A 57,311-nucleotide genomic window follows, 5' to 3' on the forward strand; every position below is an offset into this window, starting at 1 on the left:
GGCCCGGCAGGTCGGCGATCACCCCGTCCGCGGACTGCACGGCGCTGACGGCGACCAGGTCGTGGCCGGGGGCGTGGTCGACCAGGTCGGTGGGATCCACCTCGGTGACGGTGACGCCGCGGTGGCCTTGGGCGGCGAACGGGAAGGTCACACTGGTGAACTCGCCCCGGGCGGTGAGCACCCGGGTGCCGTCCGGCACAGCGGCGGCGACCATGGCGACGAGCTGCGAGACGCTCGCGCCGATGGCGACTTCGGCCGGGTCTGCCCCGACCAGGCCCGCCCACGCCGCGCGCGCGGTCGCGACGTGCGGGTCGAACACGGGCGGAGGGTCCTCGCCGCGTCCCCACCGCTCGACAGCGGCCCCGACGGCGGCGACCACGCGGGCGGGCGGCACGCCGATGCTCGCGGAGTTGAGGTACCCGGTCGGGACGTCGAACAGCTCTCCAAAGGCGGTGCGCACGTCCAAAACAGTACGGTGGGTGGGGTGCACAGCGAGGAGTTCGAGATCACGACCGGCGACACCGAGGTCGTCCACGACCTGACCGGCCGGTGCGCGGAGTTCTTGGCCGAGGCGGGCGCGGTGGACGGCTTGCTGCACGTCTGGGTCCCGCACGCCACCGCCGGGGTCGCGGTGCTGGAGACGGGCGCGGGCAGCGACGACGACCTGCTCGCCGCGTTGCGGGCGCTGCTGCCGAAGGACTTCGCCTGGCGGCACCGGCACGGCTCGCCCGGTCACGGCCGCGACCACGTGCTGCCCGCGCTGGTACCGCCGTACGCCAGCATCCCCGTCCTCAGTGGACGGATGATGCTGGGCACGTGGCAGTCGATCTGCCTGGTGGACACCAATGTGGACAACCCGGTGCGCAAGGTCAGGCTGAGCTACTTGGCGGGCTGAGCGGCCTTGCGCGCGTTCGGCAGGACGACCGCGACGAGTCCGGCCACGGCGATGCCGCCGAGCACGAGCAGGCCCAGCGTCACGTCCGGCGCGTCAGGCGTGCCCTGCAGGAGGCTGCGGAGCCCCTCGGCGGCGAACCGGAACGGCGTCCAGGACCACAAGAGCGCGCGGTAGGCCGGGTCGAGCATCTCCGGGACCTGCCCCGCCACCGCCGGGGCGATCAGGTAGAGCGGCCCGAGCAGGGCCATCGCGCGGATGCCGAGGTGGTGCAGCAGCGCGCCTTGCAGTGCGACGAAGGCGACCGCGGTGAGCAAGAGGTAGCCCAGGACGGCGAAGTCCAGCGGTAGCCCGGAATCCCACAGGGCCAGGAACCCCGCGACAACGGCGACCCCGGTGACGCTGACCCCCGCGATCAGCCCGATGCGGTGCGCGGGCTCGGCCTTCACGCCCAGCCTGCCGCCGAGCACCACGAGCCCGGCGCCCGCGACGAGCCCGCCGATCCACAGCAGCGCGGAAGCGGCCAGCGGCGCGGTCCGGCCCGCCGTGCTCGCCGGGGAGATCATCTCGGTGCGGACCTGGCCACCGAGTGCGGCGGCGGCCCCGGTGAGCACCTGCTGGGCGACCTGGGTGCCCTGCGGGTTGACCGCGCCGGACAGCACGATCGTCGCCCCGCCCGCGCCGAGTTCGAGCACGCCGTAGACCTCTTTGTCGGCCAGGGCCCGGCGAGCGCCGTCGGGGGTCTCGACCCGCCAGGCGACGGCCTCGCCACCGTGGGCGGCGATCTTCTCGGCCGCCGGGCGCAGCGGGTCGGCGGCCGCGACGGCGAGCGGGACGCCGTCGGGGCGGGCGCTGGCCTGGCTGCCGAAGGTGAGCAGGCCGAGGACGGCGGCGACCGCGGCACCCACGACCGCGAGCAGGGCGACCAGGCGGGAGCTGGACATCGGGTTCTCCGGATTCATCAGTCGTTGAATTACGCCGCCAGGGTAGGGCCCGCGCGGCACGGAAGTCAACGCGTGTTGAAATCGACTGCCGGACCGACCCCGGTCCGGCTGGGCTACGGTCATCCGGTGCGCACCCAGCGGGCGGCCGTCGCGGCCCTCTCGCTCGCGGCGGCCGTGGCGGTCCTGGCCACCGTCGCCGTCCTCAGATCGCACGAGGACGACCCGGACGCCCCGCACGTGACCGCAGTCCCGCCCACCAGGACCCGACCGGCCGCCCCCGCCTCCCCCAACCTGCCCGGCTGGCAGGTCGTCGACGACGACGCGGCGGGCCTGCGCTACGAGGTGCCGTCGAACTGGGCGCTCGCCCCGGAGACCGAGACGCTGGAGTCGTCCTCCGGCGCGGTGCTCACCCACCTCGCGGACTTCGGGACCTACCTGTGCCAGGGCGCCGAGTACGGGCGGGCGTTCGCGGGCAGCGGGCGCGTCGACGGCGACCCCGCCGAGGTGGCCGCGGAGTTGGCGGCGGCCATCGCCGCCGACCAGTACAGCGACGGCAGCCAGACGGCGAAGGTGACGCTGTCGCGGCCGACGCCGATCGTGCGGGACGGGGCCCGCGGCACGCTCATCAGGGCCGACGCGGAGGTGACCGCCGGTGAGGTCGCCGACCGGTGCGCCAGCACCAGGGGCGTGGTCACGGTCGTCGCGCTGGCCACCGCGGCGGGGACGGCGGTGGTGGTGCTCAGCGCCGACACCGACGACCGCGGCGACACCGCGCCCACCGCCTCCGGGGACGACCTGCGCGGCATGGCCGACAGCGTCCGGCCCCGACGGTGACCGGGTCAACGGCGGCGGGACTGTCCGACCGGTACTGTCGGCGCCCATGACCTACCCCGGCGGCGACTACCAGGGCCTGGGCTTCTACCCGGGCCCACCCAAACCCGACCGGCGCAGGCTCGTGATCGTCCTGTCGGTGGTGGCAATCGTGCTGGTCGTGGGTGCGGTGACCGCGGTCGTGCTGCTGCAGCAGCAGTCCAGCACCCCGGCCCTGCCCCCGAGCAGCACGACGGCGACCACCACCACGGGCCCGACCTCGACGACCACCAGCCGCAAGACGACGACCACGACCACCACCAAGCGGGCGGGCCGAGTGATCGAGAACGACACGGCCAAGATCTCCTACGCCGTGCCGGACACGTGGACACCGGTCGAGTCGGCGCAACCGATCACGCTGAAGTCGTTGCCGGGCGTGGCCATCGACCATCTGGTCGGGCTCACCCCCTACGACTGCGGCGGCAAGAACTACAGCCGCGGCGTCGTGGGCGGCGGCAAGGTCGCCAAGGGCGAGTTGGACCAGCGGGCCACCGAGATCGCGAAGGCGTTCGGCACCGAGTTCTACAACGGCGGCACGGCCGTGGACGTGGTCACGGGCACACCGAAGGCGATCACCGTGACCGGCGCGGACGACAAGCAGTACAAGGGTGTGCGCGTCGAGGCCGAGGTGACCAGCGCGGGCGACCAGTGCCTGGCAGGCAAGGGGAAGCTGGTGGTCGTGCTGCTCGACGACGGCACCGACCTGCGGCTGCTGGTGGTCAACGGCGACACCGAGGGCGGTCCGGCGACACCGCCGACGGCCAAGGACGCCGACCTGGCCTCGATCGCCGACAGCGTCCGGCCGCTCTGACCGGCGTGCCACCATGGCCAGGTGACCGAAAAGACCACCCTGGTCCTGTGGGACGTTGACCAGACCCTCGTCGACTACAGCGGCACCGGGCACGCCTGGTACGGCCAGGCCCTGACCAGCGTGCTGGGGGTGGAGCTGGCGCACGTGCCCGCCTTCCCCGGCCGCACGGAGCGCTCGATCACCGTGGAGCTGCTGGAGGCGCACGGCGTCGACTGGACCGAGGAGCACGTCGAGCGGATGTTCGCCGAGCTCATCACCATCGCCACCGCCGCCCGCCCGGACCTGCCGTCGCTGGGGCGCGCGCTGCCGGGGGCGCCCCAGGTGCTCGCCGCGCTGGCCGAGCGGGCGGAGGTCGTGCAGTCGCTGGTCACGGGGAACCTGGTGGAGCTGGCCGACTGCAAGCTGGCCGCGTTCGACCTGCTGCCCCACGTCGACCTGGAGGTCGGCGGGTACGGCTCGGTGTCGGCCGACCGGCACGAGCTGGTCGCGGCGGCCACGCGGGCGGCGCAGGCCAAGTACGGCGCGGTGTTCGCGCCGCGCTCGGTCGTGGTGATCGGCGACACACCGCACGACGTGGCGGCGGCGCACCACCACGGGGCGGTCGGGGTGGCGGTCGCCACCGGGCGGTACTCGGTGGAGGAACTCGTGGCCTGCGGGGCGGACGTGGTGCTGACCGACCTGACCGACACCGACGCCGTCGTGGCGACGCTGCTGCGCACCACATGAGCGAGCCCTACCAGGTGGACCCCCTGAGCGGGCGACCACTGGGGCACCAGAGCTTCGGGGCGTACCCGCCACCGCTCCCGCCACCGCCACCACCGCGCGGGAACACGCGGTGGGTCGTGCTGCTCGCGGTGGTCCTGGCGTTGTTGGTCGGCGCCGTCGTCGCCGTTGTCGCGCTCGTCGACGACTCCCCTGAGCCGGTAGCGGTCGCCGCACCCACCACGTCGCCGCCGCCCACGGTCAGCCTCCCGCAGCCGACGGGTGTCCGGGTGCCGTCCACCAGGCCCGGTTGGCAGGGCGTGCTGTCGGTGAAGGAACAGCTCGTCTACGACGTCCCGGAGGACTGGAAGGTCGAAAACCTCGGCACCGTGGTCGGCTTCAACGACAACAACGGCAACGCGGTCGCCATCATGCACGGCGCGACGACCTACAAACCCGAGGTCTGCCCCGAGTCCCGAGGCTCCTACCGCGGCCACACCGGCTTCGTCTCGGTCGGCTCGACCGACCCAGAACGCGCCGCCCTCAACGGCGCCCGCCTCTTCGCCGACGCCGCCGCCCTCAACCCCGACGACACCAGAGCCCCCGTGGCCACCACACCCCCCACCCCCACCACCATCGCCAACGGCGTCGAGGCCATCTCCGCCACCGCCCGAGTAACCATCACCCACCCCAGCGACTGCCCCTCCCCCACAGTCCTGTTCACCTCAGTCGCCTTCCGCCACGGCACCTCCACAGCCCTCTTCATGATCTACATAGACGAAGGCGTCCCCGACGCCCTCAACCCGGCGATCATCGACCAGATCATCAAGACCATCCGCCCCCGCAGCTAGTCAGCGGCGGCGGGCGGTGTCGAGGCGGTCGTAGGCGGGGGCGTCGCCGGTGCGGGTTCGGGTCCAGGCTCGGGTGAACAGGTCGGGGACGGGCTCCAGGGGGGTGATGACGAGCCACGGGTGCTCGGGGAGGTTGTACAGCGGGGCTTTCCAGGCTTCGAGCGGTAGGTGCGGGCTGGCGAGGGCGAGCCAGCCGCCGGGGAGGAACAGGCTGCGGCCCGCGCGGGCGCGTTTGGCGGTGAGCACCAGGTCGGTTTCGGCGAGGGCGGTGCGGGCCGCGCGGAGGCGGGCGGGTTTCCAGCCGGTCCAGCGGGCGACGTTGGCGTCTGTCGGGTCCGGTAAGGCCAGCAGCTGCAGGTAGAGCACGGCGGCGTCCGGGTGCAGGTCGTGGTGGGCGGCGACCTCGGCCACCAGGTCCGGCACGGAGATCGACGCGTCCTGGTAGTAGCCGTTGACCGGCGGCGCCGTGCACGCGGCGGTGGTGCCCGCCGCGGCCAGCAGGTCCAGGACCTCGAAGTCGCGGGAGTGCACCAACTCGGCGACGGCGGCGACGAGGTCCCGGTCGTGCGGCCCGATGCGGCCCGGCCAGGCGGTGAACGAGTAGTCCTCGCCGTCGAAGTGGACGTCGAGCCAGTCCCTGGCGGGGATGTGACCGACCTCTGTGGACGGTTCGGCGCCGGTCAGCGTCCGCACCTCGTCCGCGTCGAACCAGCCGCCGAGGGACAGGCCGAACCCCGGGTGGGCGACCCGCTCCCTGGCCAACTCCAGCGACCGCGCGAGCGCTTCCCGGTGCGGGGAATCCCCCGGAAGCCGTTGGGCCAGCCACAGCAGCAGGTGGGCGATGCCGAACAGGGTCGAGTCGGTGAAGCCGTCCTTGACCCGTTCCTCGAGGTGCCCGTCGACGAGCCGGTAGTCGGCGTCGGTGTTGAGCCACTTGGTGCTGGCGGGGTTCAACAACGCCGTGACCACACCCGCGACGCCGCGCATCGACGGGAACCGCTTGGTGGCGTCGGCCAACACGTCGTCGTCCACGGGCGTCACCGCGCCGAACTCCGCGGTCCACACCTCGGCCACTGCCGCCGCATTGGGCCCGGTGGTCCACAGGTCACCCGGTTCCGCGGGCGCGGCAGCAGCGAGCAACTGCTGGCGCAAACGTTCGCGCAAGTCGCGCATGCGCTCCCGCGCCGCCTTCGCGCCGGGCTGCGACAACCCGAGCACAGCGCGCTCCTCGGCGCTGATGAACCCGTTGCTGGCGCGGAACGCCATGGGCATACCCGCGAGCATGTAGGCCGACTCGGCGGAGCCCAGCCCGGTGCGTTCAACGAGCGCCGCCACGGATTCCGGGCGCCACAGGTATGGGCCGCGCTCGGCCAAGACGTCGAGGAACCGGTTGATCCACGCGCTGTCGAGGGCCGAGACCGGGTCTGCGGTCTTGAGCTCCCACCCGTCGGGGAGCGCGAACTCGTCCGGGGTCCTGGTGAACTGGACGCCGGTGGCGTCACCGCCGGGGCCGTACCAGCTCGTGTACGCGACGGCGATGAAGCCGCCTGGTGTCGGGTGGACCCGGTGGCGTTGTGCGGTCTGGTCCTCGGGCACCGTCGCGACGACCCGCCGCCACTGCCCGGGCTGGTCGAGCATCCCGCTGTCGGCGATCCACCGCAGCACCAGCGCGAGCGTGTCGCGGTGCTCGGCCGGGGTGATCGGGGAGGCCGCGCGCATCGCGATCGCGCCCACGTACGGCATCAGGTCGCCCCAGAAGTAGGTGCGGCACTCGGGGAGGTCTTCGGCGGCCTGCTCCGGCCGGGACGCGATCTCCCGCAGGGCGGCGGTCAGCGCGGGCAGCCCGGTCCGCGCGGGACCGGCGCTCTCGTTGCGGTGCCTCCCAAGCCAGTCGAGCGCGACCGAGACCTGGTTCTCGGTCACGTCCGGTCCGGTCTGGTCCTGTTCCCGCTCCCCCGCCGGGAGGGTGATCGTGGTGAAGGGCCGGTGGGCGACCACCAGCCGGGCGGCTTGGCGCACCACGGACAGCACGCCCGCGAGGAGCCCCGGGTGGCTGATCTCGGGCAACGCGCCGAGCACCGCGGTGGCCAGTGCGTCGCGCTTGCCGTTGACCAGGTCGGTGTACCGGGCGTGGCTGTCGTCGATGTCGTACTCGTCGAGGTCGCCGTCCCAGTCCGATCTGTCGACCTCGGCGACCGCGACAGCCAGCATCGCTTCGGCGGCTTCCCTGCTCACCTCACGCAAAGCAGCCGAACCGGCCTCATCGCGTGGGCGCAGTAGATGCCACCACCGCAGAGGCATGACAACGGGCGTGCCAGCGGCATAAGTCGGGTGGTTGTCGGCGTAGTCGAGCGTGGCGACGGTAGTGCCGTCGGCATCGAGCAGGGCAAACCCGTCGTCTTGCTCGCTCACCGCCAGTCGAGCGCCGGGCAGGTCCAGCAGCCCGGACACCGGCACATCCGCCTGGACCCGACGACCGTCAATACCTTCACCGACCCATGTGCCGTTTGCGTCCTTGTGGACTCGCCACCCGTGTAGGCCGTTCTTGGCGCCCAGTGGGCTTGCCTCGGTGCCAGGCGCTATAGGCCGCAGATCGCAGTACTGACGCTCAAGCCCCTCGACCCCATCGAGGAAAGCGGGCAGGCTCTCGCGGCCTGCCTTACCTGTGAGCGGGTCTACCTCAAGCCACTGCGCCGTGGCCCACACGGTGGTGCCGTCGCTATAGGCGGGGCGCGGGAGAGGAATCACCGTGTCGCCAACGTGGACCGTTCGCCCACCGGTGAACCGCCCGCCGCCGGGTAGCGCCACCGACGCGTGGACGTCGTAAGAGTCGAACGGATCGGTGGCGCCGGGCGCGATGTGGTGGCCTGGGTTGTCACTCCAGTACGCGAGGCGACGGTTGGGGCCGGACCAACTCACCAGCAACACGCCGTCGAACCAAGCGGCCGTGGTGTCGTGGTACCACTGGTGGCGCGCGGCGGCGGGGATCTTGGCGATGTGCTCGGCCAGCAGGCCGTCGGGCCCGGCTACGACGAAGGAGTCCCCGCGCCCCAGAACCAGCGCGGGCCACCCTTCGCCGCTGAGCGCGACCGAGTCGGTGAACTTCGCGGCGGCTTCCTCCACCGCGGGCCAGCCCAGTTCGTCGAGCAGTCCGGCGCGCAGGGTCCGCCGCAGCGCCTCGGGGATGTCGACCCCGGCGAGCGCCCCGACCGCGTCCGGCACGTCGGTGAAGACCTCGGGGACCCGGAGCGCGGCGAACTCGGTCAGGGTCTGCGTGAGGCTGGGGACGGTGAGCCCGATCGCCTCGGTGTTCTTGGTGATCCAGTCGCGCAGCGCGATCCGCAGCCCCGGCACGCCCAGGATCTCGCGGACCAGTTGACTCGTGGCGACGTCGTCCTCGTCGGAGTTGTTGCGCAGGCAGTCAACGACACCCGCGCCGAGCACCGCGCCGTGCTCACTGGCCGCGTAGGCGCTGAGATCGCGGCGGCCGGGGGTCTCGTCGACGAGCCACTCCCACACGTCGGCCTCAGTGGCGTCGGACTCGACGGGGATGCCGTGGGCGAGCAGCAGGTCGATCAGGTCGAGTTCCGACTCGTACCACCTGCCGGACAGGCGTACCCGCTCTCCCCCGGCGGCGAGCCTGGCCGCCATCTTCTCGACCAGGGTGAGCAGGGCAGCGGAACGGGGCGCGTCCCGCCAACCGACGGATCGCGTGGCGACAACGGAGGTCAACCACGCCGCGGGCGTGATGGACACGGCGGGGTCCGCAGGGCCGGTCAGGGCTTGGGTGGCGCCGCCCGCGGTGAGGATGTCCAACCAGAGGTCCAGTGTGGACGTCTGCTGCGGAACGAACGCCAACAGCCGCGCTCGGATCTCGGGGTCGTTCTGTGCCAAGGAGACCAGCGGATCGCGATAGGACTTCCAGAAGCCAGCTGCCGCGCGGGCGATAGACGATGTTCCCAGCACCTCACGCAGTACGCGCTCGTCTTCGGCACGGACGTCGAGCTTTGCGGCCTTGGCCAGCCTGCGCAGGTCTTCAGGCATCCCGGCGTGTGGTGGCAGCCCGGCCCGGACGCGCTCAAGGCAGAGGGTGCGGAACCTGTCGAAGGCGTCCGCGGCGTCGTGGCGACTGGCGAGGCCCTTGGCGTACGCGGAGAGGGCCTTTGCGGGCAACGCGCCCGCGAACGCGAACTCGAGGAAGACCGCGCGAACCCGCTCTGGGTCCACCGCTAGGTCGTGGACCTGTTCCGCTTCGCGCGCCTTACCGAACATGGTGGAGGCGTAGGTGGTGTTGCCGTGCTTGAGGAAGATCCTCGCTGCCTCTTCGTAGAAGGTCGGCAGGAAGTGCGGAGCGGACCGGCCCAGCATCGTGGCGAGCTCGGTGAACCCGTCCTTCGCCGCGCCCGCCTTCGACTTGGCGACCCGGTCGAGGCGTTCGATTTCCTTGACCAGAGCCAAGGCGTGGTGCGCGTTGCCGGGATCGTTGACCAGCGCCCACGCGGGGAACCCCAGCGCGACCCGGCGCACGGTGCCAACCTCAGTGGACTCTATAGGCGCGGCGAACCCGAGGTACTCCGCCGTCAGGTCCTCGGCCTCGGCGAGCACGGCGGGCACAAGACGCACCACAACCCGGTCTGCGATGGCGGGATGCCTATAGGCGCGGGCAAGCAGAATGTCGTGGTCTTCTCCGGGGGCACCGGTACCCGGCGTCACCTTCATTCCGCTGCCGCCTCAACCACTCGCCCGGCGTAGATGGTCGACGCCATGCGCAGCCCCTCCGACCACGCGACGGGCCCAACGTCCGCGAGGGGAACCGTTGTGCCGTCTGGTCGCGCCCAGGAGAGGTCACCGGTCCAGGCTTCCTCCTCGGGGTAGTACTCGGCCCCGATCCAGTACCGGGCCTGCAGGGTCTGGCCGCCTTCGAACACCGAGCACACGGCCTCTCCCCCGCGCACCGGGTAGCCCAGGGTGCGGCAGCGGGCGAGGACGTGGTTCACCTGCTCGAACCGCCCGCCGGAGTAGTCGCTGACACTGTCGCCGGTGAGCCCGTCCGGCCGCGCGAACGTCTGCCGGAACAGCTGCTGCACCCCCTGCTCAACGCCCAACTCCGCCGCGAACTCCCGCAGGTCGTCGAGGTCGTCGAGCAACACAGGGTGCGGCAGCGCCACCGTCTCCGGCCCCACCCACACGGTGTCGCCGTCGAGGGTGACCACCCCGAGCCCCCGCTCAGGATCGGCGTCCCGCAAGAACCCCACCTCGTCACCGGCGACAACCACGACATCACGCAACGCGGCCGCCCAGGCACTGTCCGCCCACACCCGCGCGATCAGCGCCACCGGCACCGGCAACGACCTGGCCAGCCAGGTGTCCACAGTGGAGAGGCAGTCGCCCTGGTGCCGGTCGAGCCACTCCACCAACTGCCGCAGCCGAACGACCTCGGGGTCCTCCTTCAGCGCCGCGGGCACCGCCCCCAACACCTTCCCCTTGGCGTTGCGGCACTGGACCTTCCCGCCCTCAACCCGAACCTGATACCCACCCGCCGCATCAACCCACCCCACGACGCCCACCCCTACGTGTCGAATCGCACCCTGATCGCCGACACCCTAGCGACCCCCACCGACACTCCCCGACTCCGTCCGCTGTGGATCGTGGGTCACGCTCGGCCGCCTACCACCACCATCGATTCAGCGCACACCCCGAGCCACCGCGCGCAGCTCGGAGGACCACTCCCCCGCGTGGTCAGCCCGGCGGCCTCACGCACGATGGCGACCCGGACCGCCCGCTCCGGATCCCCGTCAATGAGCATCTCAGCCGCCACCAGGTGCTTACCAACCAACTCAGCCAACGACTTGGGCAGACCACGCAGCCCCGCCCTGGCCTCTACATCAAGCGCGGAATAGTCAGCACCCTCAGGCAGCTTCGGCCCCGGGTGCCCCAGACCAGAGATCCCGGACCCTCACCACACCCCTTTTTGCAAGCCCCCCGAGCGGGTCCACAGCCCCCACCCTCTCCGGGGGGCGTCCCTGGTCCAGTCTACCGACCCCTGCCGACAGTTGATCTTGTCGAGGCCCGCTGGAGATCCACATGTGGACAACTTCGGTCGCTGGATCGGGTGAAAGAAAGAGCCGCCCCCGGGGCGAGTGTCCCGGGGGCGGCTGGAGAACCGCGAGGTCAGCCGATCAGGGCGGCGATGTGGTCGACGACCGCGTCCACCGCGATCTCCTCCCGGGACCCGCTCGCCCGGTCCTTCACCTCGAGCACGCCGTTGGCCAGGCCGCGGCCCACGACCACGATCGTCGGGATGCCGAGCAGTTCGGCGTCCTTGAACTTCACGCCGGGTGAGGCTGTGCGGTCGTCCAGCAGGACGTCCACGCCTCGGGCGTTCAGGTCGGCGGCCAACTTCTCCCCGGCCTCGCGCAGGGCGTCGTCCTTGCCCGCGATCACCACGTGCACGTCCGCGGGGGCGACCTGGCGCGGCCAGACGAGGCCGATGTCGTCGAAGGTTTGTTCGGCGATCACGGCCACGAGGCGGGAGACGCCGATGCCGTAGGAGCCCATGGTGATGGTGATGGGCTTGGAGTCGGGGCCGAGGGCGTCGAGGCCGAGGGCCTCGGAGTACTTGCGGCCCAGTTGGAACACGTGGCCGATCTCGATGCCGCGGGCGGCCACCAGGGTTCCGGTGCCGTCGGGGGCGGGGTCGCCCTCGCGGACCTCGGCGGCTTCGATGGTGCCGTCGGGGGTGAAGTCGCGGCCCGCTACCAGGTCGATGACGTGGTGGTCCGACTTGTCGGCGCCGGTCACCCAGGCCGTGCCGGTGACCACGCGGGGGTCGACGAGGTAGCGGACGCCGTTGTCGAGGAGCGCGCGGGGGCCGATGTAGCCCTTCACCAAGAACGGGTTCTTAGCGAAGTCGGCTTCTTCGAGTACCGCGAACTCGGCAGGCGCTAGGGACGCTTCCAGGCGCTTGAGGTCGATCTCGCGGTCACCGGGGACGCCGACGGCGAGCAGGGTCCAGTCGGTGGCGCCGGGGAGGCGAACCTTGAAGAGGACGTTCTTCAGGGTGTCCGCGGCCGTGAACTCGCGCCCCAGGTCCGCCTTGTTGAGGAAGTCGACCAGGGAATCGATGGTCGGCGTGCCGGGCGTGTTGTGGACCTGCGAGTCGGGCAGGCCGGCGAGGTCGCGGGCAGGAGGCGCGGGCGTGACCACAGCCTCGACGTTGGCGGCGTAGTCGGAGTCGGTGCTGCGGACGAAGGTGTCCTCGCCGATGGGAACCTCGGCGAGGAACTCTTCGGACGCTGAGCCGCCCATGGCGCCGGACGTCGCCTTGACGATGACGTAGCGCAGACCAAGGCGGTCGAAGATGCGCACATAGGCGGCCCGGTGCGCGGCGTAGCTCTCGGCCAGGCCCTCGTCTGTGAGGTCGAAGGAGTAAGAGTCCTTCATCAGGAACTCGCGCCCGCGCAGGATGCCCGCGCGGGGGCGCGCTTCGTCGCGGTACTTGTTCTGGATCTGGTAGAGCCAGAGGGGGTAGTCCTTGTAAGAGGAGTACTCGCCCTTCACCGTAAGAGCGAACAGTTCCTCGTGCGTCGGACCGAGTAGGTAGTCGCCGCCCTTGCGGTCCTTGAGGCGGAACAGGTTGGGGCCGTACTCGGTCCACCGGTTGGTCGCCTCGTAGGGCTCGCGGGGTAGCAGCGCGGGGAACTGGATCTCCTGCGCCCCCATCGCGTCCATCTCTTCGCGGACGACCGCCTCGACCTTGCGCAGCACCCGCAGACCGAGCGGCAGCCAGGAGTAGACGCCCGGGGCAACCCGGCGGACGTAGCCTGCGCGGACCAGCAGCTTGTGGCTGGGCACCTCCGCGTCGGCCGGGTCCTCGCGCAGGGTACGCAGGAACAGCGTCGACATCCTGGTGATCACGGTAATGCTCCTCGTGTCGGGCGGGTGCCCATAGAGCGTAGTGACCTGCCGCTGGTCAACGCATCTGGGTTCGGCCAGGCTCGATGACCCGTTCCTCGGTGACGATCGCCGTGACCAGGTCGGCAGGGGTGACGTCGAAGGCGTAGTTGAGTGCGCGTGTGCCTACTGGCGCCGTGCGGACCCCACCGAACCCGGTGACCTCCTCCTCCGACCGCACCTCGATGGTGATGGCACCACCGTCCGGGGTGGCCATGTCCACGGTGGACTCGGGGGCGGCGACTACGAACGGGATGCCCGCGCGAGCCGCTGCCAACGCCAGTGGATAGGTACCGATCTTGTTGACGACGTCGCCATTGGCGGCGATCCGGTCGGCACCCACGACCACGGCGTGCACCAATCCGTTCGCGATGACCGAGGGGCCAGCCGAGTCGACAACGAGCGTGTGCGGCACCCCCATCTGGGCGAGCTCCCAAGCGGTGATCCGCGCGCCTTGTAGCAGCGGCCGAGTCTCATCCGCATAGACGTGCCCGAGCTTGCCCCGCTCGTGCAACGCGCGCAGGACCCCTAGCGCGGTACCCCACTCGACGCACGCGAACGCTCCGGCGTTGCAGTGCGTGTGGGCGTTGACCGGGCCGGTGATCCGCGCTGTCAGCCAATCGGCGCCGCGGTGCGCCAGTGCCCAGTTGAGCTTGACGTCGTCCTCTAGGACGGTGATCGCCTCCACGACCGCCTCCGGGATGCCCTCGGACAGTTTGGCCAGGACCCGGTCCACCCCCCACGCGAGGTTGACCGCGGTCGGGCGGGCGGCTCTGATCTCGGCAGCGGCGGCAACGGGATCCGCTGTGGACAACGCGGCCAACGCCACGCCGAGAGCGCCCGCGACCCCGAGCGCGGGCGCACCGCGCACGGCCAGGGTGCGGATCGCGGTCACGAGTTCGGGAACAGTGCGTAGCTCGCGGATGACGATTTCGTCGGGGAGTCGGGTCTGGTCGACGATGACGATGTGGTCGGACTGCCAATCGATGGTGCGCACGGTTCCATGATTGTCGGTCCCCGCCGCTACCGTGCCGGGTATGAGCATTGGTATCGCAGGTGTGACCATCGATTGCGCCGACCCGCGTGGTCTGGCCGGGTTCTGGACGCAGGCGCTGGGCTACGAGGTGGCGCAGGACTTCGGCGGCGAGTTCGTGTTCCTGGGCCCGCCGGGCGGGCGGCAGGGCGAGGGGGTGTGGGTCGGGCTGCAGAAGGTGCCGGAGGGGCGCTCCGGCAAGAACCGGGTGCACCTCGACTTCACCGCCGCCGACCGGCCCGCCGAGGTGGCGCGGCTGGTGGGCCTGGGCGCGGTCGAGGCGGGTGAGCACTCCGTCCCCGGGTTGACCTGGACGGTGCTGCACGACCCGGAGGGCAACGAGTTCTGCGTGGGGTCGGCCAACGGCTAGTCCTGGGCGCGGGCGGTGAGGTGCCTGCGTTCTTGGGCGCTGGTGGCGTGCTTGGCCGCCTCGCGGTAGTTCGACCGGGCCCCGGCCCGGTCACCGGCGAGGTCGAGCAGGTGGGCCCTGGTCGCGTAGAGCCGGTGGTTGCGGGCGAGCCGCTTGTCCGAGGCCACCGCCTCCAGCAGCTCCAGGCCCGCCGCCGGACCTGCGGTCATCCCGACGGCGACCGCGCGGTTGAGGGTGACCACGGGGTTCGGCGCGATCCGTTCCAGCAGTTGGTAGAGGCCCGCGATCTGCGGCCAGTCGGTGTCGGCGGCGGTCTCGGCCTCGCTGTGCACGGCGGCGATCGCGGCCTGCAGCTGGTACGGGCCGACCCGGCCGCGCGCGAGTGCCGAGGTGATGAGCGCGATGCCCTCGGTGATCGCGGCGCGGTCCCAGCGGGTGCGGTCCTGCTCGGCGAGTGGCACCAGCTCACCCGAGGCGTCCAGCCGGGCCGGCCGGTGCGAGTCGGTGAGCAGCATCAGCGCGAGCAGCCCGGCGACCTCGGTGTCCTCGGGCAGCAGGCAGTGCAGCCAGCGGGTCAGCCGGATCGCTTCGTCCGACAGCGCGGGTGCGGTCAGGTCGGTGCCGTCGGTGCTGGTGTGGCCCTCAGTGAACACCAGGTAGAGCACGTGCAGCACGCCGTCGAGCCGGTCGGCGCCCGCCGTGCCGAAGCCGACCTGCCTGATCGTCTGCTTGGCGCGGCTGATCCGCTGCGCCATGGTCGCTTCCGGGACCAGGAACGCCGCCGCGATCTGCGCGGTGCTCAACCCGCCGACGGCGCGCAGGGTCAGCGCGATCCGCGAGGACGCGCTGAGTTCCGGGTGGCAGCACAGGAACAGCAGTTGGAGCGAGTCGTCGAGGTCGGGGACCGCGGGCGGCTCGGACCGCGCGGCCAAGTCGTCGTCTTCGCGGCGCTTGCGCGACACCTCCGACCGCACGTGGTCGACCAGCCTGCGCGAAGCGACGGTCACCAACCACGCGCGCGGGTTGTCCGGGGTGCCCTCGGTCGGCCACTGCGTGGCCGCCGCCAGCAACGCCTCCTGCACGGCGTCCTCGGCCCCGTCCATCCAGCCGTGGCGGCGCACCAGGGCGGCGAGGACCCGCGGCGCGAGTTCGCGCAGCAGGTCCCCCTCAACCCCGGTCACGCGGACTCGTGCAGGACCGGCCACACCTCGACCGGCGTCTCGTCGGCCCACGGCATGTCCGCGGCGATCTGCTCGGCCCGCTCCTGGCTGTCCACGTCCAGCAGGTACAGGCTGGCGATGTACTCCTTGGTCTCCAGGTAGGGCCCGTCGGTGACCGCCGAAGCGCCCCCGTCGCGGCGGACGAGGCGGGCCATGACGGCGTCGGCCAGGCCGTAGGCGCCGATCAGTTCGCCGGTCTCGCGGTAGCGGGTGTTGAACGCCTCCTGCTTGGCGATCGCCTCCGGCCACTGGTCGGCGGGGATGGCGTCCCACTTCTCCTGGTTGCCGTAGACGAGCATCAGGTACTTCATCCGGGTCTCCCTCTGTCCTGCGGCGGCCTCGGCGGCTCGCCTTCGCCCTGGAGTCGGAGCGGTGACGACACCCTCGACATCGATCGGCGGACTTTTTTTCTCGTGCCCCGATGTCGAGCGACGCGGCCTGGCTCCGACCCCAGGGTGTCCGAGCCGACAACCGAGGAGCCCCGATGACCGCCACCGCACTCTCCCCCGCGACCACCCGCCCCCTCTGGCTGGTCAGCGCCACCGCAGGCCTCGCAGCCGCCGCGGCGACCGAAGTGTACGGACTGCTCGCCCGCGCCACGGGCATCCCGATGGCCGCAGGCAACATCGGCGCCGACACCGCCGAACCGATCACCGTCGGCATGTTCGCGATGGGCACGGCGATCAGCGTGTTCTGGGGAACCGTGCTGGCACTGCTGTTCGCCCGCTTCGCCCGGAACGCGGCCCGAACCTACCTGCGGACCACGATCGTCCTGACCGCCCTGTCCCTGGCAGGCCCGCTAGCCGCCGCCGACACAGCGACATCGACCAAGGCCATGCTCATCCTCGCCCACCTCCTCGCCGCCGCCATCGTCATCCCCCCAATCACCCGCCACCTAGCCCGTTGACCCACAACCCAGCCATCCTTCCCCCTCTTTCCACAACCCAGCCACCTCTTCCCCGCACAATCCACAACCCGCCCAATCCTCAACACCGCCACACAACGCCCAAAGGCAGAAAGGCAGAAAGGCCCACCCCCAGTTGGGGTGGGCCTTTCTGCAGTCGAGTGTGGTGTTACCGGTTGCGGTCGGTGTTCACGCGGCGGTCGCCGTCGCGCCAGTTGCGGGTGGATCCGGAGCCAGCGCGGTTGCCACCCTCGCGGGGGGTGAACTCGCGGCGCGGGGCGGCGTCGCGGTCGCCGTACTCGCGGGGGCGGCGCTCGCCGCCGTCACGCGGACCGCGGGCGCGGAAGCCGGAACCACCGTCACGGGCACCGTCGCCGCGGACGCCACCAGTGCGGGGAGCACCGTCACGGGAGTTGCCCCGGTAGCCGCCGCCCTCGCCGCGGTACCCACCGTTGTCACGGTAACCACCGCCGTCGCGGAGGCCGCCGTTGTCCCGGTTGCCGTACTCGCGGTTCTCGCGGGGCGCCCGGTCGCGGCTGGGGCCCGAGTCGCGGAAGTCGCGGGTGCGGTGGTCGCGGCTGGCGTCGCGGGGGTGGCCCTCGTTGCGCTCGGCGCCGCGGCTGGTGCCCCGGCTCTCGCGCGGGCCACGGCCCTCCGACCCGCCGGTGCGGCGGCGGAACTCGCCACCGGTGCGGCGAGCGGTGTGACCGGTGCGCGGCGCGCGGACCGGCGGGGCCTTCTCCACGACCGGCTCACCGCTGGGCACGCGGGCGCCGGTGATGCGGATCAGCTCCGCGTCGCCGGGGCGGACCTTGGTGTGCTCGGGCTTGACGCCCGCCTTGTCGGTGAGCCGGACGACGCCGCGGCGCTGGTCGTGGGTGACGACGGTCACCACGGTGCCCGCCTCGCCCGCGCGGGCGGTGCGGCCTGCGCGGTGCAGGTAGTCCTTGGGGTCCGCGGGCGGGTCGACGTGCACGACCAGGCTGACGCCGTCGACGTGGATGCCGCGGGCGGCGACGTCGGTGGCAACCAGGACGGGGGTGTCGCCCTCGCGGAACTGGCTGAGCACGCGGTTGCGCGCGCCCTGGGTCTTGCCGCCGTGCAGCGCGCCCGCGCGGACCCCGACCGAGCGCAGCTTGTCGGCGAGCCGGTCCACGTGGTGCTTGGTGCGCACGAACATGATGGTGCGGCCGTCGCGGGCCGCCATCTCGGTGATCACGTCGGCCTTGTCCTGCTTGGACACCAGGAGCATGTGGTGCTCCATGGTGGACACGCTGGCGGTCGGGTTGTCCACCGAGTGCGTCACCGGGTCGGTCAGGTAGCGCTTGACCAGTTGGTCGACGTCGCCGTCGAGGGTGGCCGAGAACAGCAGCACCTGGCCGTCGCGGTCGGTGAGGTCGAGGATCTCGCGGACCTGCGGCAGGAAGCCCATGTCGGCCATCTGGTCGGCCTCGTCGATCGCGCTGAAGCGGACCGAGTCGAGCACGCAGGTGCCCTGCCGGACGTGGTCCGACAGCCGACCGGGGGTCGCGATGAGCAGGTCGACGCCGCGGCGCAGCGCCTCGGCCTGACGCGGGAAGGACATGCCGCCGACCGCGGTGCGGCACCAGAGGCCCAGCGAGCGGGCCAGCGGGGTCAGCGCGTCGCTGACCTGCAGCGCGAGCTCGCGGGTCGGGACCAGCACCAGCGCGCGGGGGCGCAGCGGCTTGGCCTCGCCATCGGCGAGGCGGGCGAGCAGCGCGAGGCCGAACGCCAGGGTCTTGCCGGACCCGGTCTGCGCGCGGCCGAGGACGTCGCGGCCCGCGAGCGCGTCGGGCAGGGTGGCGGCCTGGATCGGGAACGGCTGGTCGATGCCCGCTTCGGTCAGCGCGCGCAGCAGCGGCCGGGGCAGACCCAGGTCGGCGAAGGTGACCTCGGAGGTCTCGAACCGGCCCTTGCCGCTCTGGCGGTGGCGCAGCTTGCGCTCGCCAGCGTCGTCGGCCGGGTCATTCGAGGTCAGGGCGGTTGTGGGCACAGCGGAGTCGAGCAACGGAGTCCTCTCCGGACGATGGCACGTCTCAGGAGGCTCCGCCCTCTTCGCAGGAGGCCGGCAGGCTATCGCAGGACGAGCCCGGCGCGTGTGTCACGCCGTCGGGTGGTGTGGCATCGGCTGTGTGTCCCGGAGCCTCAGGTCGGCTCCGCGCACGATGCCCCACAACTCTACCCGACGGCGTGACGGGTACCCGCAAGGCGGGAGCTGGATCACGTATTCGTGAGCTATCCCAGCCCGGCGACGTCGATCAGGTGAGCGGTCAACGCACCCGGGTCGACGACGTGGTCGGGCAGGCCGCGGCCTGCGAACCACCGCGCGATGTTGGCGACGTCGCGGGCGAGGAACTCCTGGCCCGCCGGGTTGGCGACGATGTCGACGACCTGCGGGAGGTCGATCAGCATCAGGTGCCCCTGGTGGACCAGGACGTTGTAGGCGGACAGGTCGCCGTGGGTCATCCGGTGCGCCGCGAACAGCTCCAGCGCGGCGACCAGTTGCTCCCACAGCTCCCGCAGCTCGTCCGGCTCCGGCTTGGTCTGGGCCAACCGCGGCGCGCCTTGCCGGTCGGCGTCGGACAGGAACTCCAGCAGGAGTTCGGTGCCGTCGCGCTGCACCGGGTACGGCACGGGCGCGCCGACCGACCACAGCCGCGACAACGCCGCGAACTCCGCGACGGCCCACTGCTCGGCGATCAGGTTGCGCCCGAAGACCGTGCGGTTGGCGATGGCCCGGCTCTCCCGGGACCGGCGCATCCGCCGCCCCTCGAGGTAACCGGAGTCGCGGTGGAACAACCGGTGCTCGCCGCTGCGGTAGCGCTTGGCGGCCAAAAGGCACCCCTGACCGCCGGGCACCGCGCGTTCGATGACGAACACGTCGGCTTCCTTGCCGGTCTTGAGGACACCCAACTCGGTGTCCGCCGCACCGTCGTCGGTGACCAGCCAGTCCGGCCGGGGGTGGGGCCCTTGCTCGCTGTCGCCCCACGTGGACCAGCGGTCCGCGCCCGCGGGGAGTTCTTGGGCAGCGGTGTAAGCGTCCTCGCGGACGCGCGCCAACCGGACCCGCTCGGCTTCGGTGAGCCTGCCGGACCGCTGGGGCTGGGGGTCATCGTCAAAACGCCGCCGCCGCATCTTGGCCGAACGAGGGGCGTCGTCATCGTCGAGAAAGTCGTGCTCGCGCACTGGGTGGGACTCCTTGGTCGGGAAGGACCGCCCCACCGCGCGATCAGCCGAGTGGGGCGGGTGGACGGGACAGAGCCGCGCCCACAGGGACGTTCTTGGTCACCGGACACCTCCCTGTCTCTCCACCGGCTTCTTCCCACCGGTCGCTACTGCCGCAGAGTGTGCCGGGAGCGGCCGGGGCGGGGCAACCGATTTATTTCGGGGCTGGGGTCGTCTTGATCGCTGGGGTGCGGGTGGGCCGGTTGGTCGCGAGTCGGGGGCAACGCGACGGACGCGGGCACCTTTGCCCGCAATGACTTCGGGCCGGGGTTGTCCAAGGTCGAGAACGCCGTGACCTGGTCGCCCGCTCCGGACGGGCGACATTCCTTCACCCGATCCAGCGACAGAAGTTATCCACATGTAGATCTTCGAAGCCGCGCATCAAGATCAACTGTCGGCGGGGCCTAGTAGACTGGCCCAGGGACGCCCCCCGGAGAGGGTGGGGGCTGGACCCGCTCGGAAGGCGCGGAGCGCGGTGGCGGTGGCGGAGCCAAGCGCAGCGCGGGCGAGCGGGCAGAGCCAAGCGCAGCGCGGGCGAGCGGGCAGAGCCAAGCGCAGCGCGGGCGAGCGGGCAGAGCCAAGCGCAGCGCGGGCGAGCGGGCAGAGCCAAGCGCAGCGCAGGCGGAGGTGCGCCGGGGGTAGCGGGGTTGGGGTGTGGCGAGGGCAGCGGGTGCGGGGTGTTGTGGCGTAGTGGGCTCAGGGGGCGGGGTTAGAGGGAGACGATGAGGTCTAGGGCGGTGGGGGTGGTTCGGTCCAACCGTAGGCCTGCGGCGGCGGCTACTGAGATGACTGTTCGGAGGGAGCCGGGTTCGCGGGGGGCTGTGGCCAGGGCGGCGGCTAGGCGGCCTTTGTAGGCCTTGTTGAAGTGGCTCACGGTCTTGCGGCGGCCTTGGCCGTCTTCGGTGACTACGCGCACGGTGATGGCGGAGGGCGCGGCGGCGAGGTTGGCGTAGGTGCCGGAGCGGAGGTCGATCACCAGGTCGTCCACTGTGGACAGGGTTTTCTCCAGGGGCGTGCGCCAGAGGGGGCGCAGGGGGCCCAGGGCGGGGATGACCGATCCGCCGGAGAGGCGGTAGGTGGGGATGGGGTCGTCGGCGCGGAGTAGGCCGAAGAGGGCTGAGGCGACGGCTAGGCGCTTGTTGGCTCGGCGGCGTTCGGGCTTGGTGAAGGACTTGATCGCCATGGCGTCGTAGAGGACGCCGGTGTAGCGGTCCAGGGCGGGGCGGGTGGGGCCGGTGAACAGGGCCGCGTTGCGCCGCACCTCGTCGGCTTGGCGTTCGGACAGGCCGAGGGCGGCGAGGCCGGCAGGCACGTCGCCGGCGAGGTCGACCAGGGCTGCGGCGACGCGGTCGCGGACCGGGGTGAGCTCGGGGAACGACAACGCCGCCAGGTCGAGGGCGGGACCGTCGCCGCCGTCGCTCTTGGTCTCGGAAGGGGGGAGCAGCACGAGCACCCGCAGAGCGTAGAGAAAACCGGTCGAGCGGGCCGTCCCGGGTGACCTACCCTCCCGATTTGTGGACCTGACCTGGCGATCCCTCGAGGACTCCGACGCGGCGGCCTGGGTGCGGCTGATGGCCGACGTGGAGGCGGTCGACAAGATCGACGAGCACAGCGGGCCGGACGACTACGCCAAGCTGATCGGCGAGACCGTCCCCGAGGACACCATCGCCGTGCTCGACGGCGACACCCTGGTCGGCTACGGGCTGGCGTTCGGCAGGCCGGGCGCGGTCGAGGTCAACAAGATCCGCCTGATCGCCGACGTGGCGCCGTCGCACCGGCGGCGCGGGGTGGGCACCGAACTGGTCCGGCGGCTGCACGACTGCGCGCGGGCCAGGCACGAGCGCACCTTCCCCGGCTTGCGCTTGCAGTCGATCGTCCCGGTGCACGAGCGCAACACCGACCTGGCGACCGTCATGACCGCCGCCGGGTACACGCCGTCGCGGTGGTTCTTCGACATGCGGGCCAAGCTGACCGACGACCTGCCGCGCATCCCGCTGCCCGAAGGGTTCACCCTGGAGCGGTACCGGCCCGAGTTCTCCGAGCCGCTGCGGCTGCTGCGCAACGACACCTTCGCCGAGCACTGGGGCTCCACGGACGTCGACATCCCGTTCTGGGAGGCGCACTTCGTGAAGACGCCGCCGTTCGAGCCGACGCTGAGCGCCCACCTGCGCGACGACGCGACCGGTGAGCTCGCGGCGTTCGTCTTGACCCAGCAGTTCGCCGCGGACACGGCCGCCCGCGGCTACAAGGAACTCTGGGTCGCCGATGTCGGCACCCGTACCGCGTGGCGCGGGCGCGGTCTGGCCACCGCCCTGCTGTCGACGCTGCTGAACGACGCCAAAGCCGAGGGTTTCGCGTCGTCCGGTCTCAGCGTCGACGCGGACAACCACACCGGGGCGCTAGGGGTTTACGAGCGCGCGGGCTACACGGTCGCTTCGAAGTGGACTCACTACACGCTGCCCCTCGACGACTAGAGGAGAGAAAGTTGGGGCTCCTCCGCGCGTGGGGCGGGCACACGGAGTTCAAAGGCGGCGGTTGTGAGCGCGTGGCGACGGAGTAATGGGGCCACGCGAGTGGCAAGGGCGCTCCTATAGGACTGGGCGGCGTAGCTGGAACGGCCGTAGATCCGGCGGTACAAGGGGACCAGGTGGGGGTGTTCCCGGGCCAGCCACGCGGCGAACCACTCCCGGGCACCGGGGCGGACGTGCAGCGCGGTGACCATGACCGTGGTCGCGCCCGCGGCGGCGATCTGCTCGAAGAGGGCGTCTAAGTGCTCTTCCGAGTCGGTCAGGCCGGGCAGGACCGGCGCCACGGCGACCGAGCAGGGGATGCCCGCCTCGGTGAGCTTGCGGACCAGTTCGAGGCGGGCTTGGGGGGACGCCGTGCCGGGCTCCAGGGAGTGCTGGAGTTCGCGGTCCAGCAGGGCGATCGACACCCCCAGCGACACCGGGACGTCCGCGTTCACCGCGCGCAGCAACGGGATGTCCCTGGCCAGCAGCGTGCCCTTGGTCAGGATCGAGAACGGGGTGCCGTGCTTGGCGAGGGTGTTGATGATGCCGGGCATGAGCCGGTAGCGGCCTTCGGCGCGCTGGTACGGGTCGGTGTTGGTGCCCATGGCCACGTGCGCGCGGTCCCACCTCGGCGAGGCCAGTTGTCGCGTGAGGACCTGGGGTGCGTTGACCTTGACGACGATCTGGGTGTCGAAGTCGCGGCCCGCGTCGAGGTCCAGGTAGGTGTGGCTGTTGCGGGCGAAGCAGTTGTGGCTGACCACGCCGTTGGCGATGAAGTCGCCGGTGCCGGTGGTGATGTCGAACAGGGGCAGGTCCAGGCCGAGCGGTTCGACGGAGACGACCCCCAGGCGGGCGCCGGACTTGATGGCGGCGTCATCGATGGAGCGCTTCTCGGTGGCCGCCGGGTCCGTGGTGTGGAAGAGGCGCAGGTGCTCGGACAGGCCGCCGTCGACGCGGATGCAGGCCTTGCCGCCGGGGGCGCGGCGTGATTCCCGCGCGTAGGCGAAGCCGAAGGACTCAAGGGCCTCGACCACGGCGGCCAAGGTGCGGCTGCCCAGGTTCGGCAGGCGGAGGATGCGGTGCGAGAACGTGCCGTCGGCGTCGAAGACGCCAGCCAGCAGACCCTTGCGCCACTCGTCTGTCGGCGTGCGCGGCCACTCGACCGGCAGGGTCAGGGCCAGGTCGCCGGTGAGGTACTCCGTCACCCGCGCCGCCGCCCGCGCCGACTCGGTGACCGTGCCGTCGCCCCGGGCGATGCCCGCGAGGTAGCCGCGGCGGTAGTCGGCGGTGTCCTTGGGCGGCGGCGCGAACCGGCCGGTGCCCATGAGCTTGTTGCCGACCGTCAGGTGTGGGCGGCGGTCGGCGCCGGAGATCTCGCCGGTGACGTGCTTCCAGCCGCGCTCGGTGAGGAACCGGTGGTCGCCGCTGGCGATGAGCTGGGTGCCGTCGACGAGGGTGACCCGGTAGGCGGTTTTGACCGTCGACCAGTGGTCCAGGACCTCGGTGGGCACGTAGTGCCGGTAGCTGCCGCGGCGCTCGGTGCCGTAGACGCGGTCGCCGACTTTGAGCTCCGACAGCGGCTTGGTGCCGCCGTCGGCCATGAGGATCGGTGTGTCGCCGTGCAGGCAGTAGCTGCAGGCGTGCGTGCAACCCCGGTACGGGTTGACCGTCCAGCGGAACGGCATCGGCGACCCCTCTGGAACCCGGTTCAGGACGGACTTGGCCAGCACCTCGTGGAACACCACCCCGGCGAACTCGGGCGTGCGGACACTGCGCACCAACCCGGGCATGCCGGGCAACACCTGCTCTCCCCCTCGTTGCGCAGCGCTCTCCCCCGTCGCCTCGACCCGCTGCCGTTCCCATCGCACCCGTCCATTCGAACATGCGTTCGAACGCGGCGCAACCAGTTCTCCCCGATCGGGGGGCGACTGGCACGATGTCGCGGTGCACGACTGGGAGACCCAGCCGATCCCGCGGGTAACCGAGGAGGAGCCGGCGGAGCGCGACAGCGCCAATACCGGCCATGGCCACGGCCACCACGGCCCTGCGACCCCGGCGTCTCCCCGCGTGCGGAAACTCCTCCTCGCCCTCTTGGCGCCCTTCGCCCTGGCGGCCGTAGTGGGCATGGTGTTGCTCTACCCGACTGGAGACGGCCCGGAGACCCGCGGCCAGCAAGCGGTGTCAGGGTCGATCACAGCGGCCGAGGCAGGCCCGTGCGGCAACGGCGACACCTCCGCGGATCAATGTCTTACGGTCACCGTGGAGATGACCGACGGCACGGCCAAGGGCAGCGACATCCGCACCTCGGTGCCGATCGAGCCGAGCACCCCGCGGTTCGCGGTGGGCGATGACGTCGTGCTCGCCTACAACGGCGGGGATCCTCTTAGTGGCGGCTCGTACCAACTGGTCGACTTCCAACGCGGCCTGCCACTAGGCGTCCTGGCTGCCCTCTTCGCGGTCGCGGTCCTTGTGCTGGGACGCTGGCAAGGGTTGAAGGCGTTGGTGGCGCTGGGTCTGAGTTTCGCGGTCTTACTGCTTTTCGTGCTTCCCGCGATTCTCGCTGGGGAGAACCCGCTGCTCGTGGCGATCGCGGGTGCGGGCGTCATCATGTTCGCGGTCCTGTACCTGACCCACGGCTTGTCCGCGCGGACCTCCACAGCGGTCCTGGGCACGATGGTCAGCCTCGCCCTGATCGGCGTGCTCAGCGCGGTGTTCAGCGCGGCGACGAAGCTCACCGGCCTCGACGACCAGACCGCCACCCTGCTCGGGTCGCTCGGCCACGGCATCGACACCCGGGGCTTGCTGCTGGCCGGGATCGTCATCGGCGCCCTTGGCGTCCTCGACGACGTCACGGTCACCCAGACCAGCGCCGTGTGGGAGCTGCGCGCGGCCAACCCGGCCCTGGGTTGGCGGGAGCTCTACGCCGCGGGCCTGCGCATCGGCCGCGACCACGTGTCGTCGGCAGTGAACACGCTCGTCATGGCGTACGCGGGTGCCGCGCTGCCGGTGCTGCTGTACTCGTCGCTGTCAGGCGTGGGTCTGGGGACCGTGCTTGAGTCGCAGACGATCGCCCAGGAGATCGTGCGGACCCTGGTGGGCAGCATCGGCCTAGTGGCCGCTGTGCCGGTCACTACGGCCGTGGCGGCGTTGGTGGCGGTGCGGGAACCGGCGCTCAGTCCAGCGAGGCCACGAACCGGGTGATGGCTTCGGGGCGCAGCCTCTGGGCGAGCTTGCCCGTCGGCGCGAGCGACCCGAGCCGGAACAACGGCCGCTCCGGTGCCGCCTCGCCCTTGGCCTCGGCGCGCAACTGAGCGACCAGCAGCTGCGAGAAGACCAGCCCGGCCGGGTTCTCGCTGCCCGCGAGGGCGTCGGCGAGCTTGCGCAGCACCAGGATGCCCAGCTCGCGGCCGCCGGTGCCGGAGTACATCGCCAGCGCCAGGTTGATCGAGGTGTTCTTCTGCCCGACCAGCAGGCCGACGGTACGGATGCCGCGCACGTCGGTGACCAGCAGCTCCAGGCGGTCGGCAGCGCGCAGGTCCACCGACTTGGTGCCGATCGTGCGGGCCAGCAGCGTCGTGCCGTCGCGTAGCCACAGCGTGCGGCGACCTGAGGCCCACGAGAGCAGTAGCAGCAGGACAACCACTACGCCCGCGGTGATGAGCCCCGCGGCCTGCCCGCCAATGAGCCCGACGATCCCGCCTAGGGCGGCGCCGAGGATAAGAGCGACCACGAAGGACAGCAGGCTGCGGCGACGGCTGGGCTCGGTGAGGGTGAGCGGGATCAGGTCGGGCTCGGCCATGTCAGATCCCCCTGCCGCGACCGCGGTGGGCGGAAGAGGGGTCGGACAGGTCGACCAGCCCGGTCAGGAACGGGTTGCTGACCCGCTCGCGGCCGATGGTGGTGGTCGGGCCGTGGCCGGGCAGCACGACCGTCTCGTCGTCCAACTCCAGCAGCGTGCGCAGGGTCTCCGTCATCCGGGCCATGGAGCCGCCCGGCAGGTCTGTGCGCCCGATGGAGCCCGCGAACAGCGTGTCGCCGGAGAAGAGCAGGTGGCCGCCCTCCTCGGTGGTGTGGGCGAAGCTGACCGACCCGTCGGTGTGCCCGGGGGTGTGCCGCACCGTCAGCTTCAAGCCCGCGAGGTCGAGCTCGGCCTGGTCGTGCAGTTCGCGGACCTCGCTCGGCTCGCGCATGGTCAGCGGGCCGAAGAACCGGGCGGCCTCGTCGCTCATGCCGCGCAGGGGGTCGCTGAGCATGTAGCGGTCGTCCGGGTGGATCCAGGCGGGCACGTCGTTGCCGTCGCACACCGGTGTGACCGAGAAGGTGTGGTCGAGGTGCCCGTGGGTCAGCACGACAGCGACCGGGGACAGCCGGTGCTCGCGCAGGGCCTCCACCAACGGCTCTTCAGCGTCCTGACCTGGGTCTACGACGACGCAGGGGCCGCCGTCGGACGGCGCGATCAGGAAGCAGTTGGCCTGGAAGGCGCCTGTCGGGAAGCCGACGACGAGCACGGGTGGACCTCCGGGTCGCGGATTCTTGGCTTCTTCTCAGCCTAGTGGGGCCTACCTCCACGCGGTTCTTACCGGGGGTCCCCATAGACTGCGCGCCAGCCAGGATGAGGTCATGTAGGAGGGTGCGAGGTGCCGAGCAACCAGCAGCGCCGGGAGGCGGCCAAGCGGAAGCTGGAGCGCCAGCTCGCGAACAGGGTCGAGCGCGCGCGAAAGCGGCGCATCGTCGGGGTGATCAGCACCGTCGTCGGCGTGATCGCGGTCGTTGGCCTCGTCTACTGGCTGGCCAACATCGGCGGTGACGACAGCACGACCGACACCGCCTCGTCGAACACGGTGGAGACCAGCACGCCGGACACCCCGCCGGACACGCCTGCGAACATCCCGACGGAGCTGGCAGCGGTGCCCAAGCGGACCGCCCCGCTGCCCGCGAAGGTGACCTGCGAGTACCCGGCCGAGGCGGACAAGCCCGCGGCCAAGCCCGCGCAGGCGCCGGGGACCAAGGACATCTCCAGCGAGGGCACCGCCACCGCGACGCTGACGATCAACGGCGCCGAGGTCAAGGCGACCCTGGACCGCGCGCTCGCGCCGTGCACGGTGAACAGCTTCACCAGCCTGGCCAAGCAGGGGTACTTCAACGACACCCCGTGCCACCGGCTGACCACCAGCGCTGGCCTGCAGGTGCTGCAGTGCGGTGACCCGTCGGGCACCGGCAGCGGCGGCCCGGGCTACAGCTTCGACGACGAGGTCTTCCCGGAGATCAAGTACGGCCGCGGCCTGCTGGCCATGGCGAACGCGGGCAAGAACCCGGACACCAACAAGGGCACCAACGGCAGCCAGTTCTTCATCGTCTACGGCACCGCCGAGCTGCCCGCGAACTACACCGTGTTCGGCCACCTCGACGCCGACAGCATGAAGAAGATCGACGAGATCGCCAAGGCGGGCACGATCTCCCAGGGCAACCCGGGTGACGGCAAGCCGAAGAACGACGTGAAGATCTCCAACGTCGCCGTCGCGTGACCTATAGCGAACAACGCCCGCCCCGGGTTCGGGGCGGGCGTTGTTCGCGTTTAGAGCGAAGCGGGCCTAAGAGGCCGACGTCACCCGGTACACGTCGTACACGCCTTCGACGCTGCGGACCGCCTTGAGCACGTGCCCGAGGTGCTTCGGGTCGCCCATCTCGAAGGAGAACCGGCTCACCGCGACCCGGTCGCGCGAGGTGGTCACCGACGCGGAGAGGATGTTGACCTTCTCGTCCGCCAGCACCTTGGTGACGTCCGAGAGCAGCCGGTGCCGGTCGAGGGCCTCGACCTGGATGGCCACCAGGAACACCGAGGACTCCGAGGGCGCCCACTCGACCGGCAGCAGCCGCTCCGGGGTGCTCAGCAGGTCGTCGGCGTTGGTGCAGTCGGTCCGGTGCACGCTGACCCCGCCGCCGCGGGTGACGAAGCCGAGGATGTCGTCGCCGGGGACCGGGGTGCAGCAGCGGGCCAGCTTGACCCACACGTCGGTGGCGTCCTTGACGATCACGCCCGCGTCGCCGGAGGCGCGCCTGCGGGTGATGGTCGACGGGGTGGCGCGCTCGGCCAGTTCGTCCTCGGCGTGGTCGACCCCGCCGAGCAGGGCGACCAGCCGCTGCACCACGTGCCGCGCGGAGATGTGGCCCTCGCCGACCGCGGCGTAGAGCGAGCTGACCTCCGGGTAGCGCAGCTCGCGGGCCAGCGCGGTCACCGAGTCCGCCGACACCAGCCGCTGCATGGGCAGGCCGACCCGGCGCACCTCCTTGGTGATCGCGTCCTTGCCCGCCTCGATCGCCTCTTCCTTGCGCTCCTTGGCGAACCACTGCTTGATCTTGGCGCGCGCCCTGGGCGAGGCGGCGAAGGCCAGCCAGTCGCGGCTGGGCCCCGCGCCCTCGGCCTTCGAGGTGAAGATCTCGACGACCTCGCCGTTCTCCAGCTTGCGCTCGAGCGCGACCAGCCGACCGTTGACCCTGGCGCCGATGCAGCGGTGCCCGACCTCGGTGTGCACCGCGTAGGCGAAGTCGACCGGCGTCGACCCGGCGGGCAGCGTCTCCACGTCGCCCTTCGGGGTGAACACGAAGATCTCGCGGGTCGCCAGGTCGTAGCGCAGCGACTCGAGGAACTCGCCGGGGTCCGCCGCCTCCCGCTGCCAGTCCAGCAGCTGGCGCATCCAGGCCATCTCGTCGACGTCAACCCCGGCGTGGGTGCCCTTGGTCTCCTTGTACCGCCAGTGCGCGGCGATGCCGTACTCGGCGGTCCGGTGCATCTCGTGCGTGCGGATCTGCACCTCGAGCGGCTTGCCGTCCGGGCCGATCACGGTGGTGTGCAGCGACTGGTACACCCCGAACCGGGGCTGGGCGATGTAGTCCTTGAACCGGCCGGGCATCGGCTGCCACAGCGCGTGCACCACACCCATCGCCGCGTAGCAGTCGCGCACGTCGTCGACCAGGATCCGCACCCCGACCAGGTCGTGGATGTCGTCGAAGTCGCGGCCGCGGACGATCATCTTCTGGTGGATCGAGTAGTAGTGCTTGGGCCTGCCCTCGACCTTCGCGGCGATCCGCGAGGCCTCCAGGTCCGCGCCGAGCTGCCCGATCACCGTCTGCAGGTAGGTGTCGCGCGAGGGCGCCCGGTTGGCCACCAGCCGCACGATCTCGTCGTACTTCTTGGGCTGCAGGATGGCGAAGGCCAGGTCCTCCAGCTCCCACTTGACGGTGGCCATGCCCAGCCGGTGCGCCAGCGGGGCCAGCACCTCCAGCGTCTCGCGGGCCTTCTTGGCCTGCTTCTCCGGCGGCAGGAACCGCATGGTGCGCATGTTGTGCAGCCGGTCGGCGAGCTTGATCACCAGCACCCGGGGGTCGCGGGCCATGGCGATGACCATCTTGCGGATGGTCTCGGCCTCGGCGGCGGTGCCCAGCTGCACCTTGTCCAGCTTGGTGACCCCGTCGACCAGGTGCGCCACCTCGTCGCCGAAGTCCGCGCGCAGCCGCTCGATGGAGTACTCGGTGTCCTCGACGGTGTCGTGCAGCAGCGCCGCGACCAGCGTCGTGGTGTCCATGCCCAGCTCGGCCAGGATCGTGGCGACGGCGAGCGGGTGGGTGATGTAGGGGTCGCCGGACTTGCGCCGCTGGCTGCGGTGCATCTCCTCGGCGACGTCGTAGGCGTGCTGCAGCAGCGCGAGGTCGGCCTTGGGGTGCAGTTCGCGGTGCACCGCGGCCAGCGGTTCGAGGACCTGCTTGACCGGGGCGGCGCGCTGCGCGGTGATCCGCCTGGCCAGCCGCGACCGCACCCGGCGGGTCGCCGACCGCTCGCCATCGGGCGGCGGCGGTACGGCCTCCACCTGCGTCCTCGCGTCGTGGCTCACCCATGGCTCCCGGCGGGTCGGTCGGGTCACGGTGCGACCCGGGTATCGAGAATAACTCCGAAAGCCCCCGTGACCGGGCGGTGGGGCGGCGAAGCGCCCCCCTGGGACGGTGAACGCCAGACGGCCGTACTGCTCACCGCCGCCAACCGACCGCTGGTCCGATCGGGGCGCTAGACCGCGAAGACGGTGTGGACCGGCACGTCGGTGTGGTCCCGGCCGCCGAGGGCGGTGATCTCCAGGACCACCCCGGCACCGAGGACGGTCGCGCCCGCTCGGGTCGCGAGGGCGGCCGCAGCGGTAAGAGAGCCGCCGGTCGCCAGGACGTCGTCGATGAGATAAACGGCAGCACCCGGAGTTAGCACGTCCGCGGGGAGTTCGAAGGTCGCAGTGCCGTACTCGAGCGAGTAGGTCACGCTGTCGGCGACTAGAGGGAGTTTGCCGGGCTTGCGCACGGGGATCACCGCGCGGCCCAGGGCGTGGGCCACCGCGGCACCGAAGAGGAAACCGCGGGCTTCGAGGGCCACAACATGGGTGGTGTCGGCCGGGACCTGCTCGGAAAGCGCGCCGACCACGGCGCGCAGGGCGTCGTGGTCGGCGAGCAGCGTGGTGAGGTCGCGGAACAGGACGCCCGGGGTCGGGTAGTCGGGGACGGCCCGGATGAGGCCGAGCGCCCTGTCCAGCGAGGGGGTCAACGGCGTTTCTTGCCGGTGGGCTTGCCCGCGGGCTTGGCGCCGCGGCGGGCGTCGGTGGCCTTGGGGGTGCGGGCGGGCACGCTGGTGGCGACCGCGTAGGCCCGCTCCCGGCGCAGCTCGGCGTCGAGCGCGTCGTCGTCGGACAGGTCGGTCTCGGCCGCGGCGGACTCCTGGCGGCGGGCCAGGTTCGCCCGGCGCAGGTGCACCCGCTTGGCCTGCTCCTTGAACTTCGGCTCGGTCATCTTCAGGTCCACCAGGATCGGGGTGGCCAGGTAGATCGACGAGAGCACACCGGCGAGCATGCCAGCCAGCTGCACCAGCGCGAGGTCCTGCAGGGTGCCGACGCCCAGCAGCCAGACGCCGACGATGAGCAGGCCGATCACCGGCAGCAGCGCGATCAGCGAGGTGTTGATCGAGCGCATCAGGGTCTGGTTGACCGCGAGGTTGGCCGCCTCGCCGTAGGTGCGCCTGGTCAGCCCCAGCAGGCCCCGGGTGTTCTCCTTGACCTTGTCGAACACCACGACGGTGTCGTAGAGGGAGAAGCCGAGGATGGTGAGGAACCCGATCACCGTGGCCGGGGTGACCTCGAAGCCGACGATCGAGTAGACGCCCGCGGTGAAGATGACGTCGTGGATCAGCGCGGCCAGCGCGGCCACCGCCATCCACTTCTCGAAGTACAGCGCCAGGAAGATGGTCACCAGCACCAGGAACACCAGCAGCGCCCACAGCGCCTTGCTGGAGATCTCCCCGCCCCAGGTGCCCGACACGGCGCTGTCGCTGATCTGCGCCGCGCTGGACTCACCGGACGGCGACTGCGGCTTGAGCTGCTCGAACAGCGCCTGCTTGAGCTTGGCGACCTCGGCGATGGACAGCGTCTCGGACTTGATCTGGATGCTGGAGTTGCCGCCGGTGCCGACCTTCTGCACCGCGGAGGGCTCGCGGTTGAGCGCCTCCTTGAAGACCTCCTCGACCCGCTGGACCTCGATGGTGCCGCTCGCGCTCGCCGCGGGCAGCGAGATCTTCGTGCCGCCCTCGAAGTCGATGCCGAGGTTGAAGCCGCGGAAGACCACCGACCCGATGCAGATGAGCATCAGGATGCCGAAGATGACGTACCAGCGCTTGCGCTTGCCGACGATGTCGAAGGCGCCGGTGCCGGTGTAGAGCCGTTCGAAGACGCTGTGCTTGCCGGTGAGGGCCACGTCGCCGGTCGCGCTGACGGCGGGCTTCTTCTCGGCGGGGGACTCGTTGGTGGACACGGTCGTCACACTTCCTTCGCGGCGCTCGCGGGCACCCTGGCGGCGCGCTGGGCGACCGCGGAGCGCTGCGTGGAGCCGAGGCCGGACAGCTTCGGGCTGGAGAGGAACTTCGACTTCGAGGCGAGCGCGACCAGCGGGTGCGTCACCAGGAACACCACGATCAGGTCGAGCACGGTGGAGATGCCCAGGGTGAAGGCGAAGCCGCGGACTTGGCCGACGGCCAGCAGGTAGAGCACCGCGGCGGCCAGGAACAGCACCGCGTCGGCGGACAGGATCGTGCGCCGACCGCGGACCCAGGCCCTCGGCACCGCGGAGCGGAACGAGCGGCCCTCGCGGATCTCGTCCTTGAGGCGTTCGAAGAAGATGACGAACGAGTCCGCGGTGAACCCGACCGCCACGATCAGACCGGCGACGCCCGGCAGGTCGAGGCTGTAGCCGATCCACCGGCCGAGCAGCACCAGCACCGCGTAGACGATCGCGCCGGAGAGCACCAGCGACAGGATCGTCAGCAGCCCGAGCAGCCGGTAGTAGATCAGGCAGTAGAGGAAGACCAGGGCCAGGCCGATGGCGCCCGCGATGAGGCCCGCCTCCAGCGAGGCCAGGCCGAGGGTCGCCGAGACGGTCTCGGCCTCGGAGGGCTCGAACGACAGCGGCAGCGAGCCGAACTTCAGCACGTTGGCCAGCTTGGTGGCCTCGGCCTGCTTGAAGCCGCCCTGGCCGCCGGTGATCTGGGTGTCGCCGTTGATGGCGCCCTGGATGGTCGGCGCGGACACCACGGCGGTGTCGAGCACGAACGCGGCGCGCTCCTGCACGTGCGAGGCGGTGTACTCGGACCAGATCTTGGAGCCGGTGGCCTTGAAGCTGACGCTGACCACGTAGCCGACGCCCGCCGGGTCGAGCTGCGCGGAGGCGTTGCTGATCTCGGTGCCCTCCAGGAACGACGGGCCGAGGATGAACTTCTCCACGCCGTCCTGGTCGCACGCGGCGATCGGCAGCTTCGGGTCGTCGTTGCCGACCAGCGGGTCGACCTTGCCGGGGGTGCAGTCGATCACGGCCAGCGCGGCCTGCTGGGCGGCCTGGTCGGCGGGCACCTCGGCGCCGTCGGCACCCTTGCTCGGGGCGAGCTTGGGGTCCTGGCGGCACTTCTTGCCCGACGAGATCAGGCCTGCGGCCTCGGCCTTGGGGTCGGCCAGCAGGGTCGCGTACTGCACGCACGGGTTGTCCGCCGCGGGCGGGGCCGCCGCCGTGGTGGTCGCGGGCGGGGCCGCTGTGGTCGTCGCGGCGGGAGCGCCCGAGGTGGGCTGCTGCGCCAACGCGGGTGCGGGCCTGCCCTGCGGCGCGCCGCTACTGGGCGCAGCGCCACTACTGGGCGCGGCGCCGGAACTGGGGGCGGCACCCGAGGTGGGGGCCGCACCGGAGGTGGGCGTCGGCGTGGCCGAGCCGGTGGCCGAGGGGTCCGGCTGGGTGGAGGGCTGCGGCTGGGCCTGCGCGGCCACCGAGCCGATCACCGGGCGGAACCGCAGCTGGGCGGTCTGACCCAGGTCCTTGGCCTTCTCGCCGTTCTCGCCGGGGACGGTGATGACGATGGTGTTGCCGTCGAGCACCACCTCCGCGCCGCTGACGCCGGTGTTGTTGACGCGCTTGTCGATGATCTCGCGGGAGAGGCTCAGCGACTCCTTCGACGGCGGCTCGCCGGTCTCCGTGCGCGCGGTCAGCGCGACTCGGGTGCCCCCCTGCAGGTCGATGCCCAGCTTGGGCTTCGCCTGGTGGTCGCCGGTCGCGAAGACCAGGGCGTAGAGGGCTGCGACGATTGCTACGAAGAACGCCAGATAGCGTCCTGGGCGGATCTGCCCAACCGGTGGTGCCACGGTCGGTCCGTCTCCTCGAGTCGCGCGGGCCGCGCACGGTTCTGGGGACGTGCGCGCCGCGATAGGTGGTCATGACACTGCGCCCGCACCCGTTCGCTCTGGCGGGTGAGGGCGCAGCGTAGCGCCTGCGGGGTCAACTCAGTGTTGCATGCCTCACGTGGGGCCCTTCACCTCGGGCGCGGCAGGTGGGGCTAGTTCTTCGGCTTGCCGGTCTCCGAGGCGTCGTCGGCCGGGATCGACTCGTGCTCGCCGGTCAGGTCGCCGGGCTCGTCGTCCTCGTCGAGCACGTCGGGGCCGACCTTCTCGCGGACCGCCTGGCGCAGCCAGGTGGTCTCGACGCCGGGGGCGATCTCGATGCCGATGGTGGCGTCGTCGGAGATGTCGGAGACGGTGCCGTAGAGGCCGGAGGTGGTCATCACCCGGTCGCCGACGGTCAGCGAGTTCTGCAGTTCCTGCTGCTGCGCCACCATCTTCTTCTGGCGGCGGGAGCCCAGGATCAGCGGGATCGCCAGCACGGCGATGAGCAGCAGGGGAAGCAGGGCAGAGTTCATGTCACTCCATCCACGGGGCGGCGCGCCACCCGGTGCGATACGTCCGTTTGTTCGGGTTGTCGTGTTCGAGTCTGCCAGGTCACGGCGACCGGGTGCGGCTCGGCCGAGGCACCCGTGTGCGTGTGGTCACTCGTCGAACAGGGTAGGCGCAGCCCAGCCCGGGGCGTCGGTGGGGGCGGTGAGGCCCAGGTGGGACCAGGCGAGGGCGGTGGCGACGCGGCCGCGCGGGGTCCTGGCGAGCATGCCCGCCCTGACGAGGTAGGGCTCACACACCTCCTCGACGGTGGTCTGCTCCTCGCCGACCGCCACCGCCAGGGTGGCGACGCCGACGGGTCCGCCGCCGAAGGAGCGCACGAGCGCGGAGAGGACGGCCCGGTCGAGCCGGTCGAGGCCGAGCTCGTCGACGTCGTAGACCTCCAGCGCGGCGCGGGCGGTGGCCCGGTCGACGGCGCCGTCGGCGCGGACCTCCGCGTAGTCGCGGACCCGGCGCAGCAGCCGGTTGGCGATGCGGGGGGTGCCCCTGGAGCGGCCCGCGATCTCCTCGGCGCCGTCGGGGCGCAGGTCGACGCCCAGGATCACCGCGGAGCGGCGCAGCACCAGCTCCAGGTCCTCGGGGACGTAGAACTCCATGTGCGCGGTGAAGCCGAACCGGTCGCGCAGCGGCCCGGTCAGCGATCCGGACCTGGTGGTGGCGCCGACCAGGGTGAACGGCGCGATCTCCAGCGGGATGGAGGTGGCGCCAGGTCCCTTGCCGACCACCACGTCGACCCGGAAGTCCTCCATCGCCAGGTACAGCATCTCCTCGGCGGGGCGGGCGATGCGGTGGATCTCGTCGATGAACATGACCTCGCCCTCGACGAGGTTGGACAGCATCGCGGCGAGGTCGCCCGCGCGTTCGAGCGCGGGCCCCGAGGTGATCCGGATCGGCCTGCCCAGCTCGGCGGCGATGATCATGGCGAGGCTGGTCTTGCCCAGGCCCGGCGGGCCGGAGAGCAGCACGTGGTCGGGCGGGGCGCCGCGCATGGTCGCGCCTTGGAGCACCAGCTGCAGCTGCTCGCGCACCCGGGGCTGGCCGACGAACTCGTCGAGGGTGCGCGGGCGCAGCGAGGTCTCGTCGTCGCGCTCCCCCGGCGCGACCAGCGGCGACAGGTCGCTCCACTCGTCCTCGGGTGACTCCATCAGCGCTTGCGCCCGAGGGTGGCCAGGGACTGGCGCAGCACGGCCGCGGTGTCGGCGCCTGCGTCGGCGGCGAGCACGGTGTCGACGGTCTGCTCGGCCTGCTTGACCGGGAAGCCCAGCCCGACCAGCGCCTCCACGACCGAGCCGCGCACCTGGCCCGCGACCGGGGCGACGGGGGCGTCACCGGCACCCGCCAGCGCGCCGACCTTGTCGCGCAGTTCGATGCTCAGCCGCTCGGCGCCCTTGCGGCCGATGCCGGGGACCTGGGTGAGCACGGTGATGTTGCTGTCGGCCAGCGCTGCGCGCAGCTGGGCGGGCTCCAGCACGGCCAGGGTCGCCAGGGCGAGCCGGGGGCCGATGCCGGAGACGGTCTGCAGCAGCCAGAACAGGTCTCGGGCCTCGATGTCGGCGAAGCCGAAGAGGGTCAGCGAGTCCTCGCGCACCACCAGGGCGGTGGCCAGCGCGGCCTCCTCGCCGCGGCGCAGGGTGGCCAGGGTGTGCGGGGTGGCCTGCACGGCGAACCCGACGCCGCCCACCTCCACCACCGCGTGGTCGAGTCCGATCGAGGCAACCGTGCCCCGCACCGAGGAGATCACTCGTTCACCGCCCTGCCGTTGCCCGCGTCCTGCCGCTGTCCCGCGTGGAGCCTGCGGGCGGCGGCCAGCCTCGCACGGTGGTTGCGGGCCAGCTCAGCCGCCCTCGCCTCGGCCTCGGCCATCCGGTTGCGCACCGGCGCCCGCCACAGGTGGCAGATGGCCAGGGCGAGCGCGTCGGCGGCGTCGGCGGGCTTGGGTGCCTCGGCGAGCCCGAGCAGCTTGGTGACCATCAGCGTGACCTGGGCCTTGTCCGCCCGGCCCGAGCCGGTGACGGCGGCCTTGACCTCGCTGGGGGTGTGGAACATGACCGGCAGGTCCCGGCGGGCGGCGGCCAGCGCGACGACCCCGGCTGCCTGCGCGGTGGCCATGGCGGTGCGCACGTTGTGCTGGCTGAACACCCGCTCGATGGCGACCACGTCCGGGCTGTGCCTGCTCAGCCACTGCTCCAGGGCGTCGGAGACCTTGAGCAGCCGGGTGGGCAGCTCGTCCTCGACCGGCGTGCGCACCACGTCGACCGCGACCGCCCGGACCGCGCGCCCGGCGCCGCCGTCGACGACCGCGATGCCGAGCCTGGTCAGGCCAGGGTCGACGCCCAGCACGCGCACGGTTGGTCGCTCCCGCCTCAGGTCGTGAACACTCGTTCGAGAGCCTAGGGGGTGCGCCCGGTGGCGATCACCGCGACACGCGGACGGGGTCCTCGATCAGGTGCGCCTCGAGCGGGGTGGCCGGGGTGAACCAGGGTTGGGTGCCCTCCGCCGCAGGTTGGGGGGTCCAGGCGCGGCAGACCCGGTCGAGCCGGATGGGGTAGATGGTCAGGCCGTCGGTGTCGACGCGGATGCGCAGGAACCCCTTGTGGTCCTCGATGCTCTGGCCCGCCATGACCTCGTTGAGGTTGATCCCGGCCCGGCTGGCGAGCATGAGGTAGACGGCGACGAGTTCGGCGTCGAGGAACCCGATCAGCAGCGGTGTGCCGAGCGCGACGACGAGCAGCGTGCCCCAGTCTTGGGCGGCGCCGTCAGGGAAGACGTCCGTATAGAGCCAGATCACGACATAGGACCACCCAACGGCCAGTCCTAAGTGTCCTATCGCGTGTAGTGCGCCGAAGAGTCTGGCCAAGCCGACCTTGTGCGGGTTGCCCAACCTGGCGAAGGTCAGGCCGCTCAGGACGAGTACGAGACCTACGAGCACGGCAGGCGCCCAGCTCGCGACGAGGCCGAAGAACCCCTTGACCCCGATGTCGGTCTGCACGATGCCGTAGAGGACCGCCAACGTCATGACGGTCTGGAAACCCCCTGTCAGGCCCCAGAAGCCGGGATTGCGCCATGGCAGACGGAGGATGCCCCTGGCGAACCGCTTCGAGGTGGCCGTGTCGGGATAGCGGGTCTCCAGGTCGTAGAACGCCGGGGGCGAGGGGGCGCGAACACGGGAGTTGGCGGGCGGCAGGCAGAGCGGACTTGGCAGTTCGTGCGTGGCAGCGAGGTAGGCGCCGCCTAGGCCGCAGGTGATCCGCTGCCTCGGCTTGTCATCCCGCTCGGCGTACCGGGCGTAGTGGTGCTTGTCGCCGGAGAGCATGACCCGGGTCTCGGCGCCCTTGGCGCGCACGATCTCGCGGTCGAAGAACTCGATGGTGTCGTAGCCCTTGGTCCTTCCCCCAGACCCCGCATCCACCCAGGCGGGCTTGGAGGCGCAGAGGATGACCCCGTCGCCTTTAGCCATCTCGGCGGTGGCCTCTCGGAAGTACTCCAACTGCGGCGCGTCCACGTAGTCGTCGAACTGGGTGTCTATAGCCAGCAGCCACCAGTTGTGTGGCAGCCGAACCGCGAAGTACGACCGCGTCTGCTCGGTGGCCCAACCCCCGAACCACCGCCCTTGCGCGAAGACCCTCAAGAACGCGGTAAGACCGTCGTACCAGTCGTGGTTGCCTGGCAGGGCGAACAGCGTGGGCGAGCCACCCTCGGTAAGAGGCAATGCCGCCCGGTATGGCCCCTTGGTCCGGTCCTCATAGTCCGTGGTCGACGCGTAGGGGTAGACCTGGTCACCGCCCATGACCAGAACTTTGCCCCGCGGGAGGTCGTGCCCGTCAACGGAAAGCTCCGGTGCGGCGAGCAGCTGCGCGACCGAGTACGTGGCGTGGAAGCCGTCGCCGAGGTCGGCCACGAAGTCGATCCACTCGGCGTCCTCGTGGGCGTGCTCGCGGACCTTCAGGCTGCCTTGGAGCTCCCGCTTGTCGGCGTAGGACCCGAAGATCGCCGCCAACATCGACTGGATGCCCGTGGTGAGCAGCACCCGCGGCGCCAGCCACCGCACCGCCTCCCGCGGCAGGAACCCCAACTCGGCCTCGGTCAGCTCACTGGGGCGTTCGCGCTGCGCATCGGCCACGGGACCCACCTCTTCCTACCGGGGTGAAGATCGTAACCGCGGCTCAGCGCCCCCCGGCAGACCCGAACGGGCAAGCCCGCGCCCAACCCGTCAGGGACCGTCGATCCCCGGTCGCCAACTCTCGGGCAGCCCGCTCTCGGTGAGGACCCGCTGCCAGTCCGCGAACCCTTCGGGGGCTTGCGGGCTCCACGGGAAGTGCCCGTCGGGAGTGGCCACGATCAGCTGCAACACCGGGAACTGCCCGGACGGGTACAGCAGCAGCGCGCTGCCGAGCAACGGGTAGAAGTCCGGGTTGACCCGCTCCACCACCACCGGCGTGCCGTCGAAGAAGTCCAAGTAGGGCAGGCCGGGGAAGAACCGCTCCCCCGCGGCCGCCCGCTTCACGTAGGCGTCGAGGAACGTCTGGTTCATGTCGACCGGCAACCCGAGCACGATCGCCTCAGGTGCGCCGAACCGGCGCCAAGCGCCCACGGTGAACGCGTAAGGCGGGCCATGCTCGTCACCGGGAACCTGGACGACGGCGTGGCCGTCCTCGTCCGCGGTCTTGAGCAGCCACTCGCGCAGCGCGGCCTGCTCCTCGGTGATGTCGTCCAGCGGCACGCCTGCTCCTCGGTGGGGACCGAAACGGGGCCCGGTTCCCCGGGCCCCGGCAACACCTAGTCGACCTCGGCCATCACTTCGTCGGAGATATCGAAGTTGGCGTACACGTTCTGCACGTCGTCGCAGTCTTCGAGGGCGTCGATGAGCTTGAAGATCTTGCGGGCGCCGTCGGCCTCGAGGGCGACGGTGAGCGAGGGCAGGAACGAGGCGTCCGCGGAGTCGTAGTCGTAGCCCGCGCCCTGCAGGGCGGTGCGGACGGCGACCAGGTCGGTGGCCTCGGAGACGATCTCGTAGGTGTCGCCGAGGTCGTTGACCTCCTCGGCGCCCGCGTCGAGGACCGCGCCGAGCACGTCGTCCTCCGAGAGGCCGTTCTTGGCCAGGACCACCACGCCCTTGCGGTTGAACATGTACGCCACCGAGCCGGGGTCGGCCATGTTGCCGCCGTTGCGGGTCATGGCGGTGCGGACCTCGCCAGCGGCCCGGTTGCGGTTGTCGGTGAGGCACTCGATGAGCACCGCGACGCCGTTGGGGCCGTAGCCCTCGTACATGATCGTCTGCCAGTCGGCGCCGCCCGCCTCCTCGCCGCCGCCGCGCTTGCGGGCGCGCTCGATGTTGTCCTGCGGGACGGAGTTCTTCTTCGCCTTCTGGATCGCGTCGTAGAGCGTGGGGTTGCCGTCGGGGTCACCGCCGCCGGTGCGCGCGGCCACCTCCACGTTCTTGATCAGCTTGGCGAACAGTTTGCCCCGCTTGGCGTCCAGGGCGGCCTTCTTGTGCTTGGTCGTCGCCCACTTTGAATGGCCGCTCATCGGTCCTCCGTCAATGGCTCAGCTGTCGGTTGTGCGCCCGCGGCCACGGCCCCCACGGACCATGTCCACGAACAGGCGGTGCACCCGCGCGTCACCGGTCAGCTCGGGGTGGAACGAGGTGGCCAGCACGGTGCCCTGCCGAACGGCGACGATCCTACCGGCGGCGGCTCCGGCGGCGGGGGTGTCGGGCACCCTGGCCAGGACCTCGACGGTCGGCCCGCAGGACTCTACCCAGGGCGCCCGGATGAACACCGCGTGCACCGGCCCGCCGTCGACCCCGGTGACCTGGAGGTCCTCCTCGAACGAGTCGACCTGCCTGCCGAAGGCGTTGCGCCGGACGATGACGTCGAGCGCGCGGAGCTGGTGCTGGTCGGGCCGGGCGTCGAGGGCCTTCTCGGCGAGCAGGATCAGCCCGGCGCAGGAGCCGTAGGCGGGCATCCCGGCGGCGAGGCGCTCGCGCAGCGGGTCGAGCAGCTCGAAGGTCTCCAGCAGCCGGGAGATGGTGGTGGACTCGCCGCCGGGCAGCACGAGGCCGTCGACCTCGGCGAGCTCGCGCTGCCTGCGGACGGTGATCACGTCGGCGCCACCGGCTTCGAGCGCGGCGGCGTGCTCGCGGACATCGCCCTGCAGGGCCAGGACGCCGATGAGCGGACGATCTGCGGACACGGTGTGGGTCCTCCCTCTGGTGACCAGGGTAAACAGCCCGGTCGGGGGGTGGTTCAGGCCACCCCGACCAGGCGGAGCACTGCGGTGGTCGCCGCGGCGGCGACCACGACGACGACGAACGGGGCCTTGCGCCAGGCCAGCAGGCCGCCGACGGCGACCCCGGCGGGCAGCGCCCACCCGGCGAACGCGGGCCCCTTGGTGAGCGTGCTGGTGGCGACCAGGGCCACCAGCAGGACGATGGCCGCGGTGGACAGCAGCTCCTTCACCCGTTCGGGCAGGTGCAGCCGGTCGCGCAGCACGGTCCCGCTGACCCGGAAGGCGAAGGTGCCCAGGGCGAGCACCAGGATCGGCACGATGGTCATGCCGCCACCTCCCGGTCAGCGCCGCGGCGGGGCACGGCCAGCAGCCCGAGCAGGGCCAGCAGCACGGGGACGCCCGGCGGCAGGAACGGCGTGGTGGCCAGCGCGATCGCCGCGCCGAGCAGGGCGGGCCGCAGCTTGCCCGCGTCCTTGAGGGCCGGGAGGACCAGGGCGAGCATCACGGCGGGGAACACCGCGTCCAGGCCGAGGGCGTTGGGATCCTCGATCAGGGTCCCGGCCAGCGAGCCGCCGAGCACGCCCAGGTTCCACGCCACGAACAGCGACGCCCCGCAGGCCCAGTAGGCGGCGCGGGCGCGCACCGGGTCCTTCTGGGCCATGGCGAAGGCCACGGACTCGTCGACCAGCAGGTGGCTGCCCAGCAGCCTGGCGGGCCAACTCCGGCCGATGACCTCGCCGACCGCCAGGCCGAACGGCAGGTGCCGGGAGTTGAGCACCAGTCCCCCGACGACCGCCGCGACCGGTCCGCCACCGGCCGCGACCACGCCGACCGCCATGTACTGCGAGCCGCCCGCGAAGACCAGCACCGACATCACCACCGGCACCCACAGCGGGTTCCCGGCGGCGACCGCGATCGCCCCGAAGGAGGCCCCGTTGACGGCCGCGGCCAGGGCGATGGCCAGCACGCCCCGCCACAGCGCGGCATCCAGGGTTCGCCATATCGAACGCATGGTCCAGTAGCATGAACACCTCGGGTGCGTTCGTCAAGGGAAACGCATTGTTCGTCATACCGAACGGAGAGCCGTGGCAGAGCAGCGCGGAGCACCGCTGGAGGTCATCGCCCGGTCGCTGCGCCGGGAGCGCGAGCGGGTCGGGCTCTCGCTCAGCGAGCTGGCCAAGCGCGCGGGCGTGGCCAAGTCGACGCTCTCGCAGCTGGAGTCCGGCTCCGGCAACCCCAGCGTGGAGACGCTGTGGGCGCTGAGCGTGGCGCTCGACGTGCCCTTCAGCAGGCTCGTCGAACCGCCGCAGCCCAGGGTCCAGGTGATCCGGGCCGGTGAGGGCCCCGCGGTGTTCTCCGAGCGGGCGAACTACGTCGCCACGCTGCTGGCGTCCTGCCCGCCGCACGCCCGCCGCGACATCTACCTGATCACCGCGGAACCGGGCAGCAGGCGGGCGTCGGAACCGCACTCCCCCGGCGTGGTCGAGCACGTGGTGCTGTGCTCGGGCCGGGCGCTGATCGGGCTGACCGACGACCCGGTCACCGTCGACCCCGGCGACTACCTGTCCTACCCCGGCGACCTGCCGCACGTGTTCGAGGCGCTGGCCCCGGGCACGGTGGCGTGCATGGTCTCCGAGCACGTCTGAGCGGGCGGGTGGGCGCTGGACCGGGCCGGGCCCGGTCCAGCACACCCCCCGGTCACCAGCCGCGCTCGGCCAGCCGGTGCGGCTCGGCGATGCCCTCGACGTTGATGCCGACCATGGCCTCGCCCAGACCCCGGCTGACCTTGGCGACCACGTCCGGGTCGTCGTGGAAGGTGGTGGCCTTGACGATGGCCTCGGCCCGCTGCTCGGGGTTGCCGGACTTGAAGATGCCGGAGCCGACGAACACGCCCTCGGCGCCCAGCTGCATCATCATCGCCGCGTCCGCCGGGGTGGCGATGCCGCCCGCGGTGAACAGCACGACCGGCAGCTTGCCGGTGCGGGCCACCTCGGCCACCAGGTCGTAGGGCGCCTGCAGCTCCTTGGCCGCGACGTAGAGCTCGTCGGCGGGCAGCGACGACAGCCGCTTGATCTCGCCGCGGATCTTGCGCATGTGGGTGGTGGCGTTGGAGACGTCGCCGGTGCCCGCCTCGCCCTTGGAGCGGATCATCGCCGCGCCCTCGGTGATCCGGCGCAGCGCCTCGCCCAGGTTCGTCGCGCCGCAGACGAAGGGCACGGTGAAGGCCCACTTGTCGATGTGGTTGGCGTAGTCGGCCGGGGTGAGCACCTCGGACTCGTCGATGTAGTCCACGCCCAGCGACTGCAGGACCTGGGCCTCGACGAAGTGCCCGATGCGGGCCTTGGCCATGACCGGGATGGAGACGGCCTCGATGATGCCGTCGATCAGGTCCGGGTCGCTCATCCTGGCGACGCCGCCCTGGGTGCGGATGTCGGCGGGGACGCGCTCGAGCGCCATCACCGCGACCGCGCCCGCGTTCTCGGCGATCTTGGCCTGGGCGGCGTCGACCACGTCCATGATCACGCCGCCCTTGAGCATCTCGGCCATGCCGCGCTTGACCCGGGTGGTGCCGGTCTCGGGGGTGGTGCTGGCGTTCTGCGTGGCTTCGGGCACGGTGCGGCCTTTCGGGTCGAGTCGGCGCGCCGGGGAGGGCGCTGACCACAGGCTACGTCCCAGGTGGTCCGATCGGGGCGGCCAATCGAGGGCTATCTCGGCAGACCACTTCCGGCGCGGGGTTGTCCACCCGCCGATATCGGTGTGAGATCGAACACACGGGCGGGTCCGCCCGGTCAGCCAAGGGGGAGCCCCGGCGGCTTCCCGACCGAGGGAGGTGGGCGCCGTGGGGTCCAAGCACTCCGAGCACGGTCAACCCGAGTCCGGCGTCGCGGTCAGCGACCCGGCGCGGGTGCGCAACATCGTGCTGGTCGGGCCGTCCGGGTCCGGGAAGACGACGCTGGCCGAGGCGCTGCTGGCCGCCGCGGGTGTGCTCAGCAGGGCCGGGTCGGTCACCGAGGGGACGACGGTGTGCGACCACGACCCGGCCGCGGTGCGCCAGCAGCGGTCGGTGGGGCTGTCGGTGGCGCCGCTGCTGCACGACGGGGTGAAGGTGAACCTGATCGACACCCCCGGGTACGCGGACTTCGTCGGCGAGCTGCGGGCGGGTCTGCGCGCCGCCGACGCGGCGCTGTTCGTGGTCAGCGCCGCGGAGGGGGTGGACGCGGCGACCACGGCGCTGTGGGCGGAGTGCGCCGCGGTGGGCATGCCCCGGGCGCTGGTGATCGCCCGGCTCGACCACGCCAGGGCCGATTTCACCGCCGAGCTGGCCGCCTGTCGGGCGGCGTTCGGCGCCACCGTGCTGCCGGTGTACCTGCCGACCGCCGACGGCCTGCTCGGCCTGATCACCCAGCGGCGGATCACCGGTGCCGACGCGGTGGACGCGAACGCCGAGGAGGTCGCCGAGATGGCGGCGGCGCGGGCGGAGCTGCTGGAGGGGATCATCGCCGAGAGCGAGGACGAGACCCTCATGGACCGCTACCTGGCGGGTGAGGAGATCGACCCGACGACGATCGTCGCGGACCTGGAGACGGCGGTCGCGCGGGGGTCCTTCCACCCGGTGTTCCCGGTCTGCGCGGGTACAGGTCTCGGGCTCTCGGCACTGCTGGATGCGCTGACCAGGGCTTTCCCGTCACCGCTCGAGCACCCGCTGCCCGAGGTGACCGATCCGGGTGGCCGCGCGCACGCCGCGCTGAGCGCCGATCCGGACGGTCCGCTGGTCGCCGAGGTGGTGCGCACCGCGGTGGACTCCTACGTCGGTCGGGTGTCGCTGGTCCGGGTGTTCTCCGGGACGTTGCGGCCGGAGCGGGCGGTGCACGTGTCCGGCCACGGCCTGGCCGACCGCGGCCACGAGGACCACGACGCCGACGAGCGGGTGGCGCACATCTATTCGCCGCTGGGAGCAGCGCTGCGCGAAGTGCCTTACTGCGTCGCCGGTGACCTCTGCGCGCTGACCAAGGTTGGGTCCGCGGAGACCGGGGACACTGTGTCGGCGCCTGAAGACCCGGTGCTGATGGCGCCATGGGCGATGCCAGAGCCACTGCTCCCCGTCGCGGTGACGGCTAAGACCCGCAGCGACGAAGACGTGTTGGCGCGCAACCTGTCCAGGCTTGTCGCCGGTGACCCAACGCTGCGGTTGGAGCGCAACGCCGAGACACACCAAATGGTGCTGTGGTGCATGGGTGAGGCGCACGCGGACGTGGTGCTCGACCGGCTGCGCGCCGGTGGTGCCGAGGTGGCGACAGAGCCGGTGCGGGTGTCGCTGCGGGAGACGTTCGCTGCACCCGCGCGCGGGCACGGGCGGCACGTGAAGCAGTCCGGTGGGCACGGCCAGTACGCGGTGTGCGACATCGAGGTCGAGCCGCTGCCCACCGGGTCGGGCTTCGAGTTCGTGGACCGCGTCGTGGGCGGCTCGGTCCCCCACCAGTTCATCGGCAGCGTCGAGAAGGGTGTGCGCGCCCAACTGGAACGCGGCCTGCAGGACGGCCACCCCGTCGTCGACATCCGGGTCACCCTCACCGACGGCAAGGCCCACAGCGTCGACTCCTCCGACGCCGCCTTCCAGACCGCGGGATCCCTCGCCCTGCGCGACGCCGCCGAGAAGGCCAGGATCTCCCTGCTCGAACCGGTCGACGAGGTCACCATCACCATCCCGGACGAGCACCTGGGCTCGGTGCTGGGCGACCTGTCCGCCCGCCGCGGCAGAGTCCTCGGCACCACTACCGACGCAAACGGCAAGACAACGATCCAGGCCGAGATCCCCGCCGCGACCCTCTTGCGCTACGCGATCGACCTGCGGTCCCTGACCTCCGGCGCGGGCACCTTCACCCGCGAGTTCAGCCGGTTCGACCCCCTGCCCAGCGCGCTCGCCTCGCAGTACGCCTGATCAGCGCACGGTGCGCAGGGTCCCGTCCCAGGTCCGCAGGTCCGCCAGGAGTTCGGCCAGTTGCCCGGGGTAGACGGTGTCGCCGGTGGTCCGCAGGTCCGGTTCGGACCACCAGCGGTGTTCGGCGATGGTGGCCGCCTCCAGCTCGGTGAACCCCGAGGTGTCCACTGTGGAGCCTTCGGGGACGTGCGCGAGGTAGAACCACTCCTCGCCGTCGTAGCTGCGGCCGCCGAAGCTGAACGCGACCCGGCGCCGCCACACGGGACCGGCGAGCGAGTCGGGCGGCAGCGCCATCCCGGTTTCTTCGCGCAGCTCCCGCAGTGCCGCCGACCGCAGGTCCTCCCCCGGTTCCACGCCGCCGCCGGGGGTGAACCAGTAGTGCTCATCGGCCCTGGCCGGGTCGTGCCCGTGGAAGAGCAGGACTTGGCCGTCGGCGTTGAGGAGCACCACCCGGGCGGCGGGACGCGGCACGTCCTCGGTGAGCGAGGGTTCCGCGATCTCCAGGTACTCCGGGGTGGGTGCGGTGCCCGCCAGCTTGAACCAGCGGACCGGGCGGCGGCGGCGCAACGCCAGGGTGTCGCGGACGGCGTCGCCGTGGACCCGGCGGGCGATCACCACCCGGTGTTCGGCGTCGCCGAGTTCGGCGACGAGGGTGAGCGGCAGACCGCGGCGGTCCACGGCGGCGAGTTCCCTGGTCAGGGCGTTCTCGGCGGGTTCGCGGTCGGGGCGGGCGGCGCGCTCGGCGCGGTCGGCCAGCACCCGGAGCCGGTCGCCGGGGGTCGGGTCGATGCCGCCGGACACCGCGCGCGCGACCACCGCCCGCCTGGCGAGCGCCGCGTCCAGAGCGGCCCAGGCGGCGTCGGTGCGCACGTGCAGCCGGTCGAGCCGGTTGGCCACCCCGACCAGCCAGATGCCGACGAGCACCAGCAGCGCCATGCCCGCCAACAACACCAGCCAGGTGGTCATGGCACCTCCCCCACCGCGCGTGGGACCGCGGCGACCGCCTGTTCGTAGACCCGCAGAACCTGAGCGGCGACAACGGACCAGTCGTAGTTCGCGACCCGGCGCTCCCCCTCTGCGACCAGGGTGGCGCGGTGCCGCGCGTCGGCCAGCACCGCGCGCAGCCCGTCGGCGAGACCGGTGGGGTCGCCCACGGGGGTCAGCACGCCCGCGCGGCCGTCGTCGAGCACCCGGCGGAACGCGTCGAGGTCGCTGGCCACCACCGCGGCGCCCGCGGACATGGCCTCGGTCAGGATGATCCCGAAGCTCTCGCCGCCGAGGTTGGGCGCGCAGTAGACGTCCACGCTGCTGAGCATGCGGGCCTTCTCGACGTCGTCCACCTGCCCGAGCAAGTCGATCCGCGGCGCGACGCGGGGCCCGGCCGCCCGGAGCAGGTCGGCCTCGTCACCGCGCCCCACAACGAGAAGCCGCAGGTCCGGGTGGTCGTCGACGAGCCGGTCCACGGCGTCGAGCAGGACAGGCATGCCCTTGCGGGGTTCGTCGTAGCGGCCGACGAACCCGATGGTGCCGCCCGCCCGGGGGTAACCGGGCAGCGGTTCGGCGTCGCGGAAGAAGTCGACGTCAACGCCGTTGGGGATCTCGACCGCGTCGCCGCCGAGGTGTTCCACCTGGACCCGCCTGGCCAACGCCGACACGGCGATCCGCGCGGTGATCTTCTCCAGGAACGGCTGCAGCACAGCTTGGAAGGCGCTGAGCGTGCGCGAGCGCGGCGTGGAGGTGTGGAACGTGGCGACGATAGGTCCGTCGGCGACCATAAGAGCCAACATGGACAGACTGGGCGCAGTGGGCTCGTGTAGGTGCAAGACGTCGAAGTCGTGCTCGCGGACCCAGCGACGCACTCGCGCGTAAGAGACCGGCCCGAACGACAGGCGCGCTACGGAACCGTTGTAGGGAATGCCAAGCGCTTTGCCCGCGGGGCGCACGTAGTCCGGTAGCGGAGTGTCCTCATCGGCCGGGGCGAGCACATCGACGTCGTGGCCGAGCCCGCGCAAGGCCTTGGCCAGGTCCAGGACGTGCGCCTGTACCCCGCCGGGAACGTCGAGGGAATACGGGCAGACGATGCCGACCTTCATCGGTGTCCCCGCCCGCTCACCGACGGCGTCCTCGGGGCGCGTCCTCCACCGCCAACTCCCGCTGCCCTTGTTCGGTCAGGTCGGAGATCCACAGCTTCTGCAGCATGTGCCAGTCGGCGGGGTGCGCCGCGATGTCGGCGGCTAAGACGTCCGCGAGTGCTTGCGTGGCGGCCGGGACCCCTCGCACACCGTCCACCTTGACCGGTGGGTGCATCCGCAGCCCCCAGCCGTGGTCGGTGAACCAGCAGCCGACGGGGATAAGAGGTGCGCCGGTGCGCGCAGCGAGGTAGGCGGGGCCACCTGGCATCCGGGTCTTCTCGCCGAAGAAGTTGACCGGGATGCCCGCGGGGGTCAGATCACGGTCCGCGAGTAGGCAGATCAGCTTGTTCTGGCGCAGTCGTTCGACCAACACGGCGGCCGGGTTCTTGTCGCCGCCGGTCGCGGGGATGATCTCGAAGCCGAGGGACTCCCGGTAGTTGACGAACCGGTTATAGAGGGATTCCGGCTTGAGGCGTTCCGCGACGGTGGTGAACTTGCCGTGCTCGCGCGCCATCCAGACGCCTGCGGCATCCCAGTTGCCCGAGTGCGCCAGAGCCATGACCGCGCCATTGCCCTCGGCGAGCGCGGCGACGATGTACTCGTTGCCGGTCATAGTGGCGCCGATCTCCGCGTGCAGGGCCGCGTGATCCATTGTGGGTAGGCGGAACGCCTCCATCCAGTACCGCGCGTAAGAGCGCAGAGACTGCCTCACGAGGTCGTCCAACTCCGCGGGCCCTGCCTTGGGCACTACGCGCGCGAGGTTGGCCCTTAGTTGCCGCGCACCCGGCCCCTCCCTGCGAGCAGCGAGGTCGGCGGCCCCACGGAAGAGCCCGGCCGCGACCCCCTCAGGCAAAGTCCGAACCAACCGCCAGCCCGCGCCATAGCCGAAGTCGGCAAGGCGCTCACCCCAGCTCATGGGCCTTCTCCTCCGTGCGCTCCAAGGCGCTGCGGCGCACCGCGAGCAGACGCTGCCCCACGGTGATCACGCACCCCACGGCGAGCAGCCACAGCGCGACCTCCAGCGCGTAAGGCACACCGAAGCCGGTGAGCCCGGCGCCGACTAGGGTGATGATCAACCGTTCCGCCCGCTCCACCAGACCGCCGTCGGCGTCGAGGCCGCTGGCCTCCGCGCGCGCCTTGACGTAAGAGATCACCTGGGCCAAGACGAGGCAGATGAGGGCGGCGATGGCAGTGGTCCGGTCACCGATGTCGAACAGGTACCAGGTGATGCCGCAGAAGAGGGCGCCGTCGACCAGGCGGTCACAAGTGGCGTCGAGCACCGCGCCGTAGCGCGTGCCGCCCCCCAGGGCGCGCGCCATCGCGCCGTCCAAGAGGTCGAACATGGCGAAGCCCCAGACCACGAAGGTCCCGGCGAGCAGGTGCCCGGTGGGGAACAGCCACAACGCGCCCGCGATGGCAGCGGCGGTGCCGAGGAGGGTGACGGCGTTCGGCGTGAGGCCGAGGCGGACCAACCGCGCCCCGATCGGATCGGTGACGCGGGAGACGGAGGCACGGGCGAAGATGTTGAGCATGGGGCTGTGAGACGCACCTAACCGCGGGACGACCTGGCCCGGGCAGCGTAACCGCCGCCGGTCCCCGCCGGTGCGCCCGGGCTGGTCAGCCCAGCTCCCGACCGACGGGCAAGGTCTTCTCCGGGTCTATGGCTTCGAGGATCGCGACGCTGATGGCGCCGAGGGCCTGGACCTGCTCGGGTGTGAGCCGGTCGAAGACCGCTTCACGGACCGTGGTCACGTGGCCGGGCGCGGCTGCCTCCAGCACGGCGAAACCGGCGTCGGTGAGGACCGCGAAGGATCCGCGCTTGTCGGTCGGGCACTCCTGCCGCTCGACCCAGCCGTGGGCCTCCAGCCGGGCCACCGCGTGCGAGAGCCTGCTGCGACTCGACCCGCGCAACCCGGCCAACTCGCTCATCCGCAGCGCGCGGCCGGGCGCGTGGGACAGCACGACCAGGATCTCGTAGTAGGTGTAGGGCATCGAGGAGTCGCGCTGCAGCTGGCGGTCCATGTGCTCGCCGAGCGCGCCGAACATGGTCACGAACGTCCGCCACACCTCGAGTTCGGCCGCGGAGAGCCACCGGGTGTCGTCCATGCCACCAGACTACTGGTTGAGCTCTCAACTTGCAGCGGGTAGGGTTCCAGTTGAGAGCTCAATCAACTGATGGAGAGAACCGCCATGACCCTCGCCCAGCTCCCCGGGTTCGTCGCAGGCACCTGGGACATCGACCCGGTCCACTCCGACGTCGGCTTCACCGTGCGGCACATGGTCGTCAGCAAGGTCCGGGGCCGCTTCGACGGCGTCAGCGGCGAGATCGTCACCACCGACGACCCGACCGCGGCCTCGGTGCGCGTCGCCATCGACCTGAACACGATCAACACCCACAACGAGCAGCGCGACGGGCACCTGCGCTCGGCCGACTTCTTCGAGGTGGAGACCTACCCGGAGCTCACCTACACCGCCACCGGTGTGCGCGCCGACGGCGACGAGTACGTCCTCGACGGCGAGCTGACGCTCAAGGGCGTCACCAAGACCGTGCCGCTGCGCTTCGAGCTCAACGGCTTCGGCCCGGACCCCTACGGCGGCACCCGCGTCGGGTTCTCCGGCAACACCGAGATCAACCGCCGCGAGTTCGGCGTGAACTTCGAGGGCATCCAGGACGGCATCGCCGTGGTCGGCGACAAGATCTCCATCCACATCGAGCTCGAGGCCGTGCTGCGCCAGGGCTAGACCGCCACGACGCAGGGCACCGGTGGGGTCGGGCGCAGTACCGCGACCCCACCGGTGACCAGCGCGAACACGACCAGGACGGCGCCTGCCCGGAGCAGGAACCGGGTGGCGCCGCCCTGGTCGACCGCGAAGCCCGCCCCGTCACGCAGGTTGCGCACGACCGCGCCGACGACCATCGCCAGACCCACCACGGCGAAACCGACCGCGGTCCAGGTCAGCACCTGCTCGTCCGGGTCGGCCAGCAGGTTGTACCCGGCGGCGTTGGCCACGATGACCGCGAAGCCGGTGACCGCGCCCGCCACCGCGAGCACGTCGGCGAGCCTGCCGACCGCCGTCCACGCGGGGCCGTCGCTCACCGGGAGCGCTCGGAGATCGGGAACCGCGCGATCCTGGCCCGGGTAGTCACGATCCGCAGTTCGCTCCAGCGCTCCTGCTCCACCACCACCGGCAACAGGTCGCGCACGATCCGCGAGAGCTGCACGACTGTGCGCAGCTCCCGATCCCTGGTCGAGCGCCACCGCCCGTGCTCCATCACCAGCGCCGCGATCGCTCCGATGCCGATCATCGCGACCAAGATCCCGACAAACGGTTCGCGCACGTTCAGCACGGCGACGGTCGCGGTGATGGCGAAAACCCCCACGATGGTCAGCCGCACCACCTGCATGCGGCTGGTGACGCGGTCCAGGGCGTCGAGGGCGCGCTCGGCGTGGACCAGGGCGTCCTCCAGCTCGTCGCCCACCCGGCCCGACTCATCCGCCATCGCCGTACACCCCGATCCGGTTCGAGAACCTGCTCATCAACCTGGCCCGCAGATCATCCCCGCCCAGCGGCGGGAGGGACACACCGCGGAAGGTGAACGGCAGGCGGTAGGAGATCACCGGCATCAGCGCGATCCGGGTACCGAACCGGTTCTCCCCCGCGTAGTTGACCAGCGCGCGCACCTCCGCGGCGAACCCGCTGTCGTGCGCGGGGTGCGCGGCGGGCAGGTAGTGGGCGGCGACGGCGGCGAAGGTCGCCTCGTCGGCCCGCCGGGCCGCTGCGCCGTCGACCAGCCTGCTCAGCAGCAGGTCGGGCATGGTGAGCGCGATGATCAGCCACAGCGGACCGGTGCTCGCGTCCCAGGCGCCGCGCAGCCAGGTGCAGGTGGTGGCGAGGTCGTCGAGTTCGCGCTGGAAGGTGAACGCGCGGGCTTGCTCCACGACCTCCGGTAACTGCGGCATGGCCCTGGGGTCTGCCGGGTCGAGCGGGCCGCTGATGCCGCGGACGACGTCCTGGGTGTTCTCGTCCCAGATCTTGCTGAACCCCCAGGACACCACGTGCACCACACCGGTCGGCGCGCGGCCGTTGGCGAAGTACCGCTCCCTGGTGCGTTCGGCGGGGTCCGAGAACTTCTGGCCGGGCACCACTACCAGCTCGATGTGCCGCTTGCCCTGGTCGGTCGCGGTGACGAACCGGTCCTTCTCGTAGTTCGGGCTCTCCCTGGGCGTGATGGGGTCGTCGCCTTCGAGCCGCCTGCGCAGCGCCTGGTGCAGGAAGGACTTGCCGGTGCCGGGCATGCCGGTGATGGCCATCCCGGTCTGCCGCCGCGGCAGCGGGTTCCACCGCCGCTTGATCACCAACCGGTCGCGGGCGGGTGCGTCTCGGCCCAGCAGCGGCGCGCAGTCCTCGGGCCACTTGCCGCGCACCGCGTCCCAGTAGTCCACCGCACCCTCCCGGCCGTGATCACCGGGTGGATCGCCCCCAGGTCGGCAGGCGTTACCGGACCTCGGTCCGGGTCAGCCGGTCAGTCGGTCAGTCGGTCAGTCGGTCCAGGCGTCGGCGAGCAGGGCGCGGGTGTCGCCGAGCAGTTGCGGGAGGACCTTGGTGTGGCCGATGACCGGCATGAAGTTGGCGTCCCCGCCCCACCGGGGCACCAGGTGCTGGTGCAGGTGGGCGGCGATCCCGGCGCCCGCGACGACGCCCTGGTTCATGCCGATGTTGAACCCGTGGGGGGCGGCGACCTTGCGGGCCACGCGCATCGCCTGCTGGGTGAACCTGGCCAGCTCGTCGGTCTCGGCTTCGGTCAGGTCGGTGTAGTCGGCGACGTGCCTATAGGGCACGACCATGAGGTGACCGGGGTTGTACGGGTACAGGTTGAGCACCGCGTACACCGTCTCGCCACGCGCCACGACCAGCGCTTCGGCGTCGTCGAGGTGCACCAAGGCGCAGAAGGGGCAGCCCGCGCTGCTGTCGCCCTCGGGCTTGTTCTCCCCCTTTATGTACGCCATCCGGTGGGGGGTCCACAGCCGCTGGAGGGCATCGGGGACTCCCACCCCCTCTTGGGGAACGAGCTCAGGCCCCTCGGTGGGGATGGATCCAGCCATGCCCTGATCCTAGTAGCGCCCCTCGGCGACGCATCGCCCCTGGACAGCGACATCGCATTGCGACAGACAGCGTAAGAGGCCCCACCAGGAGGTGAGGCCCCTTAGGCGTGTCCGCTAGCTGCCGTACGTCGTCTGCGTCTGGGCGTTGAGCTCGGTCCAGCGGTAGGACTTCGCCGGGTCCGTGGCGGGGTCGTTGATCTCGAGGACGTCGAAGCCCTTGCCGAGGCCGTTCGCGTAGATGTAGCCGTTGTAGTAGTACGCCGACCACACGCCGCCGCCCTCACCGGCGACGGCCGCGGGGCCGCGCTCGAAGAAGCCGATCTCCTTGGGCTGCGACGAGTTGGTGTAGTCGACCAGTTGGACGCCGCCGGAGTACCAGGCCTGGACCATGATGTCGCGGCCGGGCACCGGCAGCAGCGAGCCGTTGTGCGCGACGCAGTTCTCGTTCTCGGTCTGGTACCGGTCGATCTTGTAGAAGCTGCGGAACTCCAGCGCCCGCTGGTCGCCGCGGCCGGTGATGTCGTAGATGCCGTTGGCGCCGCGGGTCGGGCCGATCTTGGCGTTGCAGGTCGCGCCGCCGCCCCCGCCGAGCTCGTCGGTGAAGATGACCTTGGTGCCCGCGTTGTTGAAGGTCGCCGAGTGCCAGAACGCGAAGTGGTCGTCGTCCTGCACCCGGTTGATCACCCGCGGCTTCTCCCGGTCGGAGATGTCCATCAGCACGCCGTCGCCCATGCAGGCGCCCGCGGCCAGGTTCTTCGACGCGAACACGGTGATGTCGTGGCAGCCCGAGGTGGGCACCACGTACGGGACGTAGATGTCGGCCGAGCTGCCCCGGCCCGCGTTGCCGCCGTCGGGGAACAGGTTCGGCGTGGCGACGATCTCGGCCGCGCCCGGGTTGCGCAGCGGCACCTTGATGATGGTGATCTTGTCGTGCGGCGGCAGGCACTTGCTGATGTTGCTCGCCGGGCTGTAGGACGACACGTAGATGTAGACGTCGCGGCCGCGCTTGTCGGGCACCAGCGTGTGGGTGTGCGAGCCGCAGTCGGTCTCCACGGCCTTGATGTAGCGCGGGTTGCGCTTGTCGCTGATGTCGAAGATCTTCATGCCCTCCCAGTACGGCTTGGTACCGTCGTTCTGGGCGACCGAGGAGCAGGAGTTGTCGCTGCGCCGCGAGTCGGTGGACAGGAACAGCAGGTTCCCGGTGACCGAGACGTCGTTCTGCGAGCCGGGGCACAGCACCTGGCTGGCGATGGTGGGCGCCTTGGGGTTCTTGATGTCGTAGATGGTGAAGCCCAGGTAGTTGCCCGCGATGGCGTAGTCGCCGCTGAACGCGAGGTCGGACCCGGTGGCGCCGGAGCCCTTGAGCGGCGCGGTCGCCGGGATGTTGGCGAGGTGCTTGACGTTGGGGCTGGTCACGATCTCGTCCGGCCCGGGGAACTGGTTCTGCGCCGCGGCCGAGGGCACGCCGAGCAGCGCCGAGAGCGTCAGCGCCGCCGCGCCGACGACCGCCACGGACGCCCTTCGTCTGCCGCGATGGGAAAGAGCCACCCTGCGCACCCCTCTCGTGAAGACCCTGGAACCGGCAGTATGACCCGGGCGCAAGATCGCAACCAGCCCTCTTTGTTGCTACTTTTCACCATTTGGGCGAGGTCTGTTGCCACTCGATCCGGTCGGGTACGTTCGGCGGTCGGACACGGGGCGAGGGGAGTCGGAGCATGCCGGTAAGGGTCGCCGCGGCGGTGCTCGCGGTCCTGGTCGCGGCGGGGGTGGGGGCCTGCTCGGCCGACCAGGCGCCGTCGAACCCGGTCCTGCAGCCCGGTGCGCCCGGCGAGGCCAACCACACGCTCTCCCCCGAGGAGATCGAGTCCGGGGTGCCCGCCGTCCCGCCCAACGCCGCCGACTTCGCCTACGCGCAGATGATGATCGCCCACCACCAGCAGGCCATCGAGATGTCGGAACTGGCGCCGGAGCGGGCCGCGAACACCTCCCTCAAGGGACTGGCCAGCCGCATCGCCGACACCCAGGGCCCCGAGATCGGGGCGATGAACAACTGGCTGCGCGACAACGGCAAACCCGCGGTCGACCCCGCGCACGCGGGCCACTCGGGGCACACGATGCCCGGCATGGCGACCGCCGAGGAGTTGGCGGCGCTGCGCGCGGCCAAGGGCGCCGAGTTCGACGCGCAGTACGTCCGGTTGATGACCCGCCACCACGAGGGCGCCATCCAGATGGCCAACGCGGTGCGCAAGGACGGCTCAGACGGCAAGGTGCAGGAGATGGCCGACAACATCGTCGCCGAGCAGTCCGACGAGATCCAGCGGATGCGCACCATCCTCGGACCATGATCCGGAGTTGTCCACAGGCGGGGGAAACCGGGCGGCGGGGCTCGCGGACGGCTCGCTAGCATCCTTGTGTCGAGGTCACAGCCGTTGTGACCGGCGAGCACCGAGGAGCACCCGTGTCCCAGCCACAGTCCCCAGCCGTCGCACCCGCCGCGAGCGTGGTGGTGCAGGCGGGCACTACGGCTGGCGCGGCCGTGCGCGAGGCCGGGCTCCCCGGCAAGGGCCCGGACGCGGTCGTGGTGGTGCGCGAGGCCGACGGCAGGCTGCGCGACCTGTCGTGGACCCCTGACGTCGACGTCGAGGTCACCGCGGTCGCGGCGAACTCCGACGAGGGCCGGTCGGTGATCAGGCACTCGTGCGCGCACGTGCTGGCGCAGGCGGTGCAGCAGCAGTTCCCGGACGCCAAGCTGGGCATCGGCCCGCCGGTGCGCGACGGGTTCTACTACGACTTCGCCGTGGACACCCCGTTCACCCCGGAGGACCTGCAGGCGCTGGAGAAGCGCATGAAGCAGATCATCAAGGGCGCGCAGCGGTTCTCCCGCCGGGTGTTCGACTCGCTGGAGTCCGCGAAGGCGGAGCTGGCAGCGGAGCCGTTCAAGCTGGAGCTGGTCGACATCAAGGGTGATGTCGACACCGGCGAGGTGATGGAGGTCGGCGGCGGCGAGCTGACCATCTACGACAACCTCGACCCGCGCTCCGGCGAGCAGGTGTGGGGCGACCTGTGCCGCGGCCCGCACGTGCCGACCACCAAGCACATCCCGGCGTTCAAGCTGACCAGGGTCGCGGCGGCGTACTGGCGCGGCAACGACAAGAACCCGCAGCTGCAGCGGATCTACGGCACGGCGTGGGAGTCGCAGGAGGCGCTCGACGCGCACCTGGAGCTCATCGCCGAGGCCGAGCGGCGCGACCACCGCAAGCTGGGCACCGAGCTGGACCTGTTCAGCTTCCCCGACGAGATCGGCTCCGGCCTGGCGGTGTTCCACCCCAAGGGCGGCATCGTGCGGCGCGCGATGGAGGACTACTCGCGGCGCCGCCACGAGGAAGAGGGCTACGAGTTCGTCTACTCGCCGCACATCACCAAGGGCACCCTGTTCGAGACCTCCGGGCACCTCGACTGGTACCGCGACGGCATGTACCCGGCGATGCACCTCGACGCCGAGTACGACGAGGACGGCAAGGTCCGCAAGCCGGGCCAGGACTACTACCTCAAGCCGATGAACTGCCCGTTCCACGACCTGATCTTCCGCTCCCGCGGCCGCTCGTACCGGGAGCTGCCGCTGCGCATGTTCGAGTTCGGCTCGGTCTACCGCTACGAGAAGTCCGGCGTCATCCACGGCCTCACCCGCGTGCGCGGCATGACCCAGGACGACGCGCACATCTTCTGCACCCCCGAGCAGGTGCAGGACGAGCTGAAGTCGCTGCTGTCGTTCGTGCTGAACCTGCTGCGCGACTACGGCCTCGACGACTTCTACCTCGAGCTGTCCACCCGCAACGACGAGAAGTACGTCGGCTCCGACGAGGTCTGGGAGAAGGCCACCGAGGCACTGCGGGTCGCCGCCACCGACTCCGGCCTCGACCTCGTCCCCGACCCCGGCGGCGCCGCCTTCTACGGCCCCAAGATCTCCGTCCAGGCCCGCGACGCCCTCGGCCGCACCTGGCAGATGTCCACCATCCAGGTCGACTTCAACCTCCCCGAGCGCTTCGAACTCGAGTACACCGCGGGCGACGGCACCCGCCAGCGCCCGGTGATGATCCACCGCGCCCTCTTCGGCTCCATCGAACGCTTCTTCGGCGTCCTCACCGAGCACTACGCGGGCGCCTTCCCCGCCTGGCTCGCCCCGGTCCAGGTGGTCGGCATCCCCATCGCCGAAGACCACGTCGACCACCTCCTCCAGGTCTCGAAGTCGTTGCGCGCCAAGGCGATCCGAGTGGACGTCGACGCCTCGGACGACCGGATGCAGAAGAAGAT

Annotated in this window: 54 protein-coding genes (2 of these 54 cut by a window edge); 15 read left to right on the top strand and 39 right to left on the bottom strand. The window is 71.3% G+C overall.

Annotated elements, in window-relative coordinates:
• A protein-coding gene (locus JOD54_RS30345) for an aminotransferase class V-fold PLP-dependent enzyme (protein WP_204455367.1) crosses the window boundary here: on the bottom strand, positions 1-460 show its start. Its footprint begins 572 nt before the window's first position; 460 of the gene's 1,032 nt are visible here — the first part of the coding sequence; the start codon lies at positions 458-460; its stop codon lies beyond the left edge, outside the window.
• A gap of 24 nt (positions 461-484) precedes the next feature.
• Here JOD54_RS30345 and JOD54_RS30350 point away from each other — a divergent pair, with 24 nt between their 5' ends.
• Complete coding sequence (locus JOD54_RS30350) at positions 485-895, top strand: YjbQ family protein (protein ID WP_204455368.1); 411 nt, start codon at positions 485-487, stop codon at positions 893-895.
• Here the strand turns inward: JOD54_RS30350 and JOD54_RS30355 are convergent.
• Positions 880-1,836: a YhgE/Pip domain-containing protein gene (locus tag JOD54_RS30355; RefSeq protein WP_307860409.1), complete on the bottom strand. Its 957-nt coding sequence runs from the start codon at positions 1,834-1,836 to the stop codon at positions 880-882. The genes JOD54_RS30350 and JOD54_RS30355 overlap by 16 nt on opposite strands.
• Before the next feature lie 126 nt (positions 1,837-1,962).
• On the opposite strand from JOD54_RS30355, the gene JOD54_RS30360 reads away from it, so the two are divergent.
• Genes JOD54_RS30360 through JOD54_RS30375 form a run of 4 tightly spaced genes read left to right on the top strand, consistent with a single transcriptional unit; the run spans position 1,963 to position 5,070 of the window.
• The gene (locus tag JOD54_RS30360) at positions 1,963-2,670 is read left to right on the top strand and encodes a DUF8017 domain-containing protein (protein WP_204455369.1); all 708 of its coding nucleotides are present in this window, start codon (positions 1,963-1,965) and stop codon (positions 2,668-2,670) included.
• Positions 2,671-2,716: 46 nt separating this feature from the next.
• Positions 2,717-3,517, top strand: coding sequence for a DUF8017 domain-containing protein (locus JOD54_RS30365; protein ID WP_204455370.1), 801 nt, complete (start codon positions 2,717-2,719; stop codon positions 3,515-3,517).
• A gap of 21 nt (positions 3,518-3,538) precedes the next feature.
• A complete protein-coding gene (locus JOD54_RS30370; RefSeq protein WP_204455371.1) occupies positions 3,539-4,243 on the top strand; it encodes an HAD family hydrolase in 705 nt (234 codons plus the stop codon).
• Positions 4,240-5,070, top strand: a complete 831-nt coding sequence (locus JOD54_RS30375) for a DUF8017 domain-containing protein (protein WP_204455372.1) — start codon at positions 4,240-4,242, stop codon at positions 5,068-5,070. The genes JOD54_RS30370 and JOD54_RS30375 overlap by 4 nt, the downstream gene beginning before the upstream one ends.
• Here JOD54_RS30375 and JOD54_RS30380 read toward each other — a convergent pair whose 3' ends face one another.
• From JOD54_RS30380 to mtnA, 4 genes are all read right to left on the bottom strand, one after another.
• On the bottom strand, positions 5,071-9,783 hold the full coding sequence (locus tag JOD54_RS30380; RefSeq protein ID WP_372440364.1) for a hypothetical protein: 4,713 nt from the start codon (positions 9,781-9,783) through the stop codon (positions 5,071-5,073). It abuts the gene before it with no gap.
• 2 nt (positions 9,784-9,785) lie between these two features.
• The gene (locus tag JOD54_RS30385) at positions 9,786-10,628 is read right to left on the bottom strand and encodes a DUF4132 domain-containing protein (RefSeq protein WP_204455374.1); all 843 of its coding nucleotides are present in this window, start codon (positions 10,626-10,628) and stop codon (positions 9,786-9,788) included.
• A 613-nt stretch (positions 10,629-11,241) separates the two neighbouring features.
• The gene (locus tag JOD54_RS30390; RefSeq protein WP_204455375.1) at positions 11,242-12,987 is read right to left on the bottom strand and encodes a proline--tRNA ligase; all 1,746 of its coding nucleotides are present in this window, start codon (positions 12,985-12,987) and stop codon (positions 11,242-11,244) included.
• Between the two features lie 55 nt (positions 12,988-13,042).
• Positions 13,043-14,068: an S-methyl-5-thioribose-1-phosphate isomerase gene (gene mtnA / locus JOD54_RS30395; RefSeq protein WP_204455376.1), complete on the bottom strand. Its 1,026-nt coding sequence runs from the start codon at positions 14,066-14,068 to the stop codon at positions 13,043-13,045.
• Between mtnA and JOD54_RS30400 the strand changes: the two genes are divergently transcribed.
• Complete coding sequence (locus JOD54_RS30400; protein ID WP_204455377.1) at positions 14,061-14,426, top strand: VOC family protein; 366 nt, start codon at positions 14,061-14,063, stop codon at positions 14,424-14,426. The two genes, mtnA and JOD54_RS30400, sit on opposite strands and share 8 nt — an antisense overlap.
• Here JOD54_RS30400 and JOD54_RS30405 read toward each other — a convergent pair.
• Positions 14,423-15,607 carry an RNA polymerase sigma factor gene (locus JOD54_RS30405; RefSeq protein WP_204455378.1) on the bottom strand — a complete coding sequence of 395 codons (1,185 nt, stop codon included), beginning with the start codon at positions 15,605-15,607 and terminating at the stop codon, positions 14,423-14,425. The genes JOD54_RS30400 and JOD54_RS30405 overlap by 4 nt on opposite strands.
• Positions 15,604-15,957, bottom strand: a complete 354-nt coding sequence (locus tag JOD54_RS30410) for a YciI family protein (RefSeq protein ID WP_204455379.1) — start codon at positions 15,955-15,957, stop codon at positions 15,604-15,606. The genes JOD54_RS30405 and JOD54_RS30410 overlap by 4 nt, the downstream gene beginning before the upstream one ends.
• Positions 15,958-16,130: 173 nt before the next feature.
• On the opposite strand from JOD54_RS30410, the gene JOD54_RS30415 reads away from it, so the two are divergent.
• The gene (locus tag JOD54_RS30415; protein ID WP_204455380.1) at positions 16,131-16,553 is read left to right on the top strand and encodes a DUF6069 family protein; all 423 of its coding nucleotides are present in this window, start codon (positions 16,131-16,133) and stop codon (positions 16,551-16,553) included.
• A gap of 166 nt (positions 16,554-16,719) precedes the next feature.
• On the opposite strand, the gene JOD54_RS30420 is transcribed toward JOD54_RS30415, so the two are convergent.
• From JOD54_RS30420 to yaaA, 3 genes are all read right to left on the bottom strand, one after another.
• Positions 16,720-18,564 (bottom strand): DEAD/DEAH box helicase, encoded by a 1,845-nt coding sequence (locus JOD54_RS30420; protein ID WP_443602267.1) that lies wholly within the window; start codon positions 18,562-18,564, stop codon positions 16,720-16,722.
• A gap of 242 nt (positions 18,565-18,806) precedes the next feature.
• The gene (locus tag JOD54_RS30425; RefSeq protein ID WP_204455381.1) at positions 18,807-19,757 is read right to left on the bottom strand and encodes a serine protein kinase RIO; all 951 of its coding nucleotides are present in this window, start codon (positions 19,755-19,757) and stop codon (positions 18,807-18,809) included.
• Positions 19,758-20,505: 748 nt separating this feature from the next.
• Positions 20,506-21,249, bottom strand: a complete 744-nt coding sequence (gene yaaA, locus JOD54_RS30430; RefSeq protein WP_204455382.1) for a peroxide stress protein YaaA — start codon at positions 21,247-21,249, stop codon at positions 20,506-20,508.
• Between the two features lie 61 nt (positions 21,250-21,310).
• Between yaaA and JOD54_RS30435 the strand changes: the two genes are divergently transcribed.
• Entirely contained in the window at positions 21,311-22,270 is a 960-nt protein-coding gene (locus JOD54_RS30435; RefSeq protein ID WP_204455383.1) for a GNAT family N-acetyltransferase, read from the top strand.
• On the opposite strand, the gene JOD54_RS30440 is transcribed toward JOD54_RS30435, so the two are convergent.
• Positions 22,267-24,174, bottom strand: a complete 1,908-nt coding sequence (locus JOD54_RS30440; protein ID WP_204455384.1) for an intein-containing Rv2578c family radical SAM protein — start codon at positions 24,172-24,174, stop codon at positions 22,267-22,269. The genes JOD54_RS30435 and JOD54_RS30440 overlap by 4 nt on opposite strands.
• 199 nt (positions 24,175-24,373) lie before the next feature.
• Here JOD54_RS30440 and JOD54_RS30445 point away from each other — a divergent pair, with 199 nt between their 5' ends.
• Positions 24,374-25,507 carry a YibE/F family protein gene (locus tag JOD54_RS30445; protein ID WP_372440365.1) on the top strand — a complete coding sequence of 378 codons (1,134 nt, stop codon included), beginning with the start codon at positions 24,374-24,376 and terminating at the stop codon, positions 25,505-25,507.
• Here JOD54_RS30445 and JOD54_RS30450 read toward each other — a convergent pair.
• Positions 25,479-26,105, bottom strand: a complete 627-nt coding sequence (locus tag JOD54_RS30450; protein WP_204455386.1) for a hypothetical protein — start codon at positions 26,103-26,105, stop codon at positions 25,479-25,481. The two genes, JOD54_RS30445 and JOD54_RS30450, sit on opposite strands and share 29 nt — an antisense overlap.
• Before the next feature lies 1 nt (position 26,106).
• On the bottom strand, positions 26,107-26,814 hold the full coding sequence (locus JOD54_RS30455) for an MBL fold metallo-hydrolase (RefSeq protein ID WP_204455387.1): 708 nt from the start codon (positions 26,812-26,814) through the stop codon (positions 26,107-26,109).
• 129 nt (positions 26,815-26,943) lie between these two features.
• On the opposite strand from JOD54_RS30455, the gene JOD54_RS30460 reads away from it, so the two are divergent.
• Complete coding sequence (locus tag JOD54_RS30460) at positions 26,944-27,831, top strand: peptidylprolyl isomerase (protein ID WP_204455388.1); 888 nt, start codon at positions 26,944-26,946, stop codon at positions 27,829-27,831.
• Positions 27,832-27,897: 66 nt separating this feature from the next.
• Here JOD54_RS30460 and JOD54_RS30465 read toward each other — a convergent pair whose 3' ends face one another.
• The 14 genes from JOD54_RS30465 to JOD54_RS30530 form a co-directional block, all read right to left on the bottom strand.
• The gene (locus JOD54_RS30465; RefSeq protein ID WP_307860410.1) at positions 27,898-30,195 is read right to left on the bottom strand and encodes a RelA/SpoT family protein; all 2,298 of its coding nucleotides are present in this window, start codon (positions 30,193-30,195) and stop codon (positions 27,898-27,900) included.
• A gap of 170 nt (positions 30,196-30,365) precedes the next feature.
• Positions 30,366-30,887 carry an adenine phosphoribosyltransferase gene (locus JOD54_RS30470; protein WP_239573557.1) on the bottom strand — a complete coding sequence of 174 codons (522 nt, stop codon included), beginning with the start codon at positions 30,885-30,887 and terminating at the stop codon, positions 30,366-30,368.
• Complete coding sequence (gene secF / locus JOD54_RS30475) at positions 30,884-32,143, bottom strand: protein translocase subunit SecF (protein WP_204455389.1); 1,260 nt, start codon at positions 32,141-32,143, stop codon at positions 30,884-30,886. The genes JOD54_RS30470 and secF overlap by 4 nt, the downstream gene beginning before the upstream one ends.
• 5 nt (positions 32,144-32,148) lie before the next feature.
• On the bottom strand, positions 32,149-34,011 hold the full coding sequence (secD, locus tag JOD54_RS30480; protein ID WP_204455390.1) for a protein translocase subunit SecD: 1,863 nt from the start codon (positions 34,009-34,011) through the stop codon (positions 32,149-32,151).
• Between the two features lie 191 nt (positions 34,012-34,202).
• Positions 34,203-34,562: a preprotein translocase subunit YajC gene (gene yajC / locus JOD54_RS30485; RefSeq protein WP_204455391.1), complete on the bottom strand. Its 360-nt coding sequence runs from the start codon at positions 34,560-34,562 to the stop codon at positions 34,203-34,205.
• Positions 34,563-34,688: 126 nt separating this feature from the next.
• Positions 34,689-35,741 carry a Holliday junction branch migration DNA helicase RuvB gene (gene ruvB / locus JOD54_RS30490; RefSeq protein WP_204455392.1) on the bottom strand — a complete coding sequence of 351 codons (1,053 nt, stop codon included), beginning with the start codon at positions 35,739-35,741 and terminating at the stop codon, positions 34,689-34,691.
• Positions 35,741-36,337 (bottom strand): Holliday junction branch migration protein RuvA, encoded by a 597-nt coding sequence (gene ruvA / locus JOD54_RS30495; RefSeq protein WP_204455393.1) that lies wholly within the window; start codon positions 36,335-36,337, stop codon positions 35,741-35,743. Before ruvA ends, ruvB begins: the two co-directional genes overlap by 1 nt.
• Positions 36,334-36,942, bottom strand: a complete 609-nt coding sequence (gene ruvC / locus JOD54_RS30500) for a crossover junction endodeoxyribonuclease RuvC (protein WP_204455394.1) — start codon at positions 36,940-36,942, stop codon at positions 36,334-36,336. The genes ruvA and ruvC overlap by 4 nt, the downstream gene beginning before the upstream one ends.
• Positions 36,943-37,009: 67 nt before the next feature.
• On the bottom strand, positions 37,010-38,716 hold the full coding sequence (locus JOD54_RS30505; RefSeq protein ID WP_204455395.1) for a metallophosphoesterase family protein: 1,707 nt from the start codon (positions 38,714-38,716) through the stop codon (positions 37,010-37,012).
• 90 nt (positions 38,717-38,806) lie between these two features.
• Positions 38,807-39,316 (bottom strand): DUF4262 domain-containing protein, encoded by a 510-nt coding sequence (locus tag JOD54_RS30510; RefSeq protein ID WP_204455396.1) that lies wholly within the window; start codon positions 39,314-39,316, stop codon positions 38,807-38,809.
• A gap of 56 nt (positions 39,317-39,372) precedes the next feature.
• Positions 39,373-40,122 (bottom strand): YebC/PmpR family DNA-binding transcriptional regulator, encoded by a 750-nt coding sequence (locus JOD54_RS30515; protein ID WP_204455397.1) that lies wholly within the window; start codon positions 40,120-40,122, stop codon positions 39,373-39,375.
• Positions 40,123-40,140: 18 nt separating this feature from the next.
• Positions 40,141-40,788, bottom strand: coding sequence for a pyridoxal 5'-phosphate synthase glutaminase subunit PdxT (gene pdxT, locus JOD54_RS30520; RefSeq protein WP_204455398.1), 648 nt, complete (start codon positions 40,786-40,788; stop codon positions 40,141-40,143).
• Between the two features lie 53 nt (positions 40,789-40,841).
• Complete coding sequence (locus JOD54_RS30525) at positions 40,842-41,150, bottom strand: AzlD domain-containing protein (RefSeq protein ID WP_204455399.1); 309 nt, start codon at positions 41,148-41,150, stop codon at positions 40,842-40,844.
• Entirely contained in the window at positions 41,147-41,836 is a 690-nt protein-coding gene (locus tag JOD54_RS30530) for an AzlC family ABC transporter permease (RefSeq protein ID WP_204455400.1), read from the bottom strand. The genes JOD54_RS30525 and JOD54_RS30530 overlap by 4 nt, the downstream gene beginning before the upstream one ends.
• A 73-nt stretch (positions 41,837-41,909) precedes the next feature.
• Here JOD54_RS30530 and JOD54_RS30535 point away from each other — a divergent pair, with 73 nt between their 5' ends.
• Positions 41,910-42,470, top strand: a complete 561-nt coding sequence (locus JOD54_RS30535) for a helix-turn-helix domain-containing protein (protein ID WP_204455401.1) — start codon at positions 41,910-41,912, stop codon at positions 42,468-42,470.
• Between the two features lie 52 nt (positions 42,471-42,522).
• On the opposite strand, the gene pdxS is transcribed toward JOD54_RS30535, so the two are convergent.
• The gene (gene pdxS, locus JOD54_RS30540; protein WP_204455402.1) at positions 42,523-43,437 is read right to left on the bottom strand and encodes a pyridoxal 5'-phosphate synthase lyase subunit PdxS; all 915 of its coding nucleotides are present in this window, start codon (positions 43,435-43,437) and stop codon (positions 42,523-42,525) included.
• Between the two features lie 226 nt (positions 43,438-43,663).
• On the opposite strand from pdxS, the gene JOD54_RS30545 reads away from it, so the two are divergent.
• The gene (locus tag JOD54_RS30545; RefSeq protein WP_204455403.1) at positions 43,664-45,763 is read left to right on the top strand and encodes an elongation factor G-like protein EF-G2; all 2,100 of its coding nucleotides are present in this window, start codon (positions 43,664-43,666) and stop codon (positions 45,761-45,763) included.
• On the opposite strand, the gene JOD54_RS30550 is transcribed toward JOD54_RS30545, so the two are convergent.
• The 5 genes from JOD54_RS30550 to JOD54_RS30570 form a co-directional block, all read right to left on the bottom strand.
• Positions 45,764-46,729, bottom strand: a complete 966-nt coding sequence (locus JOD54_RS30550) for an NUDIX hydrolase (protein WP_204455404.1) — start codon at positions 46,727-46,729, stop codon at positions 45,764-45,766.
• Complete coding sequence (locus JOD54_RS30555) at positions 46,726-47,856, bottom strand: glycosyltransferase family 4 protein (RefSeq protein WP_204455405.1); 1,131 nt, start codon at positions 47,854-47,856, stop codon at positions 46,726-46,728. Before JOD54_RS30555 ends, JOD54_RS30550 begins: the two co-directional genes overlap by 4 nt.
• A 16-nt stretch (positions 47,857-47,872) precedes the next feature.
• Positions 47,873-48,811 (bottom strand): phosphatidylinositol mannoside acyltransferase, encoded by a 939-nt coding sequence (locus JOD54_RS30560; RefSeq protein WP_204455406.1) that lies wholly within the window; start codon positions 48,809-48,811, stop codon positions 47,873-47,875.
• The gene (gene pgsA, locus JOD54_RS30565; protein WP_204455407.1) at positions 48,798-49,427 is read right to left on the bottom strand and encodes a phosphatidylinositol phosphate synthase; all 630 of its coding nucleotides are present in this window, start codon (positions 49,425-49,427) and stop codon (positions 48,798-48,800) included. Before pgsA ends, JOD54_RS30560 begins: the two co-directional genes overlap by 14 nt.
• 85 nt (positions 49,428-49,512) lie before the next feature.
• Positions 49,513-50,001, bottom strand: a complete 489-nt coding sequence (locus JOD54_RS30570; RefSeq protein WP_204455408.1) for a MarR family winged helix-turn-helix transcriptional regulator — start codon at positions 49,999-50,001, stop codon at positions 49,513-49,515.
• A 69-nt stretch (positions 50,002-50,070) separates the two neighbouring features.
• Between JOD54_RS30570 and JOD54_RS30575 the strand changes: the two genes are divergently transcribed.
• The gene (locus JOD54_RS30575; protein WP_239573558.1) at positions 50,071-50,637 is read left to right on the top strand and encodes a YceI family protein; all 567 of its coding nucleotides are present in this window, start codon (positions 50,071-50,073) and stop codon (positions 50,635-50,637) included.
• On the opposite strand, the gene JOD54_RS30580 is transcribed toward JOD54_RS30575, so the two are convergent.
• The 5 genes from JOD54_RS30580 to JOD54_RS30600 all read right to left on the bottom strand — a co-directional run bounded on the left by JOD54_RS30580 (position 50,634) and on the right by JOD54_RS30600 (position 54,512).
• Positions 50,634-50,993, bottom strand: coding sequence for a hypothetical protein (locus JOD54_RS30580; RefSeq protein WP_204455409.1), 360 nt, complete (start codon positions 50,991-50,993; stop codon positions 50,634-50,636). The genes JOD54_RS30575 and JOD54_RS30580 overlap by 4 nt on opposite strands.
• Positions 50,990-51,397, bottom strand: coding sequence for a hypothetical protein (locus tag JOD54_RS30585; RefSeq protein WP_204455410.1), 408 nt, complete (start codon positions 51,395-51,397; stop codon positions 50,990-50,992). Before JOD54_RS30585 ends, JOD54_RS30580 begins: the two co-directional genes overlap by 4 nt.
• Positions 51,387-52,340 (bottom strand): hypothetical protein, encoded by a 954-nt coding sequence (locus JOD54_RS30590; RefSeq protein WP_204455411.1) that lies wholly within the window; start codon positions 52,338-52,340, stop codon positions 51,387-51,389. Before JOD54_RS30590 ends, JOD54_RS30585 begins: the two co-directional genes overlap by 11 nt.
• Positions 52,341-52,436: 96 nt before the next feature.
• On the bottom strand, positions 52,437-53,000 hold the full coding sequence (locus JOD54_RS30595) for an HIT family protein (protein ID WP_204455412.1): 564 nt from the start codon (positions 52,998-53,000) through the stop codon (positions 52,437-52,439).
• Between the two features lie 114 nt (positions 53,001-53,114).
• Complete coding sequence (locus tag JOD54_RS30600) at positions 53,115-54,512, bottom strand: LVIVD repeat-containing protein (protein WP_307860414.1); 1,398 nt, start codon at positions 54,510-54,512, stop codon at positions 53,115-53,117.
• 203 nt (positions 54,513-54,715) lie between these two features.
• On the opposite strand from JOD54_RS30600, the gene JOD54_RS30605 reads away from it, so the two are divergent.
• Complete coding sequence (locus JOD54_RS30605) at positions 54,716-55,345, top strand: DUF305 domain-containing protein (protein WP_204455414.1); 630 nt, start codon at positions 54,716-54,718, stop codon at positions 55,343-55,345.
• 113 nt (positions 55,346-55,458) lie between these two features.
• Positions 55,459-57,311 carry the 5' portion of a threonine--tRNA ligase gene (gene thrS, locus JOD54_RS30610; RefSeq protein ID WP_307860415.1) on the top strand. 202 nt of this gene lie beyond the right edge of the window, so 1,853 of the gene's 2,055 nt are visible here — the first part of the coding sequence; it begins with the start codon at positions 55,459-55,461; its stop codon lies beyond the right edge, outside the window.

The sequence above is a fragment of the Actinokineospora baliensis genome, assembly GCF_016907695.1.
Taxonomy (GTDB): domain Bacteria; phylum Actinomycetota; class Actinomycetes; order Mycobacteriales; family Pseudonocardiaceae; genus Actinokineospora; species Actinokineospora baliensis.

Excerpts from the sequence above, each read along its gene's own strand:
- ruvB (WP_204455392.1), bottom strand. The coding sequence starts at position 35,741 with ATGGAGTCACCCGAGGACGAGTGGAGCGACCTGTCGCCGCTGGTCGCG.
- JOD54_RS30570 (WP_204455408.1), bottom strand. The coding sequence starts at position 50,001 with ATGGACGACACCCGGTGGCTCTCCGCGGCCGAACTCGAGGTGTGGCGG.
- JOD54_RS30530 (WP_204455400.1), bottom strand. The coding sequence starts at position 41,836 with ATGCGTTCGATATGGCGAACCCTGGATGCCGCGCTGTGGCGGGGCGTG.
- pgsA (WP_204455407.1), bottom strand. The coding sequence starts at position 49,427 with ATGCTCAACATCTTCGCCCGTGCCTCCGTCTCCCGCGTCACCGATCCG.
- JOD54_RS30585 (WP_204455410.1), bottom strand. The coding sequence starts at position 51,397 with ATGGCGGATGAGTCGGGCCGGGTGGGCGACGAGCTGGAGGACGCCCTG.
- JOD54_RS30400 (WP_204455377.1), top strand. The coding sequence starts at position 14,061 with ATGAGCATTGGTATCGCAGGTGTGACCATCGATTGCGCCGACCCGCGT.
- JOD54_RS30525 (WP_204455399.1), bottom strand. The coding sequence starts at position 41,150 with ATGACCATCGTGCCGATCCTGGTGCTCGCCCTGGGCACCTTCGCCTTC.
- JOD54_RS30560 (WP_204455406.1), bottom strand. The coding sequence starts at position 48,811 with ATGAGCTGGGGTGAGCGCCTTGCCGACTTCGGCTATGGCGCGGGCTGG.
- JOD54_RS30515 (WP_204455397.1), bottom strand. The coding sequence starts at position 40,122 with ATGAGCGGCCATTCAAAGTGGGCGACGACCAAGCACAAGAAGGCCGCC.
- mtnA (WP_204455376.1), bottom strand. The coding sequence starts at position 14,068 with ATGCTCATACCCGGCACGGTAGCGGCGGGGACCGACAATCATGGAACC.
- JOD54_RS30450 (WP_204455386.1), bottom strand. The coding sequence starts at position 26,105 with ATGGCCGAGCCCGACCTGATCCCGCTCACCCTCACCGAGCCCAGCCGT.
- JOD54_RS30375 (WP_204455372.1), top strand. The coding sequence starts at position 4,240 with ATGAGCGAGCCCTACCAGGTGGACCCCCTGAGCGGGCGACCACTGGGG.
- JOD54_RS30575 (WP_239573558.1), top strand. The coding sequence starts at position 50,071 with ATGGAGAGAACCGCCATGACCCTCGCCCAGCTCCCCGGGTTCGTCGCA.
- JOD54_RS30355 (WP_307860409.1), bottom strand. The coding sequence starts at position 1,836 with ATGTCCAGCTCCCGCCTGGTCGCCCTGCTCGCGGTCGTGGGTGCCGCG.
- JOD54_RS30550 (WP_204455404.1), bottom strand. The coding sequence starts at position 46,729 with ATGACCACCTGGCTGGTGTTGTTGGCGGGCATGGCGCTGCTGGTGCTC.
- JOD54_RS30555 (WP_204455405.1), bottom strand. The coding sequence starts at position 47,856 with ATGAAGGTCGGCATCGTCTGCCCGTATTCCCTCGACGTTCCCGGCGGG.
- JOD54_RS30415 (WP_204455380.1), top strand. The coding sequence starts at position 16,131 with ATGACCGCCACCGCACTCTCCCCCGCGACCACCCGCCCCCTCTGGCTG.
- JOD54_RS30605 (WP_204455414.1), top strand. The coding sequence starts at position 54,716 with ATGCCGGTAAGGGTCGCCGCGGCGGTGCTCGCGGTCCTGGTCGCGGCG.
- JOD54_RS30410 (WP_204455379.1), bottom strand. The coding sequence starts at position 15,957 with ATGAAGTACCTGATGCTCGTCTACGGCAACCAGGAGAAGTGGGACGCC.
- JOD54_RS30595 (WP_204455412.1), bottom strand. The coding sequence starts at position 53,000 with ATGGCTGGATCCATCCCCACCGAGGGGCCTGAGCTCGTTCCCCAAGAG.
- yajC (WP_204455391.1), bottom strand. The coding sequence starts at position 34,562 with ATGAACTCTGCCCTGCTTCCCCTGCTGCTCATCGCCGTGCTGGCGATC.
- JOD54_RS30365 (WP_204455370.1), top strand. The coding sequence starts at position 2,717 with ATGACCTACCCCGGCGGCGACTACCAGGGCCTGGGCTTCTACCCGGGC.